We start from the raw sequence: 56182 nt of genomic DNA on the forward strand, positions 1-56182 counted from the left end.
GCCCATGCCGCCAGGCGGGCTGGCGGCATTGAAAGCGGCCACTGCAGGTGCAGCGGCCGCCCGGGACTAGCTTACTCGGCTTGTTCAGCGTCAACGTCGTCGGCCGGTTTCTCATCGGCGTAGACTTTTTTCGGCATGATCTTGCGCTCGAACACGGCAGCGAAGAAGCCGTCGGTCTGGTGCAGGTGCGGCAACAATTTCAGGTAGTCGCCCATTTCCAGCTCGATCTTCTGTTCAGCCAGCACCTTGCTCATCGGCACCAGGGTGAAGTCCGGATGGGCGGCCAGGAATTGCTCGGCGATAAAATCGTTTTCTTCGTTCAGGAAGCTGCAGGTGGCGTACACCAGACGGCCGCCGCCCTTGACCAGACGCGCCGCGCCGGCCAGGATGGCCGCCTGCTTGGCTTGCAGCTCGACGATGGAGTTCGGCTGCTGGCGCCATTTCACGTCCGGATTGCGACGCAGGGTGCCCAGGCCGCTGCACGGGGCATCGACCAGCACGCGGTCGATCTTGCCGGCCAGGCGCTTGATCTTGGCATCGCGCTCATGCGCGATCTGCACCGGATGCACGTTCGACAGGCCGCTGCGGGCCATGCGCGGCTTCAGCTTGGCCAAACGCTTTTCCGACACGTCAAACGCATACAAACGGCCCGTGTTGCGCATCAGCGCGCCCAATGCGAGAGTCTTGCCACCCGCGCCGGCACAGAAATCGACCACCATCTCGCCGCGCTTGGCGCCGACGATCTGCGACAGGATCTGGCTGCCTTCATCTTGCACTTCGATGGCGCCGCTCTGGAACAAAGGCATGTTTTGCAGCGAAGGCTTCTTGAGCACGCGCAAACCCAGCGGCGCATAAGGCGTCGGCGTGCTGAGGATCGGTGCTTCGGCCAGGGCCAGCATCACGTCTTCACGCGTGGCCTTGAGCGAATTGACGCGCAAGTCCAGCGGCGCCGGCGCGTTCAGCGCATCGGTCAGCTTCATGGTTTCCGCTTCGCCGAACTGGGCGATCAGCTTGTCGAACAACCAGGTCGGCATGTTGGCGCGCATGTTCGCCGGCATCAGGCTGCGGTCGATCTGCGTGATGCGTTCCAGCCATTCGACTTCTTCTTCCGTCAAGCCGCCCAGGGAGTCGGCGCCGACAGCTTCGGCCAGGCCGAGGATGGTCAGGCGGCGCATGGTCGGGCCACTGCCCGCTTCGGCGAAATCGGTAAAGAACGATTTGTTGCGCAGCACGGCATAAATGCCTTCGGCGATGGCGCCGCGTTCGCGCGAACCGAGGCGCGGATGGTCGCGGAAATAGCGCGACAGGGTGGTGTCGGCCGGGGCCGTGAAACGTAAAATTTCGCGCAATACTTCTTCAGCATTGGCAAGTATCGCTGGTGGCAATCTCATTGTTATTCTTCCTGTAATATTTTATTGAGGGTCCACGCGGACCTGGCCATGCTCGACTGACAGTTTATCGTCAATGAACAGGCGGATGGCGCGCGGGTAAAGCAGATGTTCCTGTACCAGCACGCGCGCCGATAAGCTGTCTTCTGTGTCGCCTGGCAAGACGGGGACTTGGGCGCTCGCCACGGCCGGGCCATGATCGAGCTCGGCAGTTACGAAATGCACGGTCGCGCCGTGTTCCGTCACACCCGCCTCGAGCGCCTGGCGGTGCGTCGCCATGCCCGGGAACAGCGGCAGCAGCGACGGATGAATGTTGAGCATGCGCCCCGCGTAATGCTCGACGAAGGGCGCCGTCAGGATGCGCATGAAACCGGCCAGCACGACCAGGTCGGGGGCGAAGCCGTCGATCACGGCTTGCAGCGCCGCATCAAACTGCTCGCGGCTGGCATAATCCTTATTGGCAACGACTGCCGTCGCTATTCCATGTTCCGCGGCAAAAACCAGTCCCTGGGCGTCGGCCCTGTTACTGATGACGGCAACAATACGGGCAGGCCATTGCTCGGCTTGCGCCGCGCGTACAACCGCTTCCATGTTGCTGCCGCGTCCGGAAATGAGGATAACGATATTTTTCATAGCGCGCATTGTACCCGCTATGGCGATGCGAATCTAGAAAGGCCGGTATTATTGTTGCGGCGCAACATAAGCGCCGGAGCGCCGCAGCCGCCCGGCGCTGCCGATTGCCATCTGCATGCGAGGCCGGTTTTACGGCGCCACGGCAAGAGTAAGTATTTACTCGAACGAATAGAAGACGCGGAACGGCACTTTCTTCTCGGCCCAGTAGTCGGCCGCGTCGCGAAACACGTCGAGCAGGATCTCGCGTGCTTCCTTGTCGAATTTTTGCGTATTTGGCAATTGCTCAAGCACCACCAGGAAGCCCGTTTGCGTGCCGGCCTTGTGCATGGTGTCCGTCAGGCACAGGCGCAGGGCATCAAAATTCTTCGCCAGGTTTTTCGGAAACAGGAATGCTTCTGCAATAATGCCGATGACTTGTTGTTTGGTCTGTCCAGCGTTGCAATGCGCATATAAAAAGTGCTGCCCGAGACGAACCGCCTCGTCTTGTAATTCGGTCACGCGAAAGGCACGGATGGACTGGACAAGGTTGGGCGGCACGGTTAGTAACAAACTCATTTTTCCCTCAAATCGACCTGTTATGTATGGATTTTTTCTAGCTGCTCTTCTTATTGCATCCCCGCACGCGGGTCAATGCGCACGCGGTGATTCGATCTGTATCAACTTTTATGCGATTCAGTGCGATTTTATCTAAGCCATACGCGTATTAGGGTAACGTGTTGTCCTGTATGAATCAACCCGAATATGATGTCAAACGCAAGATTTGTTACAAACCGCTGGTTTCAAGTCACTTCAACATCTTGTATCGATTGAAAGTGCATGTTACAGACTGTGGGGCAAGGGGCTTGGGCTGTTACATTTTGTTGCCATGCGAAACACTTGCCCCGGTCTGGCGGGATTACTATAGTCCCAAGTTGTAAAAAATACCCTGAAAGATTCTCTACATAATGAGGTTAGAAATGAACTTGCAAGCCAAATTGATGATGTCAGCCCTTTGTATCGGCGCATTGCCACTCGCCCAGGCTGCCGACTTTGAAGATTTCGGCAAAGTCGTGCGCGTCGTGCCGCAAGTGGAACAGATCAATCGTCCACGCCAGGAATGCCGTACGGAATACGTGCAAGTGCAGGCGCCGCCGCAGCAGCGCAGCGCTGGCGGCTCCATCGTCGGCGGTATCGCCGGCGCCCTGCTCGGTAGCCAGGTCGGTGGCGGCAATGGCCGCACGGCCGCCGCTGCCGCTGGCGCGATTGCCGGCGCCGTCGTCGGCGACCGTGTCGACAACCAGAACAACTATCAGGGCGGCATGCAGGAACAAGCCGTCAAGCAATGCCGCCAGGTCGACCACTGGGAATCGCGCAACAATGGCTACCAGGTCACCTACGACTACCGCGGCCGCAACTACACGAGCATCATGTCCTATGATCCGGGCGAACGCATCCGTCTGCGTGTATCGATCGAGCCAGCGCAACAGTAAGCGCGACAACCGGTCCGTAGCATGCCAGCCCCAGCGGCTGGCATTTTTTATGGCGCCCCGGCACGGGCTATAATGCGGCACACTTTCAGGCCGCCTTATGCTTATCAAACGAAAATCCATCGAACAAGTCGAATCCTCGCGCCCCGCGCGCAAGCCCCGCTATGCCCCTGTCACCCTGTCCGAAATGGATGGCGTGCGCTATTTGCATTTCGGCACGGAATGGGTGCAGGGCGCCATGCGCATCCGCAAGCCGGACTGGCCGGAACTCGAATACGCGCAGCAAATGATGGCGTGGATGCTGTGGATCGAGCAACCGCAGCGCCTCGCCCAGCTGGGCCTGGGCACGGGAGCGCTGAGCAAGTTCTGCTACCGCCAGTTCCCGCAGGCGCAAGTGGAAGCCATTGAACTCAATCCCTCCGTCATCACCATCTGCGCCTCGATGTTCAAGCTGCCGCCCAACGACGAGCGCCTGCACGTGCGCGAGATGGATGCGCTCGACTACGTCAACGATGATGCCAACCACGGCACCCTGGACGCCCTGCAGGTGGACCTGTACGACGCCACGGCGCGCGGTCCCGTGCTCGACAGCGCGGATTTTTATTCCGCCTGCTGCGCCTGCCTGGCGCCGCACGGCATCATGACGGTCAACCTGTTTGGCGACCACCCCAGCTACGCGAAGAACATCAAGGCGATGAAGTTTGCGTTTGCACAGGTGATCTGCCTGCCGGAAGTCCATGATGGGAACGTGGTGGCGATCGCTTTCAAGACGAAAGTGGCACTCGATGCCGAAGCGCAAGCGGCCCTGCTGGAACGGGCCAAGCAGATCGTCGCCGAGACCAAGCTGCCCGCCAAGACCTGGGTCAAGGGCATCGTCAGTACCCTGTAAGCGCCGGCACACCCACGCAAGGCCGGCAGCCCTGAAAGGCACCGGCCATGCCCGCTTCCCCTCCTTGCAACACGCCGCTGCAACTGCCACAACTGCTGGCCTGGCTGCAGGAAGACGGCTTGCTCGACGCGGCGCAAGCGGCCGCCATCGTCGCCCAGGCCGCCCTGCTGCCAGTGCCGGCCTTGCATCCGCTGTGCAACATCGCCCACGGCGCGCTGACGCTCGACACCCTGTGCGCGTGGCTGGCACAACGGGCCGGCCTGCCGCACATGCGCATCGATCCCTTGCACATTGATTTCAGCCAGGTGGCCGACGTCATGACGGCCGGCTATGCGGCCCGCTTCAACATCCTGCCCGTGGAAAGCACGCTTGAGCGCATCGTCATCGCCACCGCCCAGCCCTATGCGCTCACTTGGCAGGCGCAGCTGGGGAACCTGGCGCCACGCAAGCTGAGCCTGGTCATCGCCAATCCGCTGCACATCGCCGACGCCATCGCGCAATTTTTCAGCCTGGCCAGTTCCGTCAAGGTGGCCCGGCAAGCGTCCACGCAAGACCTGGCGCTGCGCCACAATTTCGAACAGCTGGTGGAACTGGGACGCAACAAGAGCAGCCTCGACGCCAACGACCAGCACGTGGTGCGCATCGTCGACTGGCTGTGGCAATACGCGTTTTCCCAGCGCGCGTCCGACATCCACCTGGAGCCGAAACGCGACGCTGGCCTCGTGCGCCTGCGCATCGACGGCCGGCTGCACCAAGCCTATCAATTACCGCCCGTGGTATTGCTGGCCATGACGGCGCGCATCAAGTTGCTCGGGCGCATGGACGTGGTGGAAAAGCGCCGCCCCCAGGATGGCCGCATCAAGACGCGCAATGCGCAGGGCCAGGAAATCGAGCTGCGCCTGTCCACCTTGCCCACGGCCTTCGGCGAAAAGCTCGTCATGCGCATCTTTGATCCCGAGATCGCCGTCAGGAGCCTGTTTGATCTGGGATTCCCTCCCGCGGACGCCGAACGCTGGCGCCAGCTGACGGCGCGCACGCACGGCATCGTGCTGGTAACCGGTCCCACCGGTTCGGGCAAGACCAGCACCCTGTACAGCACCTTGAAGGCGCTGGCCGGCAGCGAAGTCAATGTATGCACGGTGGAAGACCCCATTGAAATGGTCGAACCGGCCTTCAACCAGATGCAGGTGCAAACCCAGGCCGGCATCGAACTGTCGTTTGCCGATGGCGTGCGGGCGCTGATGCGGCAAGATCCCGACATCATCATGGTGGGAGAAATCCGCGACCTGGCCACGGCCGAAATGGCCATCCAGGCGGCGCTGACGGGCCACCTGGTGCTGTCGACCCTGCATACCAACGACGCGCCCTCGGCCGTCATGCGCCTGCTGGAACTGGGCTTGCCTGCCTATCTGCTGGAAGCGTGCCTGATCGGCGTGCTGGCGCAGCGCCTGCTGCGCTGCCTGTGCCCGGGCTGCAAGCAGCTGGACGCCGCCACAGGCGAGGCATCATGGCAGCGCCTGACGGGCGGCCAGCTGGAACGGCCGGAGGCCATGTACCGCCCGGTCGGCTGCGCCCAGTGCCGGCACAGCGGCTACCTGGGACGTGCCGGTATTTATGAACTGCTGAGCGTGACGGAAACGTTCGGCCAGCTGGTCAAGGCGGGCGCCGACCTGCACGTGCTGCGCCGCCAGAGCATTCTCGACGGCATGACGCCGCTGCGCATCGCCGGCGCGCGCAAGATCATCGACGGCACGACCAGCATCGACGAAGTGCTGAAGATCACGGCAGCCCTGCATTAGCTGGCCTGCACTTTCTCGCAGGAATGCTTTGCATTATTTTTCAACTGATATATAATGCGGCCTCTTTCGGGTCGTTAGCTCAGCTGGTAGAGCAGCGGACTTTTAATCCGTTGGTCGCAGGTTCGAATCCCGCACGGCCTACCACGAATGCGCAGTACTAAAAAGCCCATCCTCACGGATGGGCTTTTTTCGTTTCCAGCCCTCGCGGTTATACTGGCGCTTCGTCTTGCCAGCCCTGAAAGAAATGCATGAAACTTGCCGTCACCCTCCTCCTGGCCGCCGCCTGCCTGTCCGCGCAGGCGCAAGCACAAGTACAGCCGCCCATCGTGCTCGACGGCCAGTACAGCGCGCGCACGGACGAGATGAGCCTGCAGATCATCGGCAACCGCGTCTGCTTCGCACCCGACAAGGCGCAATGGGGCCGTTTGCCCCGCCCCGCAGCGACGCACGATGCGTGGTTCTGCTTTTCCAACGATGGCGAGGCGCGCCGGTTGCTGCGCGTAACCGCGCGCCAGGCCGACAATTGCGGCTGGCAAGCCCGCGCGCGCATCGTCATTGACACCTATCAAGCGTATGTGGAACAGGGCGATGGCAACGACATGGCCCGCCTGGCGTCGGTCATCAAGGTGGCGCAACCGAATGCCATCGCCTGCGAATAAACGTTAGTCGAGTTCATATTCCTGCAGATAGCGCGCCAGCAATTCTCCATCCGAAAGCGGACACACAAACCCCGCACCCCAGTCGGCCAGCAACAGCTGCTCTTTTAATGGCAGCAGCAACAATTGCGGCATACCATCGCTGCACCACAAATCCACCACGATGCCGTCATCACCCAGGCCGGCAAACAGGGTTTCCGTCTTCTCGCCGCCAAAGGCCAGCACGTTCTTGCATTCCACCCGGTAACTGCTGTAGCCCGTGTAGACGGCGTCATACGGCGGCAAGGTGTCCGCCAGCGCCAGCCGCAGCTGATCGGCCGTGAGGCCCAGCGCGCGCAGTGGCGACGGCGGCGCCTCGGGCACGTACATCTGCGTCCAGCCGGCACCGCTGCGGTGCGCATCGGCGAACGCCTGCTGCTCGCCCATCTGCGTCAAACAGTGCTGCAAATTATCCAGCGGCAGCAATTCGATCATGCAAAAATCATCTTCGTGGTAATACGCTTCCCGCATGGCTTAATTCTCCAGCAAATCTTGCAGTTGTGCATTGCGCCGCGCCGTCAGCAGGCCGGCCCAGGTCTCGCTCGTCACGGACGGATAACGCACGGCGCCGAAATTCATCCAGGCATCGCGGTACGCCAGCCACAGGCGCTGGGTGGCGCGGATGCCATCCTTGCCCACCGCACCCGCATAGGTTTCCGCCGGCTTTTTCATCAGCTTGCCGTAGATTGCGTTGAGTTCCTTGTCGAGTGCCGCCACTTGCGCCTTCGACATGCTTGCAGGCAGCTTGCCCGCTTCGTACTCGCGCACATCGTGCGCCAGCAAATCGAGCTCGGCCGTGCGGGCGGCGATGCTCAGGGCGGCGCGTGCCGTGCCACTCAAATCCGTTTCATGGGCCACGCGCGCATCGGCAAACTTGCTTGCCGCCGTCTGCAGCTTTTGCAGCGACGCTTGCGCCACGGCCGGCATGCTTGCGCTGACTTTGCCTGTCGCCTGCGCGCGCACGCGCTGCTTCTGGCGCGCATCGATGGCGCTGCACACGCCCATCATGTAGCCGCTGGTAATGTCGTCGCACAAGTCGATCATGCCGCGCCCGCTGGCATTGATCTGCTGCAAATGTTCTATGCGCCCCTGCATCTCGGCCGGCGCCGCATCGATGCTGCACGCATATTTGAGCGCCAGCAGCGGGTCTTTCTGCACGCCCTGTCCATTTTGGTACAGCATCATCAGCACGGCGCTGTTTTGCGTTGCCATGGCGCAATGTCGCGCGGGACGCCAGTCGGCAGGCTTGGGCGAGGACATACTCTTGGTATCGTAATACAGCTCGTTCGCCTGGCACTGCTGCAACGATGCCACGGCGGACGGCGCCGGCAGGTCGGCCGGCGGCGGTGCCGCATCCTTGACCTTCAGGCAAGTCGCATACCAGGCCGTGCTTTCTGCGTGGCCCACGCCCATGGCGCTGGTATTCGGGTACGGAGCGGTGGCAGCTGCAAAAACCGGGGCAGCCAGCAGGCAGCTCGCGCCCAGCAATGCCGTTTTCAATAAGGGTAGACAAATTTTCATGTTCAGGCAGCGCCAGCGTGAGTAAAGCGGCAAGTTTAACTGATCAGCCAGGCTGCGCCCGCCCGATACACGCCCATTCCGCCTGGTAAGTAACGGTACTCAGCCTTGGCAGTGCAGGAATCGATGGGCAATAATGTTGCCCGCTGTACTTTTTTCACTTCCCGGACCACGCCCATGACCTCACCCCGTCTTCGCCGTTCCCTAGGCTCCCTGCTGATCGCAGCAGCCTGCGCCTCGCTGGCAACGACCATCCACGCCGCCGATACCACGGCGGCTATACCAGTTGCCACCACGCAAACGCAAGCCAAACACGCCATCACGCATGAAGACGTATGGCTGATGAAACGGGTGGGTGCGCCCGTCGCCAGCCCGGATGGACGCTGGGCCGTGTTTTCCGTCGTCGACAGCGCCTACTCCAGCCAAGAGCAATGGTCGGACCTGTGGATCAAGTCGCTGCTTGACGACAGCCCCGCGCGCCGCCTGACCTACTCCAAGGGCGGCGAAAGCGCCGTGGCCTGGTCGCCGGACAGCCGCCAACTGGTGTTTGTCGCCAAGCGCGACGGCGATGAAGCGGGACAGATTTACCGCCTCGACGTGGCCGCTGGCGGCGAAGCGCAGCGCCTGACCTCGCTGACCCTGGGTGCGCGCCTGCCGAAATGGAGCCCTGACGGCAAGCAATTGCTGTTCATCAGCGACATCTATCCAGGCAATAAGACGGAAAGCGATGTCAAGCAAAGCGCCAAAGAGCGCAAGGACCGCAAATACAGCGCCCGTTCGTATGAAACGACGGCACCGCGCTATTTCGACAAATGGCTGACCGACAAGCAAGTGCGCCTGTTCATCGTCGACGCGCAGTCCGAGTCAACGCCGCGCGACATCCTGTCGGGCACGCAACTGGTCACCTTGCCGGGCTTCGGCGGCGGCCAGGGCGACGAAGGCCAATCGCTGGACGCCGTCTGGACGCCGGATGGCAAGGCCGTCGTCTTCAACGCGGCCACCAACCACGATGCGGCCCAGCGCGAAGCCGTGTATTCGCAACTGTATTTACTGCCCGTGGCGGGCGGCGAGGCGCAGCGCTTGACGCAGGACAAACATAGCTACGGTTCCTTGAAATTTGCCGCCGACGGCAAGACTCTGTTCGCCCTCAGCGACGCGCAAACGCCGGGCAAGGTGTATGACGTGAAACGCCTGGCCAGCTTCGCCTGGCCAATGAGCAACCCTGCGCCAACGATATTGACGGCCAAGCTGGACCGGTCGATTTCGCGCTTCGTGCTGCCCGAAAGCGGCAAGCGCGTCGTCTTCAGCTACGAACATGCGGGCCTGGAAAAGCTGTACTCGATCGACGCCAGGGGTGGCGAGATGCGTGAAGAACCATCCTTGCCGACGGGCAGCATCAATTCGCTGAGCAGCGGCGGCAAGGCCCTGGTGGGCGTATGGGAATCCGCCATCAACCCACCGGAAATCTATGCCTTCAACGGCAAGCAGCCAAAGCGCCTGACGGCCGTCAACACGGACAAGGCCAATAAAATCGACTGGCAGGCGCCCGAGCATTTCTGGTTCACCACGGCTGACGGCCGCCAGATCCACAATATGCTCGTCAAGCCGGCCAACTTTGACCCGAACAAGAAATACCCGCTGTTTACCGTCATCCACGGCGGCGCGGCCAGCATGTGGCGCGACCAGTTCGTGCTGCGCTGGAACTATCACTTGCTGGCCAAGCCCGGCTACGTTGTCTTGCTGACCGACTACAAGGGATCAACCGGCTATGGCGAAGAATTCTCGCGCTCGATTCAATTCGACCCATTGAAGGGCCCTGGCGATGAAGTCAACCAGGGCGTCGATGAAGCCATCAAGAAGTACCCCTTCATCGACAGCACGAAACTGGCCGCCGGCGGCGCCAGCTATGGCGGCCACCTGGCCAACTGGCTGCAAGCGACCACCACGCGCTACAAGGCCATCATTTCGCACGCGGGCGAAATGGATCTGATCATGCAGTGGGGCACCAGCGACGGCGGTTTCGGCCGTGAAACCAATGCGGGCGGCCCCGTCTGGTCGAACCTGTCCGTGTGGCGCGACCAAAGCCCGGTCATGCAAGCGGGCAACCATGAAAAAGGCACGGGGTTTACGAGCCCCATCCTGATCACCGTGGGCGAGCTCGACTACCGCGTGCCGGCCAACAATGCCTTGATGAACTTTGCCGTGCAACAACGCCTGAATGTGCCGGCGAAATTGCTCGTGTTCCCGGACGAAAACCACTGGATCTTGAAGGGCGAGAACAGCCGCTTCTTCTACAGCGAAGTTGAGGGCTGGCTGGCGAAGTATTTAAAATAATCCTGCTGCGCTCTGCTTGAAAAGCCAGGTTCCTCTGACGCGGGCCTGGCTTTCTTCATGCCGGCTGGGCGGCGGCCAGGGCCGCCTTCTGGCGCTGGATCGCCAGCACCAGCAGCGCCGCTACGAGGCAGGCGGCGCCGGCGGCAAACAGGGCCGGGTTGTAGGTCAGCATCAGGGTGCGGATGCGGCCCGCGCCATAGGCGGCCACGGCGGCGCCCAGCTGGTGGCCAGCGAAGATCCAGCCAAACACCATGCCCGCCCGCTCCCTGCCAAACGTGGCCCCCACCAGCTTGACCGTGGGCGGCACGGTGGCGATCCAGTCCAAGCCATAGAACATGGCGAACAGCGACAGGCCGTACAGGGTGAATTCCGAATACGGCAGCCAGAACAAGGACAAGCCCCGCAAGCCGTAGTACCAGAACAGCAGCTTGCGGTTGTCATAGCGGTCCGACAGCCAGCCGGACAAGATCGTGCCGAACAGGTCGAAGGCGCCCATCATGGCCAGCACGGAGGCGGCCGGCACGGCGGACAGGCCCGAATCGCCGCACAGGGAAATGAAGTGCGTCTGGATCAGACCGTTGGTGCTGAGGCCGCAGATGAAAAACGTGCCAAAGAGTATCCAGAAGGTGCGATTGGCAGCCACGCTGCGCAAGATCAAAAAAGGCGTGGCAAACGTCATTGTCGCCGCAGGCGCCGCCACCAGGGGCGTGGCCGGATCGGCGCCGTACGGACGCAGGTCCACATCCTGCGGCCGGTTGCGCATGCACAGGAAGGCCAGCACGGCAACGATGGCGCAGCTGGCAAACACGGGCATGACGGCAGTGCGCCAGCCGAAGTGCTCGATCAGCCAGGCGCCTACGGGCAGGAACAGCAGCTGGCCCGTGGCCGAGCTGGCCGTCAGCACGCCCACCACCAGGCCCCGGTGCGTCTCGAACCAGCGGTTCGCCACCACGGCACTCAAGACCAGCGCCGTCATGCCCGAACCCAGCCCCAGCAGGATGCCCCACAGGGCGACCAGGTGCCAGAACTGCGTCATGCGCGTCGCCAGCAGCATGCCGGCAGCGATCAGCCCCAGGGCCACGCAGATGACATTGCGCAAGCCGAAGCGCTCCATCAGGATGGCGGCAAACGGCCCCATCAAGCCAAACAGCATGAAGCGCACGGCCAAGGCCGAGGAAATCTGCTCGGCATCCCAGCCGAATTCGCGGCTCAAGGGTTGCATCAGCGCCCCCGGCAAGCCCAGCGCGGCCGACGACGTCAAGGCCGTGAGGAAGGTAATGGCGACGATGACCCAGGCAAAGTGGATGCCGCGCCGCTCCAGCCATTGCGAAAAAGGATAGGAAAGCATGCTGCCCTCATGAGTAAAAGTGGATGCCGACCAGCACGAGCCAGCAAGATTTTCTCATATTATATTACGATCGTAATTTATACAATCAAAAAAAACTGGAGCGACACTGCTGCGTGCCACTCCAGTCCTGGCTGCAAGACTTATGAAAAATGCGGTTCACTTCACCTTCAAGCCATTCTTCACATCCGTCACGCCTTCCACGCCGCGGGCCAGGTCGGCGGCTTTTTTCACTTGCGCCTGGGAAGGCACGAAGCCGCTGAGCATGACGACGCCGTTCACCGTTTCCACGTGCACGTCCAGCGCTTTCAAGTCACTGTCCTTGACGAGGTCTGCCTTGATCTTGGTGGTGATGACGGAGTCTTCCACTGCCACCTTGGTGCTGCTGGCCGCATTGCGCGTCACGCAGGCAGCCTTGGCCGTGGCATCCATGGCGTCGCAGTTTTCTTTCGTCATGGCAGGCGGATTTTGCGCCACGTTGGTGCCAGCCCTGGCACCCGTGTTGGCGTCAGCCAGCGCGGCCGTTTTCGCCGCCTTGGCATCATTCATGCACGTGGTTTTATCGCCTCCCGTGCGGTCGCCGCACTTGGCCTTGGCCAGGTCATACTCGGTATTGGCGACATCCTTGCGGACCTTACCCAGTTCGCGCGGCGTGTTGCGGTATTGGGCCACGGCGTCCGAATCGGCCTTGGTGCGCGCCACCTTGGCTTCTTCCACGCAGACTTTTTTCGCGTTGCCGCTGTGGGCATCGCAGGCAGCCTTGGCCTGTTTGTAGTCGGCCGTTGCCTTGTCCGTCAAACTCTTGTACGAGGCATCCTGCGCATACGCGGGCGTGGCGGCAAGCAGGGCGCTGGCACTGGCGGCCAGCATGAGTGCGATCATTTTGTTCATGGTGGTTCCTCTCTGATTAGTTGATGCCCAGATTAGACCCCTGCCGCACGCAAAGCTCCGTGCGACAGCACACGCTGACCGGCCATCCTCGTAAAAATCAGCGTTTATTTGTCGCCGCTCAAGCCCTTTCGCCACAATACTTGCGCCTGTTCAAATGGTGAAGCGGCCCCAGCAAATGCGCCTTCCCCATCCGCCAGCGCCAGCCATGCCTGCGTGGCGTGGGAACTGCCCGCGCTATCGCCGCCGGCGCGCACGCCGCGCATCCAGGCCAGCACATCAGGGTATTGCCCGGGGTGGCGTCCATGCATCCAGGCCAGGGCAACCAGGTCCGCATAGGCCTCTTCGCGGCGCGTCTCGCGCAGCTCCTGCGCCAACGCTGTCAACTTGCCCCGCTGCCTGCCGAGCGGCTCAACAAAGCCGCGTGGCAAGGCGTGCCAGTCGCCCTGTGCATAGCGCTGGCAATGGCCGATTTCATGCGCCGTCATCGTTTCGATCATCATGCCTTGGCGCGCCGGCAGTACATCTTGCAAGACACTGTCCGCCTGCGTATTGCCGCGCAGCGACAGCACCAGCTTGCAGCGCCCCGCTTCGTAGCCCAGCGCCAGCGGCACGGCACCGGGCGCATCCTGGGGCTGCACGATGATATCGATGGGCAAACCTTGCGCGCGCGCAAACGCGATGACGGGCTGGCCCGCCTGCAGCCAGCGGCTTTCCAGATCGGTGAGCTGGGCGGCAGCCACGGCGGGCGCAGGGGATAAAGCGATGAGCAAGCTCATCAGCAAGAGCGGATTTGGCATGGGATAGACGGGACGAAAGAGAAACAACTACTGCAGAGTAAGCGGTGAAAATATTTCCACAAGGAAAAACTGGCAACTTTTCAGAAAGAAGGCAAAAAAAAACCGGCGCAGGCGCCGGCTTTGCAGACTGACAATAGTCAAGGTCAGGTTTATTTCTTCGTCGCTTTATCCAGGGCGCGGGCCGTGACGAATTCCGGGCGGATATCGTTCGGCACGGCCTTCATCTTGTCGAGCGCGACCTGCACCTCAGGACGGATGACCACGTACTTGCTCATCAACGCTTGCGCGCGCGCATAGTCGCCCGTCGCCTCGATGGTCAAGAATTCACGGTCCAGGTCGATCACGGCCTGTTTGATCTTGGAAAAGTCGACGCCGAACTTGCCGTCGCCCAGGGAAACAAAGCCGCCCTTGTCGAGGATGTAATTCATCTGGATGGCCATGCCGCGCGCGTGCGAATCGGTCAGGCCGAAATGCAGGGTGCGGAAACCGGAGGCGAGGAAAGTGTTGTACAGCTTGCGCTCGGCCACGTCGCCCTGGCCCAGGGTATCGTTGAGTTGCCCTTTGTCCATCATGTAGCGCAGCGCGTACAGGCCCGTAATGTCGGCCTTGGCTTCTTCGATGGTGGAATACGCTTCCTTCAAGTCCTGGCGCGGCGTGGATGGCTTGCCATCGACGACGGTGGCATGCGGGCCCAGGCCATGCATGATTTCATGCGCGAGGATGTGCGTGAAGAAGGAGTTGAAATCCACGTCCTGCTGCGCTTCTGGCGTGAGTACCAACTTGGAAATCGGCGTCAGTGTGGCCTTGAACTTGGCTTCCTGCACGTTTTTCAGCATCACGCGCTTGGAGCCGCGCGCGCTGATGATACGCTCGTCGTTGGGCAGGTTGTAGGCGGCTGTCTGCACGGCCATGTTGCCGTCGCCAGCGCCATACACCTGGTTGACCACCACCATCGGCGCCAGCGCGCCCACTTTCGGGTTGCGGTACTGGGCGTCGAGCGGCAGGTTGTCTTCCAGCTCCTGCATGTGCTTGGCGAAGAAGTTGAGCTTTTGCGTTTCCGCTTGATCGCGGATGTTCACGTACGCCTCGAACGCGGCCTTGTAGCCGAACAGCTCGTCGTTATACGTTTCATACGGGCCGATGGTGATGTCGACGGGCGAATCGAGGTCCATCCAGGCAAAGTCGGATGGCAGGTAATCGTTGTCGAGAAAAGCCTTGGCGCGCAGGGTGAGGAATTTCTTCAGCGATGCATTGTCCGTGGCAGCCGCCGCCTCGTCGAGCAGCTTGGCCAGCTGTTTCAGCTCCACCTTGTACTCGTCCGAATACTTGACGGTCTGATACTTTCCATCCTTGCCCGCGCGGATGGTGGTGAAGAACCATTGCGCCTGCTGCTTGTCGTCCGCCGACAAGCCATTCATCCACGATTCCAGGCTGGCCTTGGTGGCGCCTTGCGGATAGAAATTGCCCGCTTCCGGCTTGTGCGCGGGAATGGCGATGCCGGCATAGCTGGCCGGCATGAACGATGCATGCGCATCGAGCACCGACCATGGGCCCTTGTTGATCCAGAAATAATTCAGACGGGCCTGGCCCAGCTTTGATTTGTCCTTCTTCAAGGCAGCCCACAACGCTTCATTGCCGGACCAGCGCTGGCGCAGCTGCAGTACGTCGACCAGCTTGGCCGCTTCGACCAGCTTGGCGATGGCCTGGCGGTCGCCTGCGGACAGGTGCGTGACATCGGCGGTCAGCGCGACGGGCGCATAGCGGGCGCTCATGGTGGTCAGTTGTTGCGCGGTAGCCGGGGTGCCCGGCGTTGCGGCGCAGGCGCTGCCGACGGCGGCAGCCATCAGCAGGGGAATCAGGAGTTTTTTCATGGAGGTCTCGGTTGGATTTTTCTCAGGCGCGGCCAGCGCGGATCGCGCGCTACCACTTTCTTGCTCAGCCTGCGATTGTCCCACCTGCCCCCATGGCATGGCAAGCGGCTTACCAGACCTTGTACACCTGCCCCGTCTGCGCCCCTTCCACGCTGCGGCTGTAAGCGAGCGCCACGCGGCTGGCGGCGGCTGGCTCGAAGCCGTAGAAGAAGGGGCCATACGCTTCCAGCGATTCGGCCAGGACCGTGGGGCTGACGGCATTGATGCGCACGCCACGCGCCAGTTCGATGGCGGCGCCCCGCACGAAGCCTTCCACGGCCGCATTCGTCATGCTGGCGGCCGCGCCGAAGCGGATAGGCTGCTCGGCCACGATGCCGCTGGTGAGGGTGATCGAGCCGCCGTCGTTCAGGTATTCCTGCGCCACCAGCGCCACGTTGACCTGGCCCATCAGCTTGCTGTCCAGACCCAGCTGGAATTGCTCGGGCGTGAATTCGGCCAGGGGGCCGAAATGCAGCTTGCCGGCCGTGACGACGACAGCGTCGACCTTGCCGATGCGCTTGAACAGGGAGCGCACTTGCGCGATGTCGCCCATGTCGGCCTGGTGCGTGCCACTGCGGCTGCCCACTTCGATGATTTCATGGCGTTGCGCCAGTTGGGCGGCGACGGCCGTGCCGATGGTGCCGCTGGCGCCGATGATGACGATTTTCATGCTGCTTCCTTGTGTGGGTTGAACGATGGAGCCAGTATGCGCCGCTTACAAAAAGGAATAAATACGCTAGAATTTACAAGATTACCAACCCAAAGTTTGCAATCAAGGTAGCCATGGATAAATTGCGCAGCATGGAGATTTTTGTCGCCGTCGTCGATGCGGGCAGTTTCACGGCCGCTGCCGATGCGTTCCAGATTTCGCCTGTGATGGTCGGCAAGCACATTAAATACCTGGAAGAGCGGCTGGGTGCGCGGCTGCTGGCGCGCACCACGCGGCGGCAAAGCCTGACGGAAATCGGCCAGCAGTATGTGGAACAATGTCGCCAGATCCTGGCCAGCATCCATGCGGCCGAACGTGGCGCGGAAGCCATGCGCACGGCGCCGCGCGGCAAGCTGAAAATCACGGCGCCCGTATCCTTCGGCAGCGAGTGCATCGCGCCGCTGCTGGCCGACTACCTCGATGCGTATCCGGAAGTGAGCCTGGAATTGAACTTGAACGACAGGACGGTGGACCTGGTGGAAGAAGGGTTCGACGCGGCCATCCGCATCGGCAAGCTGGAAGATTCCGGCATGGTGGCGCGCGCACTGCGACCGTATGCGATGGTGATCTGCGCCGCGCCCGCCTACCTGGCCAGACACGGCACACCGCGCACGCCGGCCGACCTGGCGCGCCACGAATGCCTGGACTTCATGCAGTGGACGCGCCATGTGCGCTGGCGCCTGGCCAGGAGCGGCGACGACGATGGCAGCCCCGTGCGCGAGAGCCGCTTCCGCTCGAACAATGGACAGGCACTGCGTGTGGCGGCCCTGCACGGCTTTGGCATCGTCATGCAGGCGGAGATCCTGATGGCCGACGATATCGCGGCGGGCCGCCTGGTGCCGCTGCTGGCCGACTACGTGCCGGCGCCGCGCCCCATGCACCTGCTGTATCCGCGCGACCGCCAGCCCACGCCGAAGCTGACGACTTTCATCGATTTTCTGCTCGAACGCTACGGGCCGGCGGCGACACCGCCACCGGCCACGCTCACGTAACCATTGTGCTTAGTTCACCTTCGCGGCCGGCGCGGACGCCAGCCTGGCCAGCTCGCCTTCCGGCTGCCAGCCGGCACCTAAAGAGCGGGCCACGGCTACCGTCGCCAGCAAACGCTGAGTCTTGATCTGTGCGGCGGCGCGGTCCGCTGCCAGCGAACTGCGCTGCGCATCGGTCACGTCAAGGTAGGTCGAGATGCCACGCTCGTAACGCGTGCGCGCCACCAGATAGGCACGCGCCGCCGCTGCCTGCGACAGGGCCTGGGCATCACCCTGCAACTGGCGCTGCTCCACGTCGGACAAGGCGTCTTCCACTTCGCGCAAGGCCGTCAGCAGCTTGGTTTCGTGATTCGCCACGGCTTCCGCATAGCGCGCCTTGGACAGGTCCAGGTTGGCCTGGTTGCGGCCGCCGTCGAAGATCGGCAGGGACAGGGCCAGCGGGCCAAAGCTGAACTGGCGCGAACCGCCCTGCGCCAGGTCGCGCAGTTTTTCGGATGCGTAGCCGAAATTGCCCGTCAATTGCAGCGACGGATAAAACGCCCCTTCGGCGACGCCCACTTGTGCGTTCGCCGCGCGCAGGCCCGCCACGCTGGAAACCAGGTCGGGACGGTGCGCCAGCAGGCTGGCCGGCAAGCCGACGGGAATGGCGGGCGGCAGCGGCAAGCTGGAAGGTTCGGCGGCCACCAGCAATTGCAGCGCCGACGGCGGCTTACCCGTCAGGGTGGCCAGGCTGTTTTCCAGCTGGTTGCGCTGGCGCTTGACTTCATGCAGGTCGGCCTGCGCGTTCGACAGTTCGACTTTCGCGCGCGCCAGGTCCAGCTCATTCGTCAGTCCCGCATTGAAACGCGCCTCGACCAGCTGCGCCGACTCGCGGCGCGTGTCCAACGCGCCATTCAGGATGGCCATTTCCGCGTCGAGCCCGCGCAGCTGCCAGTAATTGCTGGCCACTTGCGCCGACAGCATCAGCAGCACGCCATCGCGGTCGGCCTGCGCCGCCAGCGCCTGCGAATCGGCCGCTTCGACCATGCGCTTTACACGGCCCAGCAGATCGACTTCGTACGACAGCGAACCGCCCACGGAGAAGTTATTACCGCTGATGGAGCGGTTGCCCAGGGCCAGGCCCTGCGAGGTATTGGCCGAGGTGCGCGAGTTCGAAATACCCGTGCTGACATTCACGCTCGGCCCCTGCTTGGCGCGCGCCGTGCCGCTTTGCGCCAGCGCCTGCAGCAGGCGCTCGCCGGCGGCTTTCACACCGGGATTGTCCTGCAGCGCGCTGTGCTCGAGGCGGTCCAGGGTGGCGTCGCCGTAGATGCTCCACCACTCTTTGGGCAGCTGGGCGGCATCCGCTGCGGCAGCGCCATGGCGGAAAACGCCGTTGTCGATGCCGGCCACATTCGCCGGAGCGGTGAAATCCTGGCCCACGGTGCCGCAGGCGGAGAGCGCCACGGCAAGGGAAGCGGCCAGCGCGATTTTCGTCAATACTGTTTGCATGATGTGTACCTTCTTGTTCTTGAGGTGTTTGCGTGGGCGGTCAATGACCGCCGCCACCGCCACCGGGGGCTTTGAGTTTGTCGGCCAGCCACAGGGGCACGATGCAGGCCAGCAGGATGGCGCCGATCAGGAAAAAGCCATCGTTGTAGGCCATCACATAGGCTTCGCGGCGCACGATGCCGTCGATCGCCTGCAAGGCCTGATTGCCGGCCGTGACGGCGTCATAGCCCTTGGCCATGAACGAGGACGTCAGCTGGTCGATGCGCAGCTGCGTGGCGCTGGAATACGCATTGATCGCTTCACCCAGGCGCTGCGAGTGGAAGTGCTCGCGGGTGCTCAGGGCCGTGGCCAGCAAGGCGATGCCGATCGAACCGCCCAGGTTGCGCGTCATGTTGAACAGGCTCGAAGCGGACGGCATGTCCTTCGGCGCGATGCCCTTCATGGCGAAGTTCGACAGGGTCAGCATGACGAAAGGCTGGCCCAGCGCGCGCACCACCTGCGACCACAGCAGCTGGTCGTAGCCGGTGGAAGCATCCATGTAGGCATTCATCATGCACGAGCCGCCGAACAGCAGCAGGCCGAACGAGCACAGGATGCGGTTGTCCACCACCGACGACAACTTGGCGACGAAGGGCATGATGAACAGCTGCGGCAAGCCCACCCACATGATGACTTCACCGATCTGCATCGGCGAATAGCCGGCGATCTGGCCCAGGAACAGGGGCAGCAAAAAGGCCGAGCCATACAGGCCCATGCCCGTCACGGCCGACAGCACGGTGGCGACCAGAAAATTGCGCTGGCCATACAAGGCCAGGTTGACGAACGGCTCGGCGCGCGTGGCGCTGGTGACGACCCAGCCCAGGATGCCCGTCAGGGCCAGCGCGGCGAAGGCGATGATGAAGCCCGAGTCGAACCAGTCCTTCGAGTTGCCCTCTTCCAGGAAGATGGTCAGGCAGCCCAGGCCCAGGGCCATGAAGAAGATGCCCAGCCAGTCGGCTTTCCAAAACATCTCCAGCTTCATCGGCTCCTTGTCCAGGCCATAGATCATGCCGGCGATCAGCAGCACGCCTGGCACCCAGTTGATGTAGAAGATCGAAGGCCAGCCATACAGCTCGGACAGGTAACCGCCAAGGGTCGGGCCCATGGCCGGCGCCAGGGTGGCCGTCAGACCGAAAATGGCCATGCCGACGGCGCGCTTCGACGGCGGCAGCTTGAGCATCACCAGGGTGAACGCCATGGGGATCAGGGCGCCGCCGGTGAACCCCTGCAACATGCGGAAGACGATCATGCTTTCCAGGTTCCAGGCCGTGCCGCACAGGGTGGAGAACAGCAGGAAGAAAGCGGTGGTGCCGATCATGTAGGTGCGCAAACCGAACACGCGCGCCAGTAGCGCGGTGAGGGGAATGACGATAATTTCCGCCACCAGGTAGGCCGTGGAAATCCACGAGCCCTCTTCCTGGGTGGCCGACAGCGAGCCAAGGATATCCTTGAGCGAGGAGTTGGTGATCTGGATGTCGAGCACCGCCATGAAGGCGCCCAGCATGCCGGCGGCGACCGCCAGCCAGGTACGCCCGGAGACTTTCTCGCTGATCACGGGAAACGCCGGCGATGCCGCCGGTGTGGTGGAAGGGCTGCTCATGGAAGCTTAGCGGGCGGCGGTCTGCGTGGCTGAAGCAGCTGGCGCGGCGGCGTGGCGCGCGTCCTTGTCCGACACGGGCTGGTTCACTTCCACTTCGGCGATCACCGACATGCCCGGCACCAGGCGACCATTCATGGCCTTGATGTCTTCCGGCTGGAAGACGATTTTCACGGGCACGCGCTGGACGATCTTGGTGAAGTTGCCGGTCGCATTATCGGCCGGCAGCAGCGCGAATTGCGCGCCCGAGGCAGGCGCGAAGCTGTCGACCGTGCCCACCAGTTTCTTGCCCGGCATGGCGTCGATGGTCACGTGCACGCTCTGGCCGCGGTGCAGGTCGGCCAGCTGCGTTTCCTTGAAGTTGGCGGTGACCCAGACGTTGTCTTGCACGATGGCCGTCAATTGCTGGCCAGGCTGCACGCGCATGCCCGTTTCCACATTGCGCTTGCCGATGCGGCCGGCGACGGGGGCCAGAACGCGGTTGTATTGCAACTGCTGTTCCGCGTCTTTCAATTGCACGCGCAGCACGGCCACCTGGGCCTTGGCCACGTCGCGCGCAGCTTGCGCCGCACCAATCTGCGCCTTGGCGGCGGAGGCGCTGTCGCGGCGGGCAGCCAGGTCGGCCACGGCGCTCGAACGGGCCGCGTTGGCGGCGTCCAGTTCCGCTTTCGAGACGGCTTTCATCTGGCTCGTGTACAGCTGGCCATAACGCTCCGCATCCTGTTTCGCGCGCAGCAGTTGCGCGTCGGCTTGCGCCACTTGCGCCTGGGCGGCGCTGGCTTGCGCCTGCACTTGCGCGATCTGCGCGTCGGCTTGCAGCACTTGCTGCTCGGCGCTGGCGATCTGCGCGGCGATCTGCTCGGTTTTCACGCGCTGGTCGAACGGATCGAGTTCGGCGATCACGTCACCCTCTTTCACCATTTGATTGTCGTCGATGAAAACCTTGGTGACGACGCCGGAAATGCGCGCCGAGACGGGATGCACGTGGCCGGACACATAAGCATTTTCCGTTTCCACGAAATAGTGGCTGCGGTACCACATGCGCGCGCCGGCGCCCAGCGCGACGAGGACGATCAGGCCGGCGATGATTTTCACGCGGTTATTCGGTGCAGCGGAGCTGGCAGAAGCGGCGGGCGCGGAAGGTGCGGCAGGGGCCGCGGGTGGGACGGCGCTCAGCACCTTGTGCTCTGCTTGACCTGGCTGGTTGGACATACTCGCTCCGAAAATGAAATGATATAGGTTCATTATTGGACAAAGAAAAGCGCTTGTCAAGAAATGAAACGATTGCATTTCATTTTAATTTGCACTACAGTGTGAGCCATCACTAACCTTATAAAGAGACCCAGACCATGTCCGATCCCGGCCTCAGCGACACCTTGCCCACCGATACAGAATCCGACGCCGCCGCCCAGGAGCTTTCCTGCTGCGGCAAGCCAGCCGGGCGCCCGCGCGCGGCCGACATGGAGGCGCGCATGGAAAACCTGCTGCACACGGCGGGCTGCCTGTTTCTGGAAAAAGGGTATGGAAAGGTGAGCCTGGAAATGATCGCCCGCGAAGCCCATGTGGCCGTGCGTACGATTTATGTGAAATTTGGCGGCAAGTCGGGCTTGTTCAATGCCGTGGTGGAACTGCGCCGCGCCGCCTATTTCTCGACCATGCCGGCGCTGGAAACGGATATGCGGCCCCTGCCCGCCATCCTGAGTGAGTTCGGCCTGCTGTTCGTGCAACTGGTCACCATGCCCGCTGCCATCCGCCTGAATCGCATGGTGGTGGCCGAAGCGGCCACCCACCCGGAACTGGCGGAAACGTTTTACAAGGTGGGACCGGGACAGACGCGCGAGATGCTGAGCAAGTTTTTCAGCCGCCCCGACATCGCGCCGCTGTTTCGCGCGGAGTTGACGCCCGCCATCCTGGCGCTACACCTGCTCAATTGCCTGCTGGGAGATCAGATGTCGCGCCTGCTGTTTCCGCCGCAGACGCAACCGGATGTGGCACAACTGCGCGCCAAGGTAGCGCTCAGCCTGGACCTGTTCCTGCGTGGCACCTTGCACCAGCCGCTCGCGGCCTGAAGCCGGGCGGATTGACTGGGAAGTCAGCCAGGGCGACTACAATCTTCCGGCACCGCCACTGCGGCACGCTCATCGCTCAAGCCCAACGCCCGCAGGAAAGGTTGGGCCGCCGACGGGTCATCAAGATTAAGTGAAGACTCACTTCCATCATGGCGTTCCGGGCCATAGCGCATCAGGTCGAACGAAGTTTCAAAGCGCTGCGCCAGGAAGTAGGTGCGGAAGTAATCGAAGGCAAACGCCACCTGGCCATCGGCCAGCAGCAACAAGCCATGCGCATGCAGCGGCGCCAGCCAGTCCCTTGCCGCCATGTTCCAGCCCTTCACGCCGCAATAGTCGCTGGCAAAACGCTGCAGCTCCCCTTCGCCGAGGAACAGGGTCTTGGCTTCGAACATCACGAACGCCAGCTCGATGAGGAATTCGCGCGCATCGGCAGCCACGCCAGCGTCCTCACGCTGTCGCGCGCCCGCCTTGCCCAGCAAGCAATCGAAATAGGCGCGTTCGCCTGCCAGCTGCGGCAGCAAAGTGGCAAACACATACTCGGCATCCATCTGCCCCGTTTCCTGTCCATTCGGCGTGTACAGCACCGACAGGGCGAAGTTCTTGCTCACTTCGTCGAACTCGCGCAGGGAGACCTTCCAATGCGTGCCTGGCGCGTCACCATCGGCTCCGCCTGTGACAAACTCCAGCACGGAAAACGCCGCCATCTGGCCATGCGCACCGTACAGGTTGCCGGGATTGCTCTTGAACAGGATGCCTAGCGACTTCATCAGCGAACTGGCCTCACCCGTGTGCTGGTGGCCGTGGAACACGGCGTGGATATTCTTGTAGTGCGCGCGCTGCTCGGCACTGGCGTGCTCATCGGCGGAGAAAAAACTGAAGCCGGCATTGCCCAGCGCCGCAGCCGCGACACCCTGCACGCGGCTGCCCGGCACCAGGTAGAAACGCGCACCGGGAAAGCTGGCCGCCTGCAGCAAGGGACGCAGGAAATATTCGTAGACATACAGGGGCGTCGTGCCGGCACAGGCGTCCAGCGCCACCAGCTGGCCCGTGAAGAAAATCGCATCGATCTGCTTGCCCGCCGCCAGGATAGCAGCCACATCCTGGTACAAGGCATGCAGCATCACGGCTTGCTCTTGCTCATCAGCCCGACGCAAACGAATATCGGCAATATGAAGGGCGGTAAACTTTTTCATTGTTGCAAAACTTTCTTAGGGCCTATCCCAGTAGGGAGCGTCTTCTGCTGGCAGAACATCAGGAGCGCGGACAAGGCGTGAGGAGGATGTGTGGCAAGCCACGCGACGACGATCAACGCAATCCCCGTTTCTGAGGGGCGCCAGCAGGGGACGTATTCATCTACGGGGACAGGCTCTCAGTACAGCGGAACTTGACCGACCCACACACTGGCAACATTCCTGGAAAAATCACACGCTTCTGTTGAAGCAAAAGCAGAATATGCTTTCAGACCTCCATTCTGCCATTTTTTCCATACGGCAATACTCTCCAATTTTCACATCGGGCGGATTCGCCACGGCCCGTCTGCGGTTTACGCTGCCAGGATCAAGGGAAATAAAAAAACCGGGAACACGTCCCGGTTTTTTTAGTACTGAAAGTTAACTCTTTATCAGCGTTTTCGCGGCGGCGGCAAGTCCGTGCACACGCCTTCGTAGACTTCAGCGGCCATACCAATCGATTCACCCAGCGTCGGGTGCGGGTGGATGGTCTTGCCGATGTCGGTGCCGTCGCAGTCCATTTCGATGGCCAGCGCGATTTCGCCGGGTTCACCTGTCGTCCGTATGCGTGCCGACGATGGTGCTGCCGATGAGGTGTTTAATCGTAGTTGGATAATAAAAAACCCCGCAATCGCTTGCGGGGTTTTTAGTGTTACAACATCAGCGCTTGCGTGGCGGCGGCAAGTCCGTGCATACGCCTTCGTAGACTTCAGCGGCCATACCAATCGATTCACCCAGCGTCGGGTGCGGGTGGATGGTCTTGCCGATGTCGGTGCCGTCGCAGCCCATTTCGATGGCCAGCGCGATTTCGCCGATCATGTCGCCCGCATGCGTGCCGACGATGGTGCCGCCGATGATGCGGTGCGTTTCCGCGTCGAACAGCAGCTTGGTGAAGCCTTCGGCGCGGCCATTGGCCACGGCGCGGCCGGAGGCGGCCCACGGGAAGTGGCCTTTCTCGACCTTGATGCCCTTGGCTTTCGCTTCGTCTTCCGTGATGCCGGCCCATGCCACTTCCGGGTCCGTGTAGGCAACCGATGGAATCACCTTGACGTCGAAGTGCGACTTCTGGCCGGCGGCAGCTTCCGCTGCCACGTGGGCTTCATGCACGGCCTTGTGCGCCAGCATCGGCTGGCCGACCAAATCGCCGATGGCGAAGATATTCGGCACATTGGTGCGCATCTGGCTGTCGACTTCGATGAAGCCGCGGTCCGTGACGTTCACGCCGGCCTTGTCGGCGGCGATCTTCTTGCCGTTCGGGCTGCGGCCCACGGCGACGAGCACCAGGTCGTAGACTTGCGGCGCTGGTGCCGTGGCGCCCGCTTCGGCCGCTTCAAACGTGACCTTGATGCCTTCCGGCAGTGCCTCGACGGCCACCGTCTTGGTCTTGGTCATGATGTTGTCGAAGCGCTTTTCGTTGAACTTCTGCCACACCTTGACCGCGTCGCGGTCCGCGCCCTGCATCAGGCCATCCATCATTTCGACCACGTCGATGCGCGCGCCGAAGGTGGAATAGACAGTCGCCATTTCCAGGCCGATGATGCCGCCGCCGATGACCAGCATGCGTTTCGGGATCTGGCGCAATTCCAGCGCGCCCGTCGAATCGACGATGCGCGGGTCTTCCGGCACGAACGGCAGTTTCACCACGGACGAACCGGCGGCGATGATGGCTTGCTTGAACTGCACGACTTTTTTCGAACCGTCGCCTGCCGTCACTTCAATGTGGTTGGCGCTGAGGAACTGGCCCACGCCCGTGACCACTTGCGTCTTGCGTGCCTTGGCCATGCCGGCCAGGCCGCCCGTCATGTTCGAGATGACGCCTTCCTTGTACTTGCGCACCTGGTCGATGTCGATCGTCGGCTTGGCAAACGTCACGCCCGTATTGGACATGTGCGCCGTTTCATCGATGACGGAAGCGACGTGCAGCAGCGCCTTCGACGGGATGCAGCCCACGTTCAGGCACACGCCGCCCAGGGTGGCGTAGCGCTCGACGATCACGGTGCTCAGGCCCAGGTCGGCCGCGCGGAACGCCGCCGAATAACCGCCAGGACCGCCGCCCAGCACCATCATGTCGACATCGATGTCGACCTGGCCGCTGTAATTGCCGGCCGGGATGGCGGCGACAGGTGCAGCTGCTGCCGGAGCTGCAGCAGGTGCCGCCGCTGGCGCAGGAGCTGCCGCTGGTGCGGCAGTTGCCGCGCCTTCAGCCGCTTCCACTACCAGCAGCGCGCTGCCTTCGGCGATCTTGTCGCCAACCTTGACCTTGATTTCCTTGACGACGCCCGCGTGGGTCGAAGGAATCTCCATGCTGGCCTTATCCGATTCGACCGTGATCAGCGACTGGTCCACCTTGATGGTGTCGCCTACCTTGACCATCAGTTCGATGACTTCGACTTCCTTGAAGTCGCCGATATTCGGTACTTTTACCTCTACTGTGCTCATCAATCGCTCCTTACAGCAGAATTTTGCGCATGTCGGCCAGGACTTCGCCGAGGTACACGGAGAATCGCGCGCCCATCGCGCCATCGACCACGCGGTGGTCGTAGGACAGCGAGGTACCCATCATCAAGCGTGGCTGGAAGGCCTTGCCATCCCATACCGGCTTGATCGAGGCTTTCGACAGACCCAGGATGGCCACTTCCGGCGCATTCACGATAGGCGTGAAATGCGTGCCGCCGATGCCGCCCAGGGACGAAATGGTGAAGCTGGCGCCCTGCATGTCGGCCGGCTTCAGCTTGCCTTCGCGCGCCTGCAGCGACAGTTCCGTCATTTCGCGGGCGATCTGCGAAACCGACTTCTGGTCCGCGCCCTTGATCACGGGTACTACCAGGCCATTTGGCGTGTCGGCCGCGAAGCCGATGTTGTAGTACTGCTTGAGGATCAGGTTTTCACCTTTGGCGTCGAGCGATGCGTTAAACGCGGGGAATTTCTTCAGCGCGGCAACGGACGCCTTGATCACAAAGGCGAGCATGGTCAGCTTGGCCGCGTCCTTGTTTTTCGCATTGGCGGCGTTGGTGTCGACGCGGAACGCTTCCAGGTCCGTCACGTCCGCTTCGTCGAACTGCGTGACGTGCGGGATCATGACCCAGTTGCGGTGCAAATTCGGACCCGAGATTTTCTTGATGCGCGACAGCGGCAGCAATTCGGTCGTGCCGAACTTGCTGAAGTCCAGCGACGGCCATGGCAGCAGGTCCAGGCCCACGCCCGAACCGCCTTTGGCAGCGACAGGAGCGTTCGGCGCGGCGACAGCGCCCGACATCACGCCCTTGACGAAGTTCTGCACGTCTTCCTGGGTGATGCGGCCCTTCGGACCGGAACCGCCCACGCGGGCCAGGTCGACGCCCAATTCGCGCGCGAACTTGCGGATCGATGGCGACGCGTGCGCCAGTTTGCCATTTGCGGCAGGTGCGGCGGCAGGGGCAGCAGCGGCGACCGGTGCCGAAGCGACGGCGGCGCTTGGCGCGGCAGCAGCTTGCGCGGCCGGTGCAGGAGCGGCGGCAGGGGCAGCAACAGGAGCGGCAGCGCCACCGGTCGTTTCCACCACCAGTACCAGCGAACCCTTGGCCACCTTGTCGCCGACCTTGACCTTCAATTCCTTGACGATACCGGCGTGGCTCGATGGAATTTCCATGCTGGCCTTGTCCGATTCGACCGTCAGCAGCGACTGGTCTACCTTGATCACATCGCCAACCTTGACCATCAGTTCGATGACTTCGACTTCCTTGAAGTCGCCGATATCGGGCACGGTCACTTCGACCAGACCGCCAGCGGCAGCGGGTGCGGCGGCAGGTGCTGGGGCAGCAGCGGGGGCAGCTTCAGCGACAGGTGCTGCAGCCGGGGCGGCAGCGGCGGCAGGCGCAGGCGCCGAGGCGTCGTCCGCCACTTCCAGCAGCAGGACCAGCGAACCTTCGGCGATCTTGTCGCCCACGTTGACTTTCAATTCCTTGACGACACCGGCGTGGCTCGATGGAATTTCCATGCTGGCCTTGTCCGATTCGACCGTGATCAGGGACTGGTCGACCTTGACCGTGTCGCCTGGCTTGACCATCAGTTCAATGATCTCGACTTCCTTGAAATCGCCGATATCCGGGACTTTGACTTCCACAATGCTCATAGCTTGCTCCGTTATTTTATTTGTCAGATGGACCCGCACACATGCCAGGGCGGCACTTTCGCACCACCCTGGCATCATCGGGTCCGCACAACGATTACTGGGTCACCGGATTCGGTTTGTTCGCGTCGATGCCGTACTTGGCGATCGCCTGCTCCACCACCGACACGTCGATCTTGCCTTCGTCAGCCAGCGATTTCAACGCAGCCACGGTGACATAATAACGGTTCACTTCGAAGAACTCGCGCAGCTTGGCGCGGCTGTCCGAGCGGCCAAAGCCATCGGTGCCCAGCACTTTGTAAGTGCGGCCCATCGGCATGAAGGCGCGGATCTGTTCTGCAAACGCGCGCATGTAATCGGTCGTGGCGACGATCGGGCCGTCCGTGTCCTGCAACAGCGACGTCACGTACGGCACGCGCTGCTGTTTCGACGGGTTGACCATGTTCCAACGCTCGGCATCCTGGCCATCGCGGGCCACCAGGGTCAGCGACGGCGCCGACCACACGTCCGCAGCCACGCCCCAGTCGTTGGCAAGCAATTCGGCGGCGAAGATCGATTCGCGCAGAATGGTGCCGCAACCGATCAGCTGTACGCGCAGCTTGGCGTCAGCTTTGCCTTCCTGCAGCTTGTACATGCCTTTCAGAATGCCTTCTTCCTGGCCTGGCTTGATGCCTGGCTGGGCATAGTTCTCGTTCATGATCGTGATGTAGTAGAACACATCTTCCTGGTTGGCGATCATGCGGCGCAGGCCATCCTGGATGATGACGGCGACTTCATGGCTGAAGGTCGGGTCGTACGGCATGCAGGTCGGGATGGTCGCGGCGAAGATATGGCTGTGGCCATCTTCGTGCTGCAAGCCTTCGCCGTTCAAGGTCGTACGGCCAGCCGTGCCGCCCATCAGGAAGCCACGGGCGCGCATGTCGGCCGAAGCCCATACCTGATCGCCGATGCGCTGGAAGCCGAACATCGAGTAGAAGGTGTAGAACGGGATCATGATGCGGTCATTGGTCGAGTACGACGTCGCCGCGGCGATCCACGAGCTCATGCCACCCGCTTCGTTGATGCCCTCTTGCAGGATCTGGCCAGCCTTGTCTTCGCGGTAGTACATAACCTGGTCTTTATCGACCGGCTCGTACAACTGGCCTTTCGGGTTGTAGATGCCGATCTGGCGGAACAGGCCTTCCATGCCGAAGGTACGCGATTCATCGACCAGGATAGGCACAACGCGCTGGCCCAGGTTCGGGTCTTTCAGCAGGGTCGAAATAACGCGCACAAACGCTTGCGTGGTCGAGATTTCACGGCCTTCTGGCGTCGCTTCGAGCACGTTCTTGAACGCATCCAGGCCAGGCACCGGCAGGGTTTCTTCCGATTTCTGGCGGCGCTGCGGCAGGTAGCCACCCAAGGCCTTGCGGCGCTCGTGCAGGTAGACCATTTCCGGCGCGTCGTCGGCTGGCTTGAAGAACGGAATGTCGGCCAGTTTGTCGTCGGGGATAGGCAGCGAGAAGCGGTCGCGCATTTCGCGGATGGCTTCGTCGTCCAGTTTTTTCGTCTGGTGCGCCGTGTTGCGCGCTTCGCCGGACTTGCCCATGCCGTAGCCCTTGATGGTTTTCACCAGCAGGACGGTCGGCTGGCCCTTGTGTTCCTGGGCGATCTTGAAGGCCGCGTAGATCTTGTGCGGATCGTGGCCGCCACGGGTCAGGCGCCAGATGTCGTCGTCCGTCATGTTGGCAACCATTTCCAGCAACTTCGGATGCTTGCCGAAGAAGTGCTTGCGCACGTAGGCGCCGTCTTTTGCTTTGTAATTCTGGTATTCGCCGTCGACGGTTTCCATCATCACGCGCTGCAGGATGCCTTCCTTGTCCTGTGCCAGCAGGGCGTCCCAGCCCGGGCCCCAGATGACCTTGACGACGTTCCAGCCGGCGCCACGGAATTCGCCTTCCAGTTCCTGGATGATCTTGGTGTTGCCGCGCACCGGGCCATCCAGGCGTTGCAGGTTGCAGTTGACCACGATAACCAGGTTGTCGAGCATGTCGCGTGCGGCCAGGCCGATCGCGCCCAGGGACTCTGGCTCGTCCATCTCGCCATCGCCGCAGAAAGCCCAGATCTTGCGGTTGTCGGTCTTGGCGATACCGCGTGCGTGCAGGTATTTCAGGAAGCGCGCTTGATAGATCGCCATGTGCGGGCCCAGGCCCATCGACACGGTCGGGAATTGCCAGAAGTCAGGCATCAGCTTCGGATGCGGGTACGAGGACAGGCCCTTGCCGTCGACTTCCTTGCGGAAGTTCAGCATTTGCTCTTCCGTCAGGCGGCCTTCGAGGAAGGCGCGCGCGTAGACGCCGGGCGAGGAGTGGCCCTGGATGTACAGCAGGTCGCCGCCGTGGTCGGCCGTCGGCGCGTGCCAGAAGTGATTGAAACCAATACCCAGCATATTCGCCAGCGAAGCAAACGAAGACAAGTGGCCGCCCAGGTCGCCGTCGGCGCGGTTGGCCTTGACCACCATGGCCATGGCGTTCCAGCGCATCCACGAACGCAGGCGCTCTTCGTATTCCAGGTTGCCGGGACAGTGTGCTTCTTGCTTGGTGGGGATGGTGTTGACGTAGGCGGTGGTGCTGGAGAACGGGATCTGGGCGCCGCGGCGGCGGGCCAGGTCGACCATGCGCTCCATAAGATAATGCGCGCGTTCCGGACCTTCATTTTCCAGCACGGCTTCGAGTGCGTCCAGCCACTCCTTGGTTTCCTGCATATCCGGGTCGGTGCCGATCTGTGTCGTTACCTGGTTCAGTTGAGCTGACATCTGTTGAGTCTCCTTTGTGAGCGCCCCACCCCGATTTTCCGGATCGCTGTCGGACGGTATTTCGCTGATTATTTACTATTAAGTTGGTTTAGTGTGGGGATTCTAACAGCGTATTTAGTATTTTTCAAATTACGATATTGCATTCCGCATTATGAAATCGCTCTATGAAATTTATGCTGCACTGCCGCAAATTCTGCCCGGAAATTATGATGAGCAGAGTAGCAAATAGCGCCGAAACCGGAAAACTTGCATGCCCTGGCCACCCCTGCTCTACAAGCACATCAGCAAACCGAATTAAAACCCCAGTCGTCCGCACAGGCATACCGGGCCAAGCGGGCCTGAAAAATGTCGAGGGCAAGGCGCGGCGACGCAGACAGTAGCCAGTACGGCAAGGAGCTACAACGCCGCCATCGGCATTTTCTCAGGCCCGCGTCTCTGGCCCGCTTTTTAACATAACGGCTTGGCGCCAAAACCGCCCCTTTGCGCCGCCCGGCTTTATAATCTGTCTTTTCCCTCCCACACAGCCTCCCTACCATGCCAGCACAACTGATCGACGGAATCGCCCTCTCCCAAAAACTGCGCAGCGAGATCGCCACGCGCGCCGCCGCCCTCACGGCCAAGGGCACCCAGCCCGGTTTGGCCGTGATACTCGTCGGCGAAGACCCGGCCAGCCAGGTGTATGTCCGCAACAAGGTCAAGGCGTGCGGCGACGTGGGTTTCCACTCGGTGCTGGAAAAATATGAAGCGGACCTGTCCGAAGCGGACTTGCTGGCGCGCATCGCCAGCCTGAACGCCGACCCGGCCATCCACGGCATCCTCGTGCAAATGCCCTTGCCCAAGCACATCAACCCGCACAAGGTCATCGAAGCGATCTCCACGACGAAAGACGTCGATGGTTATTCCGTCCTGAGCGCCGGCGAACTGATGACAGGCTTGCCCGGCTTCCGTCCCTGCACGCCCTATGGTTGCATGAAACTGATCGAAAGCACGGGCGTGGACTTGCGCGGCAAGCACGCCGTCGTCATCGGCCGCAGCAACACCGTCGGCAAGCCGATGGCCCTGCTGCTCTTGCAAGCGAACGCCACCGTCACCATCTGTCATAGTGCAACGCCGGACCTGGGCCTGTACACGCGCCAGGCAGACGTGGTCGTGGCCGCCGTCGGCCGCCGCAACACGCTGACAGCGGACATGGTCAAGCCGGGCGCCATCGTCATCGACGTGGGCATGAACCGCGACGACGACGGCAAGCTCTGCGGTGACGTGGATTTTGCCGGTGTCAAGGAAGTTGCCTCGCACATCACCCCCGTACCGGGCGGCGTGGGGCCGATGACGATTACCATGCTACTCATGAATACCGTCGAGGCCGCAGAGCGCGTGTAAAAACACCGGGGCGGCCTGACCGCCCCTTTTAATATATGGAACCGACGATGAATACCAATCCCCTGCTTGATTTTTCCGGACTGCCACGCTTCGACGCGATCACGCACGAGCATGTCACGCCTGCCATCGATACCCTTTTGGCCCAGGCGCGCGCCACGGTGGCGCGGCTGGAAGCGCCCATGGAAGAAGTCAGCTGGGAAAACTTCGTCGCGCCGCAGGACCAGATCGCCGAAACCCTGGGCCGCGCCTGGAGCATCGTCAACCACCTCAATAGCGTGATCGATACGCCTGAACTGCGCGCCGCCTACAATGCCAACCAGCCCAAGGTGACGGAATTCTTGACCGAGCTGGGCCAGAACGAAATTCTGTTCGGCAAATACAAGCAATTGCAGGCCCGCGCCGATTTCGCCAGCCTGTCGCCGGCGCGCCGCCGCATCGTCGACAATGCCGTGCGCGACTTCCGCCTGGGCGGCGCCGAGTTGCCCGAAGACAAGAAAGAGCGCTTTGGCGCCATTCAGGAAGAACACGCGGCCGTCTCCACGCGTTTTTCCGAAAACGTACTCGACGCCACCAATGACTACAAGTTGCTGGTCGAGAACGAAACCGAGCTGGCCGGCTTGCCCGACGACGTGAAGGCCGCCGCGCGCGCTGCCGCCGAGAAGGCGGGCAAGGACGGTTATGAATTCTCGCTGCACTTCCCGTCCTATTACCCAATTTTGCAATTTGCCGACAATCGCGCGCTGCGCGAAACCATCTACCGCGCCAACGCCACCAAGGCTTCGGACCAGGGCGAGGTCTTCAGCAAAAAAGAGGACTGGGACAACACGCACAACATCGTCACCCTGTTGCAGCTGCGCGACGAAGAGGCAAAACTGCTCGGCTACGGCAATTTCGCCGAAGTATCGCTGGTCTCCAAAATGGCCACCTCGCCCGCGCAAGTCATCGCTTTCCTGGAAGACCTGGCCAAGCGCGCGCGCCCGTTCGCCGAGAAGGACCTGGCCGAACTGAAACAATTCGCCGGGGAAGAACTGGGCATAGCCGAGCTGCAAGCGTGGGACGTGCCGTACGCCTCTGAAAAACTGCAGGAACGCCGCTATGCATTCTCGGCTCAGGAAGTAAAACAGTATTTCCCTGAACACAAGGTGATCGACGGCCTGTTCCGCCAGATCCAGAACCTGTTTGCGGTCGAGATCAAGCCCGATACGGCGCCCGTCTGGCATCCCGACGTGCGTTTTTACCGCATCGAACGCGACGGCAAGCTGGTCGGCCAGTTTTATCTGGACCTGTATGCGCGCGCCGGCAAGAGCGGCGGCGCCTGGATGGACGACGCGCGCGGCCGCCGTGCCGACGCACAACACGTGCAAACGCCGATCGCCTATCTGACCTGCAATTTCACGCAGCCGGCCGTGATCGACGGCAAGGTTCAGCCGGCATTGTTTACCCACGATGAAGTCATCACCCTGTTCCACGAGTTCGGCCACGGCCTGCACCATATGCTGACGGTGGTTGACGAGCTGGGGGTGTCGGGCATTGCCGGCGTGGAATGGGATGCGGTGGAACTGCCATCGCAATTCATGGAAAACTTCTGCTGGGAATGGGAAGTACTTGAGCACATGACGGCGCATGCCGTCACGGGCGAGCCGCTGCCGCGCGCGCTGTACGACAAGATGCTGGCGGCCAAGAATTTCCAGTCCGGCTTGCAAACCCTGCGCCAAGTGGAGTTTTCCTTGCTCGACATGCATTTGCACTACGACTACGATGCCAGAACTGGCCAGAGCGTGCAGCAGCTGATCGACGGCGTGCGCGCCAAGTTCGCACTGCTCATTCCGCCCCCGTTCAACCGCTTCCAGAATGCCTTCGGGCATATCTTTGCCGGCGGCTACGCGGCCGGCTATTACAGCTACAAATGGGCCGAGGTGCTGTCCGCCGACGCCTATGCAGCGTTTGAAGAGGCCAAGGTGCTGGGACCGGCCGCCACCACGGCAGCGGGCAAGCGTTATCTGCAAGAAATCCTGTCAGTCGGCGGCTCGCGCCCCGCGCTGGAATCGTTTACGGCCTTCCGCGGCCGCGAACCGTCGATCGACGCCCTGCTGCGCCACAGCGGCATGGCAGCCTGAGTTCGCCATGAGCCGCGTCGATTTTCACAGCAACGTGCCAGACAAGCTGGCCTATGCCTGCCGTCTGGCGCGCAAGGCGTATATGGCGGGCAACAAGGTGGTTGTGCTGGCGCAAGATAGCGCCCAGCTCGACGCCCTGAACCGCGCCATGTGGACCTTTTCCGCCACGGATTTCCTGCCGCACGTGCTGGCCGGCGACCCGCTGGCGGCGCAAACGCCCATCATCCTGACCGATGACGAAACGGCCGAGCTGCCGCACCACGACATCCTCGTCAACCTGTCGCAGTTGCCGCCCGCCAATTACACGCAGTTCCAGCGCGTCTTTGAAATCGTTTCCATGGATGAGCAAGATGCGCAGGCAGGCCGCCAGCGCTTCCTGCACTACCGCCAGCAAGATGTGCAACCGACGCACTTCGTGGCAGGAAAAACATGAACCAGCCGCCATTCGACCAGGGCATCCCCCTCCTGACGGAAGTGCTGCTGGGGCCGGAGGCGGCTGAGGTGGCGCCCGCCATGCCAGTCGAGCCGGCTGTCGAGTTGCCACCGGGCGTCGTGCAGCCCGACTGGGACGCCATCGAACAGCGGCTGACGCAGCGCATCCTGCACCAGGTGCAGGGCAAGATCGACCATCTGCTGGAAGAGCGCATCGCCCACGTCTTGCAGACGGCCCTGCAAAACGCCCTGATCGGCATGCGCGGCGCCCTGCGCGAAGACTTGCAGCAGTCGCTGGAACAGATCGTAGCCCACGCCGTCAGCCATGAACTGGGTCATCTGCACCCTCCCGCGCAGTACTGAGCATCACTGACATCGTCGGCGTACGCGCTGCGCGCTAACCCGACGTCCCCGACCTACCCTATTCCTTCCTCCAACGCCATTCTTTGGTGCGCTCGCGCCTGCGAAATCGGTGCATCGCGCCTCACTTTGGTGATTGTTGCGACAAAATGCAAAAAGCCCCAAAAGCGGCTTTGCGCCGCCTGTTTTTTGTTGTACCTTTCTTCACACGTACCGCCCCTCGAAGCGGTTTTCACGAGACGCCGCCGTATCTTTATCCATTGGAGAATGTTTATGCTGCTCAAGACCAAAGTCCTTCCTCTCGCCCTCGCCCTCGCTTTTGCCGGCCATGCGGGCGCACAGGAAATCATCAAGATAGGCCACGTCGCCCCGGTCTCTGGCGCCAGCTCCCACCTGGGCAAGGATAATGAGAACGCGGCCAAGATGGCCATCGAGGATTTGAACGCCAAAGGCTTCAAGATCGACGGCAAAGTCGTCAAATTCGTGCTGGTGCCCGAAGATGACGCAGCCGATCCCAAACAGGGCACGGCCGTGGCGCAAAAGCTCGTCGACGCCAAGGTCAACGGCGTGGTCGGCCACCTGAATTCGGGCACGACGATTCCCGCCTCGCGCATTTACTTCAATGCCGGCATTCCGCAGATTTCGCCGGCGGCCACCAACCCGACATATACCCAGCAGAAATTCAATACGGCCTTCCGCGTGGTGGCCAATGACAACAAGCTGGGCGGGACGTTGGGCGCGTATGCCGTGGGCAAGCTGCAAGCGAAGAAAATCGCCGTCATCGATGACCGCACGGCGTATGGCCAGGGCGTGGCGGAACAGTTCGTCAAGGGTGCCAAGAAGGCTGCGCCAGGCGTGCAAATCGTCGGCAAGGAATTTACCAATGCCAACGCCACCGACTTCAATGCCATCCTGACCAGCATCAAATCGAAAAATCCCGACCTGATCTTCTTTGGCGGCATGGATTCCGTGGGCGGCCCTATGCTGCGCCAGATGAAGGCGCTGGGCATCAAGGCCAAGTTCATGGGCGGCGACGGCCTGTGCACGGAACCGCTGGGCAAGCTGGCGGGCGACGCCGTGGGCGAAGACATGGTCACCTGCGCGGAAGCGGGCGGCGTGACGGGCACCCAGCAAAAAGGCATGGACGATTTCCGCGCCCGCTACAAGCAGAAATACAATATGGAAGTGCAACTGTACGCGCCGTACGTCTACGATGCCGTGATGACCATGGCCACCGCCATGGCCGACGCGAAATCGTCGAAACCGTCCGTCTACCTGCCTTTCCTGGCCAAGGTGCACTACCAGGGCGTGACGGGGCCCATCTCGTTCGATGCCAACGGCGACATCAAGGATGGCGCGCTGACGCTTTTCACGTATCGTGATGGCAAGAAGACCAAGATGGAAGTGATCAAGTAAGCGCTTGGCTGGCAACGTAATCGCGTAATCCTTCGACCAGAGCGTCGAAGGTGGCGCGGCAGCGCAGGCTGCCGCGCAAGTCTTCATGCATGGTGACCCAGGTTTCCATGGGCAGCGCAAACGCTTGCGGCAGCACGCGCCGCAGGGCCGGGTCGCGCGCCGCCAGCCCCGCTTGGCACACGCCGATACCGGCGCCCGCGCGTATCAGCGCCAGTTGCGCCAGGTCGCTGTCGCTGCGCCAGGCAAAGTTTTCCCGCGAAAAACCCTCAAAGGCCGCACCCGCATTGCGCACGAAGGGGCTCGCCTCGTCGTAGCCGATGACGGCGTGCTGCGCCAGATCAAGCAATCCGGCCGGCGTGCCATGGCGCGCCAGGTAGTCCGCGTGCGCATGCAGGCCCAGTTCGATATCGCCCACCTTGCGTGCCACCAGCTGCTCCTGGCGGGGCCGCAGCATGCGCACGGCAATGTCCGCTTCCCGGCGCAGCAAATCCTGCACCTTGTTGCTCAATACCAATTCAATGCTCAAGCCCGGATGGCGCGCGCGCAGGCGCGCCAGTATTGCCGGCAGCACCTCCACGCCCACCACTTCGCTGGCGGCGATGCGCACGACGCCGGCCACGCCCTGGCCCTGGCTGCTGGCGGCGCGCTGCATCAGGGCCGCCGTGTGCTCCATGGTTTCCGCATGGGGACGCAGCGCCAGCGCCACTTCCGTGGGCAGCAAACCCAGCTGGGAGCGCGTGAACAGGGTTGCACCCAGCGCCTGCTCCAGGGCGGCGATATGCCTGCCGACGGTGGGCTGCGTGATGCCCAGCGCGCGGGCCGCGCCGGACAGCGAGCCGTGCTTCAGCACGGCCAGCAACGAGCGGTAGTATTCCCAGGCAATGGAGGTAGTCATACATAAATGTATAGCCTGTGGTCGATGTTCGTCAATTCCCAATTAGCCTTGCGCGGCAGATACTGGCGTCATCAACCACACGGAGGTCAGCATGGACAACACAAAAACGGCATTGGTACTAGGCGCCTCGGGCGGCATCGGCGGCGAGATGGTGCGCCAGCTAGCGGCAGCAGGCTGGCAGGTGCGCGCCCTGACGCGGGGAGAAATGCCATCACCACGCGGTGACAAGATAACGTGGCTGCGCGGCGATGCGCTGTTGCGCGCGGACGTGCTGGCCGCCGCGAAAGGCTGCGCCGTCATCGTGCACGCCGTCAACCCGCCCGGCTACCGCCACTGGGGCCGACTGGTGCTGCCCATGCTCGACAACACCATCGCGGCCGCCATCGCCGAAGGCGCCACCATCGTGCTGCCTGGCACCGTGTACAACTTTGGCCCCGATGCCTTCCCCATGCTGGCGGAAGACGCGCCGCAGCACCCGCTCACGCGCAAGGGCGCCATCCGCGTGGAACTGGAAGCACGGCTGGAACGGGCCAGCATGCAGGGCGCGCGCGTGCTGATCGTGCGCGCGGGCGACTTCTTCGGCCCCCGTGCCGGCAATAACTGGTTTTCGCAGGGCCTGGTAAAACCGGGCCAGAGCGTGCGCAGCGTGCTGTATCCGGGCGCGCCCGGCGTAGGCCACCAGTGGTCCTACCTGCCCGACGTGGCGCGTACCATGCTGCAGCTGCTGGCCATGCGCGCCACCTTGCCCGCCTTTGCACGCTTTCACATGGCAGGCCATTGGGACCACGACGGCCGGCAAATGACGGGGGCGATTGCCCGCGTGGTGAAACAGACCACGGGTACGCCACCGGTCATCCGGCGCTTTCCGTGGTGGCTGGTGGCGCTGGCGTCGCCGTTCGTGGCGACCCTGCGTGAAATGCGCGAGATGCGCTATTTATGGCAAACCCCGCTGCAGATGGACAACGCGCAACTGCTGGCGGTGCTGGGCCAGGAAGCGCATACGCCGCTCGATGAGGCGGTGCGGGCCACCCTGGAAGGCATGGGGAATTTACAGGTGGCAGGCAAAAAAAATGCGCCGGGATTGCCGGCGCGCTAATTGCAGGTACTGCGGCACAGATTATTTCTGTGCCAGTACCCATTTGACCAGGGTGTGGGCTTCCGCCTCGCTCACTTGCGGGTTGGCTGGCATGGGGATCGCGCCCCAAGTGCCGGAACCGCCCTTCATGACTTTCGCCACGAGCTTGGCTTCCGCGTCTTTTTGGCCGGCATACTTGGCCGCCACGTCTTTATACGCAGGACCCACCAGTTTCGTGCTCACCGCGTGGCAAGCCATGCAGTTTTTTGCTTTCGCCAGGTCCGGATTGGCCAACGCTGCTTGCGATGCCAGAGCCGATACGGTCAATACACTCACCAACATAAAACGTTTCATTGTCTTTTCTCCAAAGTTACTTCCTGCGGCATTTTACTGTGTTTCCGCAGATGCACCACGAGCCCAGATCAAGCGTTTCAATGTAGTAACGCAATGTAGTAACGATTAGGCACTCATATTCTGCCCCATCTGCGCACGCATGACCATGTTGTTTGTAAGGCGATGTAACGACAAGCGGCCCCGCGCGGTCAAACGGGGCCGGCCGTCGCACTTACACAACAAATCAGCGTTTCTGCTTCTTCAGCTGAGAGAGATCGCGCACGGCGCCGCGGTCGGCCGACGTCGTCAGCGCCGCATAGGCCTGCAGCGCCTGCGACACGTAGCGCTCGCGGTTGACGGGCAGCCAGGCATCGTCGCCCTTCGCTTCCATGGCGGCGCGACGCGCGGCCAGCTGCGCATCCGTCACGCGCAGGTTGATGCTGCGCTCGGGGATGTCGATGTCGATGAAGTCGCCCTCCTCCACCAGGCCGATGGCGCCCCCTTCGGCCGCTTCCGGCGAGGCGTGGCCGATCACCAGGCCCGAGGAACCGCCCGAGAAGCGCCCGTCCGTGAACAGCGCGCACGCCTTGCCCAGGCCCTTCGATTTGATGTACGAGGTCGGATACAGCATTTCCTGCATGCCGGGGCCGCCTTTCGGGCCTTCGTAGCGGATGATGACGACGTCGCCTTCATGCACGGTATCGGCCAAAATCGCTTCAACAGCGGTATCCTGGCTTTCGAACACGCGCGCCTTGCCCGAGAATTTCAAAATGCTTTCATCCACGCCGGCCGTCTTGACGATGCAGCCCTTTTCGGCCAGGTTGCCGTACAAGACCGCCAGGCCGCCATCCTGCGAATACGCGTGGGCCTTGTCGCGGATGCAGCCCGTGGCACGATCCGTGTCGACGGCAGCGAAGCGCTCCGATTGCGAGAACGCCGTCTGCGTCGGCACGCCGCCCGGTGCGGCGCGAAACAGTTCATGCACGGCAGGGTTGTCGGTGCACATGATGTCGTTTTGCGCGATGGCGTCGGCCAGGGTCGGCGCGTGGATGGTCGGCAGGGTCGTGTTGAGCAGGCCGGCGCGCGCCAGTTCGCCCAGAATCCCCACGATGCCGCCCGCGCGGTGCACGTCTTCGATATGGTATTTGTCCGTCATCGGCGCCACCTTGCACAGGCAAGGTACCTTGCGCGAGATGCGGTCGATGTCGGCCATGGTGAATTCCACTTCCGCCTCGTGCGCGGCGGCCAGCAAGTGCAGCACGGTATTGGTCGAGCCGCCCATGGAGACGTCGAGCGCCATGGCATTTTCAAATGCGGCCTTGGTGGCGATGGAACGGGGCAGCACCGAGTAATCGTCCTGCTCGTAGTGGCGCTTGGCCAGTTCGACGATCAGGCGGCCCGCGCGCAGGAACAGTTGCTGGCGGTCCGAGTGCGTGGCCAGAATCGTGCCGTTGCCGGGCAGGGCCAGGCCCAGCGCCTCGGTCAGGCAATTCATCGAATTGGCCGTAAACATGCCGGAGCAGGAACCGCAGGTGGGACAGGCCGAACGCTCGATTTCCGCCACGTCGGCGTCGGAGACGCTGCTGTCGCCCGCCTTGATCATGGCGTCGACCAGGTCCAGCTTGATGATCTTCTGCGTGCCGTTGACAACCTTGATGACCTTGCCCGCTTCCATCGGGCCGCCGGAGATGAAGACGACGGGGATGTTGATGCGCATGGCGGCCATCAGCATGCCCGGCGTGATCTTGTCGCAGTTCGAGATGCACACCATGGCGTCGGCGCAGTGGGCGTTGACCATGTACTCGACGGAGTCGGCGATCAGGTCGCGCGAGGGCAGCGAATACAGCATGCCGCCGTGGCCCATGGCGATGCCGTCATCGACGGCGATGGTGTTGAATTCCTTGGCCACGCCGCCGGCCGCCTCGATTTCGCGCGCCACCATCTGCCCCAGGTCTTTCAGGTGCACGTGGCCAGGCACGAATTGGGTGAACGAGTTGACGACGGCGATGATCGGCTTGTCGAAGTCGCCATCCTTCATGCCGGTGGCGCGCCACAGGGCGCGGGCGCCAGCCATGTTGCGGCCGTGGGTGGTGGTGCGGGAGCGGTATTGCGGCATGATGGGGACCTTCCGAGAAATGAATAATGCCTGAAGCGCGGATTTTCAACAAAACCCTGCATGGGGGTACGCCAGATTGCCTTGCGCGCGCGCCACTGTCAAATATATGATGCACATGTCTGTGAGTCGATTTACATATCACAGCAATCAATCCGCATGGAAACACATATGAATCTTGAGCTGCGCCAGCTGCGCTACTTTGTCACCGTCGCCGAGGAATTGCACTTCGGCCGCGCCGCCGCGCGCCTGCACATGACGCAGCCGCCCCTGTCGCAAACCATCATGGCCCTGGAAGAGCTGCTGGGCGCGCCCCTGTTCGTGCGCACGCGCCGCGAAGTGCAGCTGACGCCGGCAGGCAGCGCCCTGCTGCCCGAGGCGCGCCGGCTGCTGGCGCAGGCGCTCGATCTGCCCGCGCTGGTACGGCGGGCAGCGCAGGGCGAGGCGGGACGCTTGAGCCTGGCCTTTGTTTCCTCGGCCGACTACAGCGTGCTGCCGCCATTGCTGCGCGCTTATCAGACGGCCTATCCGCAAGTGCAGATCCAGTTGCAGGAAGCCACCTCCGACTTGCAGCTCGATGAATTGCTGGCCGGGCGCACGGATGCGGGCCTGTTGATCCCGCCCCTGCCCGAAAAGGCGAAGGGAGAGCTCGATTACCTGCCCGTGCTGGCCGAACCGCTGGTGCTGGCCGCGCCGTCCAGCCTCGACATCTTGAATACGCCCGGTCCCGTGCGCCTGCGCGACTTGCCGCCCCTGCCTTTGATCATCTTCCCGCGCGCGATATCGCCCGCCCTGCACGACGCGATACTGGGCGTGTTCCGCGCGGCCGGCATCACGCCACAGATCGGCCAGGAAGCGATCCAGATGCAAACCATCGTCAGCCTCGTCTCGGCTGGCATGGGCATCGCGCTTGTGCCACAATCGGTATCGAATCTGATGCGCCCGGGCGTAGAATACAGGCCGCTGCAGGACGCCACGCCCCTGGTGGAAACGGGCCTGGCCTGGCGCCGCGACAATCCGTCCGCCGTGCTGCAAGGTTTCCTGGCGCTGTTGCGCAAGCAGATCAGCCCTACTGCCCCTTAAATTAAGTGGCCGCTAAGGCAAAAAACCGCTGGCGCCGCCATACTACGCAACCTTAGCTTTAAACAAAGAAAGAAACCCCATGCTGATACACCCGATGCCCGACCCGATTGCCATCCAGATCGGCCCGCTCGCCGTGCACTGGTACGGCCTGATGTATGTGCTGGCCTTCGCCCTGTTCATTATCCTGGGCCGCGTGCGCATCAAGCAGCCGCACATCGCCGTGCTGGGCTGGAAGAAGGAAGACCTCGATGACATGCTATTCTACGGCATGCTGGGCGTGGTGATCGGCGGGCGCCTGGGCGAAGTGCTGTTCTACCGCCCCGAATACTTCATGCACAATCCGCTCGAAATCTTCATGGTGTGGCATGGCGGCATGTCCTTTCATGGCGGCTTCCTGGGCGTCATCCTGGCCATGTATCTGTGGAGCCGCAAGGCGGGCCGCAATCTGTTCGATGTGCTCGACTTCATCGCCCCGCTGGTGCCGCTCGGCTATGCCGCCGGCCGCCTGGGCAACTTCATCAATGCCGAACTGCCGGGCCGCATCGCGCCGGAAACCCTGCCGTGGGCCATGCAATGGCCGGGCATTCCGTATCCCGTGCACCCGTCGCCCCTCTACCAGATGCTGATCGACGGCATTTTGGTGTTCATCATCCTGTGGCTGTATGCGCGCAAGCAGCGCCCGCGCATGGCCGTCGGTGCCATGTTCACCCTGCTGTACGGCTGCGCCCGCTTCTTCACGGAATACTTCCGCACGCCGGACTGGGAAGTCGTGTGGCTGGGCGTGCCGATCACCTCGGGCCAGATGCTGTCGCTGCCGATGATCGTCGGCGCCATCGCGCTGCTGGTGTGGGCGTATAAAAGCCAGGTGACGGGCACGCCGCCCACCAAGGCCCGCCCGGCCAACATGTAAGCACCGCAGTTCCCCCCATGGCGCGCCAGGCAGGCGCGCCATCCCCTCCCCCGGCTGCACTTCCCTTAAAGCAACGAAGTTTCCTTGCGGAATAGACTTGCTGTTGACATCTGGGTATCATCGTTTTAACGTGCCGCCAGACCAGGGCATGCCACGACGCCACGATACCGCACGATAGCGATGCCACCGGGGAGTGCCTTGCCATGCCGCCCACCGGGCGAAAACTGACATGCTGGATCGCCCTGGGCGCCTGTTATGTGCTGGCACAACTGGCCTTGACGGCGTGGGCCGGCACGCGCGCCCCTTGGGTGAGCTATGCGTTCAACATTGTCTCGCCCCTGCTGGCGATGGCGGCCTGTTGCCGCTGCGCCTATGTCAGCGCGGCAAGCGCGGCCAGGACAGGCTGGACCCTGTTCGCCGTGGCCATGCTGTTCTGGAGCACGGGCATGTTGCTGTCAGCCTGGCAAGACCTGAGCGGACAGGTGGCATCGGACGCCACGTATTTTTCCGATTTCGCCTATTTCATGTATGGCGCGCCCCTGCTGCTGGCCATGTCGTCCGTGACGCACGAGCATCCCTCGCGTACCCTGCAATGGCTCGATGCTGTACAAGTGCTGCTGGCGGCCTACCTGGCCTATACGGCCATCTTTTCCGTGTCGCCATTCGACCAGCGCTCCATCGCGCCGATTCCCGCCAGCCTGCTGGTGCTGACCTATAACGTGGAAAACCTGGCCCTGGCCTGCTGCGCGTCGCTGCGCTTGCTGGCGCACCGCCGCGATGGCGAGCAAGGCCGCTTTTACCTGCTGCTGACGGTGTTTTTATGGTGCTATGCGGGCTGCGCGGGCGCGTACAACTATCTGACCTTGCAGGGCGTGACGGAGCAATGGAGCGAAGTGCTGCCGGGCCTGCCGTTCCTGCTGCTGGTGCTGCTCACCGCGCGCGTCCCGGCGGTTCGATCCGGGACGGGAAGTACGCAGGCGCCGCATGCCCCGCAAAAGTTGACCCTGCTGATCGACAATTTCAGTCCCATCTTCTTTACGGCCGCCTTGCTGGGATTGGGCTTTGCCGTCATGCGCGCGCATTTCTACCTGGCGGCGGCGGCGCTGTTTGTCGCGCTGCTGGTCCACGCGCTGCGTTCGGCCACCCTGCAAAGCCGCTACATGCAAAGCGAACGCGCACTGCGCGAAGCCCACGACAAACTGGAAAAGCTGTCGCTGACGGATGGCTTGACGGGCATCGCCAACCGGCGCTGTTTCGACCAGACCCTGCAGCTAGAGTGGCAGCGCGCCGCGCGCGACAGCAAACCGCTGGCGCTGCTGATCATCGATATCGATTTTTTCAAAAGCCTCAATGATGCCTTCGGCCACCCGTATGGCGACGCCTGCCTGGTCGGCATCGCGGCGGCCCTGCATTCTGCGCTGCCGCGCGCCAGCGACCTGGTGGCACGCTTCGGCGGCGAAGAATTTGCCGCCATCCTGCCCGCCACCGACCGGGCTGGCGCGCTGGCGGTAGCGCACAAGATGCAGGAAGCGATCGCCGCTGCCGCCATCGCCCACGCGCCGTCGCGCGGCGGCCTGGTGACGGCCAGCATCGGCCTGGCCCTGAATGACGGAGGGCAGACGCCGGCACAGTTGCTGGCCGCCGCCGACCAGGCCCTGTACCGGGCCAAGCAGAATGGCCGCAACCGGATCGAGGGCTAGCTTGCCAGCTTGCCGGTAATGACTTTCCATTGCGCCGGCGTCACGGGCGTGATGGACAAACGGCTGCCCTTCTTCAACAACAGCATGTCTTCCAGCTCCGGCATCTGGCGCATCTCGGACAGGGGCAGCAGTGCCGTCTTCTTCAAGCCCCGCACGTCGACGCTGATCCAGCGCGGCTGCGCCAAAGTGGCCTTGGCATCGAAATACTTGCCGCCTTCTTCAAACTGGCTGTGATCGGGATACGCGCCGCTGGCCACTTCGGCCACGCCCGCAACGCCCGGCTGCGGACAGCTGGAGTGATAAAACAGCACGCCATCGCCAGGCTGCATGCCATCGCGCATGAAGTTGCGCGCCTGGTAGTTGCGCACGCCGAACCAGGGCATGGTCTGCTGCGGCGCAGCCATCAGGTCGTCGATGCTCACTTCATCGGGTTCGGACTTCATCAGCCAATATTGTTTCATCTAGACTCCGTGTGAAAGCGACAGACGTAAAAAAACGGTTGCGCATCGATGCGGCAACCGTTTTCGGTGGTAGTGCAAATTGGGCCCCGCCTGTGCCGCTATGCCGGCATCCCGAACCAAACGGTTCAAGGTGGTCACGTTAGTTCAATTTCGGGTTCGTCGAACGAGCGACGCTCACTCCCATCAAACAAAATTCGCAACCGATGCGCATAAATGGTTCAAGGAATATATGGCAATCGCGAACACCGCAGGGTAGACCCAAGTTTACTCCTTTGATCGCGCATCGCAAAGACAAATCGTAGCGTACGCGCTTAAAAAAGGTTTTCCTGGGGCGTCAATGCGCTATCCAGGACGGTGTGCATGGCCGAGATCTTTTGCTTCACTTCCAGTATCGTCAATTCCGACAGCGGGCCTTGCGGCGATTTCACGGAGAGGAATTCTGCGGCCACGCCCAGGGCGGCCAGCACGGCGATGCGGTCATTACCCTTGACTTTGCCCGCGTCGCGGATGGCTTTCATTTTGCTATCGAGATAGAGCGCCGCTTCGCGCAGCGCGCGCTCTTCGCCGTCGCGACACACCATGCTGTAGGACTGGCCCATGATATTGACATCGACACGCGACATTACGCTTCCTTCTCGTTCTCGGCAATATAGGCGCCCGCTTCCGAAGCGGCTTGCTCCAGGCCAGCTTGCACCAGTTCGGGAATTTTTTCCAGCAACGCTTCCACCCGCTCCTGCGCCTCGCGCATGCGTTGCACATACAGGGCGTTCTCGGCGGCCAGCGCGGCATTGTCCTTGCGCAATTGCGCATTTTCACGGCGCAGCGCATGGGTCATTTCGGCCAGCAGGCCTATTTTGTCGGATAATTCGTTGAATTCGGAAATCATCCCGCCACTATAGGGCGGACGCTCCATGGGCGTCAATCGAATCACGCCGCTGTCACACATATTTACATCAATGCAGGGCAGTTGGCGGAAAATACACGCTTTTTCCGGCGCTTTTCGCCATCTGCACGCATCCGCCAGCGCCGCGATGGCCGCGTTTTACTCGTCGACGTAATCGGCTTCGATATCGAGACCGCCATAGCGGTTCTCGCAAGAGCGGCGCGTCAGCGTCTGTTGTCCGCCCTTGCCGTCAAGCACCATCGTCAAGTCGCGGCAAGTACGGCGGTAGCTGCCAGGTTTGGCGTCCGTACCCGAAGGCGTCAGGCGCACTGCCAGCGGCGCCGCATTGCCCAAGCCCTTGTTGCTCCACTGGCGCGTCTTGCCATCCTCTTCATCTTTCAAAGTGCGTACGGCAGCCGTCAGCAGTGCTTTCTGTTCCTTGGCATTGAGCTTGGCGATGGTGACGTCCGACAGGAAAGGCGGATACACGACGGGCGCCGCGTCCTTGCCCTGCACATCCCAGTTGCCGCTGTTCTGCGAACAGGTGCGCCGGCTCAGGTCCTGCGCCTTGTCGCCGGCCGTGACGACGAATTTCAAGTCGCGGCACACGTGCGCCTTCAGGCTGTGCTCCGTCATGCCGGACTTGCTGAAGTTATACGCGACCTTCACCAGCACGCCGCTGTCGCCGCCGTTGTCCCATACATGCGCTTCCTGGTCGTCGTCGTCCTTGTTCAAGTCGTTGAACAAGTCATTGAGCAGCATCTTCTTTTCCAGCGGCGTCAGGGTGGCCACGGTGATCTCGTCGACGATGGTGGGCGTTTGCGCGGCGGCATTGCCGAGGCAGGCGAGACCGATGACGGTGGCGCCCAGCAGGCGCAGGGCGGGATGGGAAACAGGAAAGGGCATGGTGTTCTTTCTGGTGCTAGTGATGATATTGATATGCAATTGCAATCATCTTATCAAATTCCATAGTAAAACTCTGTTTCCTGCACGTACAGGAACGCCCCCCATCCGGACGGCATGCTAGAGTCGCGCCTGTTGCTGACGCCCGGGAAGTTGGCTTGCGCCAGCGCAAACCCAGGGCAGATGCAGGCTCTGCTTATCATGTATGTATATATTCCTCTTGAATAAGCCCTTGAAGTTGACCCATACCGTCCCTATAATTAGCACTCGTTAGTAGAGAGTGCTAACAAACTCTTTCGTAGCAATCCTCAGGACTGATGGTGCTTGCCAGACCACTGCAGGGAACGCTACGCGGCGGGCGACGCCGCGATGCACCACTGCCGGATACAGGCAAGGACAGGATGACATGGGGTTTGCTTGACCGTTGCGGGCTGCTTTCAACGGCGGTCACTGAAAGCACGTCTGGCGCTGTGCCGGAAATGTATTCATTTAGCAACACTTATCCATTGAACTTTAAGGAGTTTTGTATGAATCTGCGCCCATTGAACGATCGCGTCATCGTCAAACGCCTCGACCAGGAAACCAAAACTGCGTCCGGCCTCATCATTCCTGATGCAGCTGCTGAAAAACCGGATCAAGGCGAAGTCCTTGCCGTAGGCAATGGCAAGATTCTCGACGACGGCAAAGTCCGTCCTCTGGATGTCAAAGTGGGCGACCGCGTCCTGTTCGGCAAGTACGCTGGCCAAACCGTCAAAGTTGACGGCGATGAGCTGCTGGTCATGCGCGAAGAAGACATCATGGCGATCGTCGTCAAGTAATTGTTTCCACGTTGTAGACAGATACATCCCGAAACTCAGGAGAATTGAACATGGCAGCTAAAGAAGTAGTATTCGGCGACGCAGCGCGCGCCAAGATGGTCGAAGGCGTCAATATCCTCGCCAACGCAGTCAAAGTAACGCTGGGCCCGAAAGGCCGCAACGTGGTCCTGGAGCGCTCGTTCGGCGCCCCTACCGTCACCAAGGATGGTGTGTCGGTAGCGAAAGAAGTTGAACTCAAAGACAAGCTCATGAACATGGGCGCGCAAATGGTCAAGGAAGTTGCTTCCCGCACCAGCGACAACGCCGGCGACGGCACCACCACCGCGACCGTGCTGGCACAAGCTATCGTGCGCGAAGGCATGAAGTTCGTTGCCGCCGGCATGAACCCGATGGACCTGAAGCGCGGTATCGACAAAGCGGTTGCTGCGACCGTCGAAGAACTGGCGAAAATCGCCCGTCCTTGCACCACGACCAAAGAAATCGCCCAAGTTGGCGCGATCTCGGCGAACTCGGACTACTCGATCGGCGAGCGTATCGCTGAAGCGATGGAAAAAGTCGGCAAAGAAGGCGTCATCACCGTGGAAGACGGCAAGTCGCTGAACGACGAGCTGGACATCGTTGAAGGTATGCAGTTCGACCGCGGCTACCTGTCGCCATACTTCATCAACAACCCAGAGAAACAAGTTGCCGTACTGGACAGCCCATTCGTCCTGCTGTGCGACAAGAAAATCTCGAACATCCGTGACCTGCTGCCGGTACTGGAACAAGTCGCAAAAGCTGGCCGTCCACTGCTGATCATCGCGGAAGACATCGAAGGCGAAGCGCTGGCGACCCTGGTTGTGAACAACATCCGCGGCATCCTGAAAACTTGCGCAGTGAAAGCACCTGGCTTCGGCGACCGCCGCAAAGCCATGCTGGAAGACATCGCTGTCCTGACGGGCGGCCAAGTGATCGCTGAAGAAGTCGGCCTGACCCTGGAAAAAGTAACCCTGGCCGAACTGGGCCAAGCGAAACGCATCGAAGTGGGCAAGGAAAACACCATCGTCATCGATGGCGCCGGCGAAGCTGCTTCGATCGAAGCACGCGTGAAACAAGTGCGTGTACAGATCGAAGAAGCGACCTCGGACTACGACCGTGAAAAACTGCAAGAGCGCGTAGCCAAACTGGCTGGTGGCGTTGCCGTGATCAAGGTTGGCGCAGCCACCGAAGTCGAAATGAAAGAGAAAAAAGCACGCGTTGAAGATGCACTGCACGCTACCCGCGCTGCCGTGGAAGAAGGCATCGTGCCAGGCGGCGGCGTAGCCCTGCTGCGCGCACGCGCCAACATCACGGTCAAGGGCGACAATCCTGATCAAGATGCCGGTATCAAGATCGTCCTGCGCGCAATGGAAGAGCCACTGCGCATGATCGTGCAAAACGCTGGCGAAGAAGCTTCGGTCGTCGTGGCAGCCGTACTGGCTGGCACGGGCAACTACGGCTACAACGCTGCCAACGGCACGTATGGCGACATGGTTGAAATGGGCGTCCTGGACCCAGCCAAAGTGACCCGTTCGGCGCTGCAAAACGCCGCTTCGATCGCTTCGCTGATGCTGACAACCGACTGCATGGTCTGCGAAATCGCTGACGACAAAGCAGGCGGCGGCATGGGCGGCGGCATGGGTGGTATGGGCGGCATGGGCGGCATGGACGGCATGATGTAATGTCCTGCGGCTGTGCGCGCAGGCGACGGCGCGCGCAGCCGCACACGCCGGGACAGCACAGGCAGACCAAAAGCTGTTTGCGCCTGCCCGGCAGCCCCAAAAAGCTATCTTCTACGGAAGGTAGCTTTTTTTTCGCCTGTTAACTTGCCAAACCCGTTTGCCAAACCCGTTTGGCAAACCCAATGGCCATCCGTTTGGCAAGCCCGGCGATTGCCGGCCCGCGCATTTTGCTTTAGCATGGCCGCCATCGTCCTTCTTTCTCATGCCACCATCATGCCGCCACGCGCCTCTTCTTCCAAAACCACCATCATCGCCGGCATCCTGGCAGGCTTGCTGGCCGCCGGGCTCGGCGCTTTCTATCTGCACCAGCAGTCCGCGCCGCACGCTGGCAATGGCCCGGCCGCGAGCAGCCAGGCGGCGCAAGAGCAGAACGCGCGCGCCGTCGATGCGCTGATGGCTTTGCCGGAAATCAAGGCGTGGTCGGCGCATATCGAAAAGGCTTCGGGTGGCCGCGCCCATGGCGCCGTGATGGAAACGTCGCCCGAGACGCGCCTGGTCGATGGCGTCGCCTGCTATCAGCTGAGCTTTTTCGAAAACACGCCGGACGCGGCCCACCGCTGGGAAAGCTTTGTCGTCACGCCCGACGGCAAGCGCATCCTCGTCGACGACATCGTCACAGGTGATCTGCTGAGCCTGGAACAATGGCGCAAGGACAACGCGCCCATGCAGCGCATCGCCACGCAGTAATTCCCCCCTAGGCCGGCGCCCCCTGCGGCGCGGCGCCGCGCACACGCGCCACCCACCACACCGTCCACAGCGACAAAGCCGCCGCCAGCCAGCCATTGATGCCATAGCCGCTGATATGGCCGGCCGCGTCCGTCTGCAGAGTCAGGCCGCCCAGCCAGGCGCCCAGGCCGCTGCCCAGGCTTTGCAGCGCCGAATTGGCGCTGAGGAAGGCGCCGCGCTTGTGCGGCTCCGGGATCGTCGTCAGCAATGCCTGCAGCGGTATCGTGCGTCCCGAAACGAGGGCCATAAAAAACGGAAACGCCAGCATCAGCGCCAGCAGCGGCAGCTGGGGCAGATGCGTCATGAACAGCAATGGCGCGATCGACAGCAGGGCTACCCAGCGGTACACCTGCTGCTTGCCGGCCCGGTCCGCCCAGCGGCCAATCAGGCGCGCCGTGAAGATCGTGGCGCAGCCGCCCGCCAGATAGACCCAGGTGACGTCGGCCGGCGCCAGCCCCATATTGCCCACCAGCACGGGAGAAATGAAGGGAATCACCAGCATGCCCGCCGTCATGTTGACGATGGACAAGGCAAACGCTTCCAGGTGGCGCCGCTCCCGGAACAGTGCCAGCAGCTTCGGCAGCACCTGGCGCAGCGGCGTGGGAGCCGCACCCATGTGCGCCGTCAGCGAGGGCAGCACGCGCGCCGCACCCAGCCAGATCAGCAGCGACAGCACGACCAGCAGGAAAAACGGCGAGGCCCAGCCAAAGTGCGCGGCCAGCACCACGCCGACGGGCACGCCGCCCACGGCCGCCATGGCAAACGACGTCATGACGATGCCCGTGGCCGCGCCGCGCCGCTCGGAAGGGATGACGTCGCCGATGATGGCCATGACCATGGCGCCCAGCACGCCGCCCGTCAGCCCCGCAAAGGCACGCGACCACAGCAGCACATGGAAGTTCGGCGCCAGCGCGCAAGCCAGGTTCGACACGGTAAACAGGAAAAACATGGTCAACAGCAGCTTCTTGCGGTCGAAACGGTCGATATACGTGGCCGCCAGCAAGCCGGACAGGCCCGCGCACCAGGCGTAGGCCGAGACGGCGCCGGAAACGGCGGCCGGGCCGATGCCGAACGCCTGCATCAGCTGGGGCGCCAGCGGCATCATCACCATGAAATCCATGATCACGGTAAATTGCGTCAGCGCAAGCAGCCACAGCATCGCGCGCTCGCGCGCCGGGGTCAGCAGGGGAACGGGCGCGACCGTCGATGCGGCCGTCATGCCAGCGCCTCGATATCGGTACGCGCCTGGCGCAGGATGGCGCGGATGGCGTCCAGGCGCACGCCATCCACATCGCCCGCGCGCCTGCGCGCCAGCACCGCCGCCTTCAGCTCGTGCATCAGGTGACGCAGATCGTCGTCAGCACCGGCCGGCGCATCGACCCTGGCGGCAATCGCGTCGACATACGCACGGTTCGCCTCCAGAAACGCCAGTCCTTCCGGTGTAATGCTGTGCAGCTTCTTGTTACCATCGAGGCTGACGGCCACGTAACCGTGTCCCACCAGGCCATGCATGAGCGGATAGATGGCGCCGGGACTGGGGGCATAGGCGCCGCCGGCGCGCTGGGCTATGGCTTTGATGATGTCGTAGCCGTGGCGCGGCTTGTCGGCGATCAATTGCAGCACCAGATAACGCAAAGTGCCCGCGTCAAACATTTTCGGCCCACGCGCGACGGGGACAGGATAGGCAACGCTGGCAGCGATGCCCGGCGCATCGCCCTGGCTGTGGGCTGCGGCGCGCAGCGGGTGCGTGCCGCAAAGAAAAAGAGACATGGCATTCCTTAAGATATATCGTAATAAGATATATCTTATGTTTGAGACCACCTAAATGCAAGGTTTACTTTCTGGCATCGAAGCCCGATACTCGCCCACATGCCCGCCACCACTGTCCGCCCCCTCACGCCAGACGACGCCAGCGCCTACCGCGCGCTGCGCCTGGCCGGCATCGCCGAACTGCCCGCCGCTTTCTGCACCACGCACGCAGCGGAAAGCGGCTTGCCGCTGGCACAGATAGCCCAGCGCTTGCTCACCACTTCCCACCAAATAATATTTGGCGTTTTCAACGAAGAACAATTGATCGCCATTGCCGGCCTGCGTCGCGAACCGATCGCCGTCGTGCATGACAAGGCCAGCCTGTGGGGCGTGTATGTGGCGCCGCAGGCGCGTGGATGCGGCGCGGGACGGCAGCTGGTGCAGGCGGCCATCGACCATGCCTGCGCCATTCCCGAGCTGGGCCGCGTGCGCCTGGCCGTGGCGCAGGACAAGCACGCGGCATTGAGCCTGTACCTGGGCTGCGGTTTTACCCTGGCGGACAGCCCCGCATCGGATAGCATGCTGCAACTGCAACTGCTGCTGCCCCGTCCTGCCCGTGCAAGTGCCGAAAGTAATGTCTTTATGAAAATCAATACCTTACAAATCCCTGCGAAATAGCGGACAGGCCGTTTTTTCTGTTGCAAGCAAACGCGGCAGGCCTTAGCATCGCGGCTTACAAAAAAAACTTGGGGAGAGCCAATGTCATCGGCCGAGACACAAACCGCCACGGGCAAGATGCCCCGGCAAATACCTTACATCATCGCCAACGAAGGCTGCGAACGCTTCAGCTTTTATGGCATGCGCAACATCCTGACGCCATTCCTCATCAGCACCTTGCTGCTGATGATCCCGATCGACCAGCGCACGGGCGAAGCCAAGCACGTCTTCCACACCTTCGTCATCGGCGTGTATTTCTTCCCGCTGCTGGGCGGCTGGCTGGCCGACCGCTTCTTCGGCAAATACAACACCATCTTCTGGCTCAGCCTCGTGTATTGCGCCGGCCATGCCTGCCTGGCCCTGTTTGAAAACAGCGTCAACGGCTTCTATTTCGGCCTGTTCCTGATCGCCTTCGGTTCCGGCGGCATCAAGCCGCTCGTGGCCTCGTTTGTCGGCGACCAGTTCGACCAGACCAACAAGCACAAGGCCAAGCTGGTCTTCGATCTGTTCTACTGGATCATCAACTTCGGCTCCTTCTTCGCTTCGCTGCTGATGCCGATGTTCCTGCGCGACTTCGGTCCGTCGATCGCCTTCGGCATCCCCGGCCTGATGATGCTGGCCGCCACCCTCGTCTTCTGGATGGGCGCGAAAAAATACGTGCACGTGCCGCCGGCGCCGCCAAATCCCGATTCGTTCACCCGCGTGGCCCGCACGGCCCTGCTGGCGCGCGTCGATGGCGGTTCGCGTCCCGGCCTGTATGTGGCCTACGTCGGCGTGATCGGCGCCCTCTATTCGTTCTACAGCATTCCCGAATGGGGCTTCGTGATTGCAGCATGTACGGCGCTGGTATTGCTGCTGGCCTTCGGCAGCATCGGCACAGCCATGCAGCTGGAACGCGCGCGCGGCATCCACCCGGACGAAGCCGTCGAAGGCGTGCGCGCCGTGCTGCGCATCCTCGTCATCTTCGCCCTCGTCACGCCCTTCTTCTCGCTGTTCGACCAGAAGGCTTCGACGTGGATCGTGCAAGCGAACACCATGGAAAAACCAAGCTGGTTCCTGCCAGCGCAGATGCAGGCGCTGAACCCGATGCTGGTGATGCTGCTGATCCCGTTCAACAACCTGGTGTTATACCCGATGCTGAACCGCTTCGGCCTGGAAGCGACAGCCCTGCGCCGCATGACGGCCGGCATCGGCTTTTCCTCGCTGGCCTGGATCGTCATCGGCCTCTTGCAGCTGGCCCTCGACAGCGGCAACGCCGTCTCCATCATGTGGCAGATCCTGCCGTACGCGCTGCTGACGTTCGGCGAAGTGCTGGTCTCGGCGACAGGACTGGAGTTTGCCTACAGCCAGGCGCCCGTCTCGATGAAGGGCGCCATCATGAGCTTCTGGAATCTGTCGACCACGGTGGGCAATCTGTGGGTGCTGATCGTCAACCGCAGCGTCATGAACGAAGGCGTGATCGGCAAGATCGCCGAAAGCGGCATCAGCGTGACGGCCTTCCAGATGTTCTTCTTCGCCGCCTTTGCCGCCGTCGCCATGCTGGCCTTCGGCCTGTATGCAAGACGCTACAAGATGGTCGACAACTACCGCCAGGCGGTGGTCCCGGCGAAAGCATGATGCCGGTTTGATCTGCCGCAATGAAGAAGGGCGCCCTCGGGCGCCCTTTTTTTACGTCGTCACCGTCGGTGCGTCGCGCCCCGTGCGCGCGCGGATCTGCGCCAGCTGCTGCGCCACGGCGATCAGTCCCGCCAGCGCTTGCTGGGTCGGGATGTCATGCTGCGCGGGATCGGCTTCGTAACGCTCCAGGTACAGGCGCAGGGTGGCGCCTTCGGTACCCGTGCCGGACAGGCGCAGCACGATGCGCGCGCCATCCGTCATGATGATGCGGATGCCCTGCTGCGTCGCCACGGAGCCGTCGACGGGATCCGTGTAGCCGAAATCGTCGGCCAGCGCCACCGTGTAGCCATCGAACACCTGGCCCGGCAAGGCGGCCAACTGGCCGCGCACGGCCTCCATCAGTCGCTGTGCGCCGGTGCTGTCGATGTCTTCATAATCGTGGCGCGAATAGTAGTGGCGGCCATACGTGGCCCAGTGCGCGCGCACGATGTCTTCCACCGATTGTTTTTTCTCTGCCAGCAGGTTGAGCCAGAACAGCACGGCCCACAGGCCATCCTTTTCGCGCACGTGGTTCGAGCCCGTGCCGTAGCTTTCCTCGCCGCACAAGGTGGCCATGCCGGCGTCGAGCAGGGTGCCAAAGAATTTCCAGCCCGTGGGCGTCTCGTAGCACGGGATGCCCAGCGCGCTAGCGACCCGGTCGGCCGCGCCCGACGTCGGCATGGAGCGGGCGATGCCCTTCAAGCCCCCACGGTAGCCTGGCGCGACGCTGGCGTTGGCGGCCAGGATGGCCAGGCTGTCCGAGGGCGTCACGTCGAAACGGCGGCCGACGATCATGTTGCGGTCGCCGTCGCCGTCCGAGGCGGCGCCGAAGTCCGGTGCGTCTGCGGCCGCCATGATGGAAATCAATTCCTGCGCGTTGACGGGGTTCGGGTCGGGATGGCCGCCGCCGAAGTCTTCCAAGGGTACGCCGTTGATGACGCTGCCCTTCGGCGCGCCCAGCATGCCTTCCAGGATGGCCGTCGCATACGGGCCGGAGACGGCGTGCATGCCGTCAAAACAGATGCGCAGGCCGCCCGCGAACAGGGCGCGAATCGCGTCGAAATCGAACAGCTGCTGCATCAGTTCCGCGTAGTCAAGAACCGGATCGATCACTTCGACCGTCATCTGCTCGATGCGCACAGTGCCCAGGGCATCGAGGTCGATATCGGCCGCGTCGCTGATGCGGTATTCGGTGATGGTTTGCGTGCGCGCAAACATGGCTTCAGTGACCTTTTCAGGTGCCGGGCCGCCATTGGCGATGTTGTACTTGATGCCGAAATCACCATCGGGGCCGCCGGGATTATGGCTGGCCGACAGGATGATGCCGCCGCTGGCGCCATGCTTGCGGATCACGCAGCTGACGGCCGGCGTCGACAGGATGCCGCCCTGCCCCAGCAGCACACGCGCGTAGCCGTGCGCGGCCGCCATGCGCAGCACCGTCTGGATGGCCGTGCGGTTGTAAAAGCGCCCGTCGCCGCCCAGCACCAGGGTCTGGCCACGGCAGTCGCCGAGCGTGTCAAAAACACTCTGCACGAAGTTTTCCAGGTATTGCGGTGCGCTGAAGACAGCCACCTTCTTGCGCAAGCCCGAGGTGCCGGGCCGCTGACCAGCTATCGGCGCCGTATTGATGATTTGAGTAGTCATGTTGCCCCCATATTAACTTCCCATGGTAGCGTATGCAGTACCAGCGGCAAAGCGTTGTACGCCTGCGACGGTGCGCCAAACCGCTTTGCGCCGCATCCCGGCATGCCACATGATGAAAATCATTCTCATATGCGGCATTCCTGGCTGCGGACTCATACATCGGACGCCGTGGTTACACGCTATTACCAAGAACTGTTGAACTTTTGCTGGCGCAACCGGGAGGCTGCTGCCGACCTGAACGAGCAGCATTACGGCGCCTATGCCAGTACGCGCCGGGAATTCAATCCGCAGTTGCACCTGCTGCTGGGCGGACAACCGTTGAAACCCATGGTGGGCGACACCTATGAAGCGGGCGTGACGG

At 62.2% G+C, this 56182-nt stretch carries 49 protein-coding genes, 1 tRNA gene, 1 other RNA gene and 1 pseudogene (1 of these 52 cut by a window edge); 22 read left to right on the top strand and 30 right to left on the bottom strand.

Annotated elements, in window-relative coordinates:
* The 4 genes from ACQ4W0_RS06730 to ACQ4W0_RS06745 all read right to left on the bottom strand — a co-directional run.
* Positions 1–42, bottom strand: partial view of a mechanosensitive ion channel family protein gene (locus ACQ4W0_RS06730; protein ID WP_436576048.1) — the start only. It extends 1398 nt beyond the left edge of the window; only the first 42 of its 1440 coding nucleotides appear in the window; the start codon lies at positions 40–42; its stop codon lies off the left edge, out of view.
* Between the two features lie 29 nt (positions 43–71).
* Positions 72–1391: an RsmB/NOP family class I SAM-dependent RNA methyltransferase gene (locus ACQ4W0_RS06735; RefSeq protein ID WP_436576049.1), complete on the bottom strand. Its 1320-nt coding sequence runs from the start codon at positions 1389–1391 to the stop codon at positions 72–74.
* Between the two features lie 21 nt (positions 1392–1412).
* Positions 1413–2021 carry a phosphoribosylglycinamide formyltransferase gene (purN, locus tag ACQ4W0_RS06740; protein ID WP_436576050.1) on the bottom strand — a complete coding sequence of 203 codons (609 nt, stop codon included), beginning with the start codon at positions 2019–2021 and terminating at the stop codon, positions 1413–1415.
* A 156-nt stretch (positions 2022–2177) separates the two neighbouring features.
* The gene (locus ACQ4W0_RS06745) at positions 2178–2576 is read right to left on the bottom strand and encodes a barstar family protein (protein ID WP_102120630.1); all 399 of its coding nucleotides are present in this window, start codon (positions 2574–2576) and stop codon (positions 2178–2180) included.
* 401 nt (positions 2577–2977) lie between these two features.
* Here ACQ4W0_RS06745 and ACQ4W0_RS06750 point away from each other — a divergent pair, with 401 nt between their 5' ends.
* From ACQ4W0_RS06750 to ACQ4W0_RS06770, 5 genes are all read left to right on the top strand, one after another.
* Complete coding sequence (locus tag ACQ4W0_RS06750) at positions 2978–3490, top strand: glycine zipper 2TM domain-containing protein (RefSeq protein ID WP_034785134.1); 513 nt, start codon at positions 2978–2980, stop codon at positions 3488–3490.
* 97 nt (positions 3491–3587) lie between these two features.
* Positions 3588–4376 (top strand): class I SAM-dependent methyltransferase, encoded by a 789-nt coding sequence (locus ACQ4W0_RS06755; RefSeq protein ID WP_436576051.1) that lies wholly within the window; start codon positions 3588–3590, stop codon positions 4374–4376.
* Positions 4377–4423: 47 nt separating this feature from the next.
* A complete protein-coding gene (locus ACQ4W0_RS06760; protein WP_436576052.1) occupies positions 4424–6175 on the top strand; it encodes a GspE/PulE family protein in 1752 nt (583 codons plus the stop codon).
* Positions 6176–6243: 68 nt separating this feature from the next.
* Positions 6244–6319: transfer RNA gene (locus ACQ4W0_RS06765), tRNA-Lys, on the top strand.
* A 104-nt stretch (positions 6320–6423) separates the two neighbouring features.
* Positions 6424–6834, top strand: coding sequence for a hypothetical protein (locus ACQ4W0_RS06770; RefSeq protein WP_436576053.1), 411 nt, complete (start codon positions 6424–6426; stop codon positions 6832–6834).
* Between the two features lie 3 nt (positions 6835–6837).
* Here the strand turns inward: ACQ4W0_RS06770 and ACQ4W0_RS06775 are convergent, their stop codons facing one another.
* Positions 6838–7305 (bottom strand): hypothetical protein, encoded by a 468-nt coding sequence (locus ACQ4W0_RS06775; RefSeq protein ID WP_436576054.1) that lies wholly within the window; start codon positions 7303–7305, stop codon positions 6838–6840.
* A 39-nt stretch (positions 7306–7344) separates the two neighbouring features.
* Positions 7345–8391, bottom strand: a complete 1047-nt coding sequence (locus tag ACQ4W0_RS06780) for a lysozyme inhibitor LprI family protein (protein WP_436576055.1) — start codon at positions 8389–8391, stop codon at positions 7345–7347.
* 174 nt (positions 8392–8565) lie between these two features.
* On the opposite strand from ACQ4W0_RS06780, the gene ACQ4W0_RS06785 reads away from it, so the two are divergent.
* Positions 8566–10722, top strand: coding sequence for a prolyl oligopeptidase family serine peptidase (locus tag ACQ4W0_RS06785; protein WP_436576056.1), 2157 nt, complete (start codon positions 8566–8568; stop codon positions 10720–10722).
* A gap of 55 nt (positions 10723–10777) precedes the next feature.
* Here the strand turns inward: ACQ4W0_RS06785 and ACQ4W0_RS06790 are convergent, their stop codons facing one another.
* From ACQ4W0_RS06790 to ACQ4W0_RS06810, 5 genes are all read right to left on the bottom strand, one after another.
* Positions 10778–12070, bottom strand: a complete 1293-nt coding sequence (locus tag ACQ4W0_RS06790) for an MFS transporter (RefSeq protein WP_436576057.1) — start codon at positions 12068–12070, stop codon at positions 10778–10780.
* Positions 12071–12226: 156 nt separating this feature from the next.
* Positions 12227–12958, bottom strand: a complete 732-nt coding sequence (locus ACQ4W0_RS06795) for a BON domain-containing protein (protein ID WP_436576058.1) — start codon at positions 12956–12958, stop codon at positions 12227–12229.
* A gap of 104 nt (positions 12959–13062) precedes the next feature.
* Positions 13063–13755, bottom strand: coding sequence for a hypothetical protein (locus tag ACQ4W0_RS06800; protein ID WP_436576059.1), 693 nt, complete (start codon positions 13753–13755; stop codon positions 13063–13065).
* 149 nt (positions 13756–13904) lie between these two features.
* Entirely contained in the window at positions 13905–15626 is a 1722-nt protein-coding gene (locus tag ACQ4W0_RS06805) for a dipeptidyl-peptidase 3 family protein (protein ID WP_436576060.1), read from the bottom strand.
* Positions 15627–15735: 109 nt separating this feature from the next.
* On the bottom strand, positions 15736–16335 hold the full coding sequence (locus ACQ4W0_RS06810; protein ID WP_436576061.1) for a short chain dehydrogenase: 600 nt from the start codon (positions 16333–16335) through the stop codon (positions 15736–15738).
* Positions 16336–16448: 113 nt separating this feature from the next.
* On the opposite strand from ACQ4W0_RS06810, the gene ACQ4W0_RS06815 reads away from it, so the two are divergent.
* Positions 16449–17366 (top strand): LysR family transcriptional regulator, encoded by a 918-nt coding sequence (locus tag ACQ4W0_RS06815; protein WP_436576062.1) that lies wholly within the window; start codon positions 16449–16451, stop codon positions 17364–17366.
* A 9-nt stretch (positions 17367–17375) separates the two neighbouring features.
* Here the strand turns inward: ACQ4W0_RS06815 and ACQ4W0_RS06820 are convergent, their stop codons facing one another.
* From ACQ4W0_RS06820 to ACQ4W0_RS06830, 3 genes are read right to left on the bottom strand one after another with little or no spacing between them, the layout of a single operon-like run.
* Positions 17376–18854: an efflux transporter outer membrane subunit gene (locus ACQ4W0_RS06820; protein WP_436576063.1), complete on the bottom strand. Its 1479-nt coding sequence runs from the start codon at positions 18852–18854 to the stop codon at positions 17376–17378.
* Between the two features lie 40 nt (positions 18855–18894).
* Positions 18895–20493 carry a DHA2 family efflux MFS transporter permease subunit gene (locus ACQ4W0_RS06825; protein WP_436576064.1) on the bottom strand — a complete coding sequence of 533 codons (1599 nt, stop codon included), beginning with the start codon at positions 20491–20493 and terminating at the stop codon, positions 18895–18897.
* A gap of 6 nt (positions 20494–20499) precedes the next feature.
* The gene (locus tag ACQ4W0_RS06830) at positions 20500–21702 is read right to left on the bottom strand and encodes an HlyD family secretion protein (RefSeq protein WP_436576065.1); all 1203 of its coding nucleotides are present in this window, start codon (positions 21700–21702) and stop codon (positions 20500–20502) included.
* Positions 21703–21839: 137 nt separating this feature from the next.
* On the opposite strand from ACQ4W0_RS06830, the gene ACQ4W0_RS06835 reads away from it, so the two are divergent.
* Positions 21840–22559, top strand: a complete 720-nt coding sequence (locus tag ACQ4W0_RS06835) for a TetR/AcrR family transcriptional regulator (protein WP_436576066.1) — start codon at positions 21840–21842, stop codon at positions 22557–22559.
* Between the two features lie 23 nt (positions 22560–22582).
* Here the strand turns inward: ACQ4W0_RS06835 and ACQ4W0_RS06840 are convergent, their stop codons facing one another.
* The 5 genes and pseudogenes from ACQ4W0_RS06840 to aceE all read right to left on the bottom strand — a co-directional run bounded on the left by ACQ4W0_RS06840 (position 22583) and on the right by aceE (position 30690).
* Positions 22583–23752 carry a hypothetical protein gene (locus ACQ4W0_RS06840; protein WP_436576067.1) on the bottom strand — a complete coding sequence of 390 codons (1170 nt, stop codon included), beginning with the start codon at positions 23750–23752 and terminating at the stop codon, positions 22583–22585.
* 428 nt (positions 23753–24180) lie between these two features.
* Positions 24181–24382: pseudogene (locus tag ACQ4W0_RS06845) on the bottom strand (oxidoreductase dimerization domain-containing protein); the annotation flags it as partial.
* Positions 24383–24448: 66 nt separating this feature from the next.
* A complete protein-coding gene (gene lpdA, locus ACQ4W0_RS06850; RefSeq protein WP_436576068.1) occupies positions 24449–26227 on the bottom strand; it encodes a dihydrolipoyl dehydrogenase in 1779 nt (592 codons plus the stop codon).
* 10 nt (positions 26228–26237) lie between these two features.
* Positions 26238–27899, bottom strand: a complete 1662-nt coding sequence (aceF, locus tag ACQ4W0_RS06855; RefSeq protein ID WP_436576069.1) for a dihydrolipoyllysine-residue acetyltransferase — start codon at positions 27897–27899, stop codon at positions 26238–26240.
* 94 nt (positions 27900–27993) lie between these two features.
* Positions 27994–30690, bottom strand: coding sequence for a pyruvate dehydrogenase (acetyl-transferring), homodimeric type (gene aceE / locus ACQ4W0_RS06860; RefSeq protein ID WP_436576070.1), 2697 nt, complete (start codon positions 30688–30690; stop codon positions 27994–27996).
* Between the two features lie 534 nt (positions 30691–31224).
* Between aceE and folD the strand changes: the two genes are divergently transcribed.
* The 5 genes from folD (at position 31225) to ACQ4W0_RS06885 (ending at position 36395) form a co-directional block, all read left to right on the top strand.
* Positions 31225–32070, top strand: a complete 846-nt coding sequence (gene folD / locus ACQ4W0_RS06865; protein WP_298410066.1) for a bifunctional methylenetetrahydrofolate dehydrogenase/methenyltetrahydrofolate cyclohydrolase FolD — start codon at positions 31225–31227, stop codon at positions 32068–32070.
* 47 nt (positions 32071–32117) lie between these two features.
* Positions 32118–34187: a M3 family metallopeptidase gene (locus ACQ4W0_RS06870; protein WP_436576071.1), complete on the top strand. Its 2070-nt coding sequence runs from the start codon at positions 32118–32120 to the stop codon at positions 34185–34187.
* 7 nt (positions 34188–34194) lie between these two features.
* A complete protein-coding gene (locus ACQ4W0_RS06875; protein WP_436576072.1) occupies positions 34195–34620 on the top strand; it encodes a DNA polymerase III subunit chi in 426 nt (141 codons plus the stop codon).
* Entirely contained in the window at positions 34617–34982 is a 366-nt protein-coding gene (locus ACQ4W0_RS06880) for a DUF2486 family protein (RefSeq protein ID WP_436576073.1), read from the top strand. Before ACQ4W0_RS06875 ends, ACQ4W0_RS06880 begins: the two co-directional genes overlap by 4 nt.
* 270 nt (positions 34983–35252) lie before the next feature.
* Positions 35253–36395, top strand: coding sequence for a branched-chain amino acid ABC transporter substrate-binding protein (locus tag ACQ4W0_RS06885; RefSeq protein ID WP_436576074.1), 1143 nt, complete (start codon positions 35253–35255; stop codon positions 36393–36395).
* Here ACQ4W0_RS06885 and ACQ4W0_RS06890 read toward each other — a convergent pair.
* Complete coding sequence (locus tag ACQ4W0_RS06890) at positions 36388–37290, bottom strand: LysR family transcriptional regulator (protein ID WP_436576075.1); 903 nt, start codon at positions 37288–37290, stop codon at positions 36388–36390. The genes ACQ4W0_RS06885 and ACQ4W0_RS06890 overlap by 8 nt on opposite strands.
* 91 nt (positions 37291–37381) lie before the next feature.
* Between ACQ4W0_RS06890 and ACQ4W0_RS06895 the strand changes: the two genes are divergently transcribed.
* The gene (locus ACQ4W0_RS06895; RefSeq protein WP_436576076.1) at positions 37382–38386 is read left to right on the top strand and encodes an NAD-dependent epimerase/dehydratase family protein; all 1005 of its coding nucleotides are present in this window, start codon (positions 37382–37384) and stop codon (positions 38384–38386) included.
* A gap of 21 nt (positions 38387–38407) precedes the next feature.
* Here ACQ4W0_RS06895 and ACQ4W0_RS06900 read toward each other — a convergent pair whose 3' ends face one another.
* Complete coding sequence (locus tag ACQ4W0_RS06900; protein ID WP_092713693.1) at positions 38408–38719, bottom strand: c-type cytochrome; 312 nt, start codon at positions 38717–38719, stop codon at positions 38408–38410.
* A gap of 223 nt (positions 38720–38942) precedes the next feature.
* Entirely contained in the window at positions 38943–40814 is a 1872-nt protein-coding gene (ilvD, locus tag ACQ4W0_RS06905; RefSeq protein WP_436576077.1) for a dihydroxy-acid dehydratase, read from the bottom strand.
* A 168-nt stretch (positions 40815–40982) separates the two neighbouring features.
* On the opposite strand from ilvD, the gene ACQ4W0_RS06910 reads away from it, so the two are divergent.
* From ACQ4W0_RS06910 to ACQ4W0_RS06920, 3 genes are all read left to right on the top strand, one after another.
* Positions 40983–41894: a LysR family transcriptional regulator gene (locus ACQ4W0_RS06910; protein ID WP_436576078.1), complete on the top strand. Its 912-nt coding sequence runs from the start codon at positions 40983–40985 to the stop codon at positions 41892–41894.
* Positions 41895–41973: 79 nt separating this feature from the next.
* Positions 41974–42804 (top strand): prolipoprotein diacylglyceryl transferase, encoded by an 831-nt coding sequence (gene lgt, locus ACQ4W0_RS06915; protein ID WP_436576079.1) that lies wholly within the window; start codon positions 41974–41976, stop codon positions 42802–42804.
* Between the two features lie 203 nt (positions 42805–43007).
* Complete coding sequence (locus ACQ4W0_RS06920; RefSeq protein WP_436576080.1) at positions 43008–44504, top strand: GGDEF domain-containing protein; 1497 nt, start codon at positions 43008–43010, stop codon at positions 44502–44504.
* On the opposite strand, the gene ACQ4W0_RS06925 is transcribed toward ACQ4W0_RS06920, so the two are convergent.
* The 5 genes from ACQ4W0_RS06925 to ACQ4W0_RS06945 all read right to left on the bottom strand — a co-directional run bounded on the left by ACQ4W0_RS06925 (position 44501) and on the right by ACQ4W0_RS06945 (position 46754).
* Positions 44501–44965, bottom strand: coding sequence for an EVE domain-containing protein (locus tag ACQ4W0_RS06925; RefSeq protein WP_436576081.1), 465 nt, complete (start codon positions 44963–44965; stop codon positions 44501–44503). The genes ACQ4W0_RS06920 and ACQ4W0_RS06925 overlap by 4 nt on opposite strands.
* 79 nt (positions 44966–45044) lie before the next feature.
* A non-coding RNA gene (gene ssrS, locus ACQ4W0_RS06930) (6S RNA) lies at positions 45045–45222 on the bottom strand.
* 54 nt (positions 45223–45276) lie between these two features.
* On the bottom strand, positions 45277–45588 hold the full coding sequence (locus tag ACQ4W0_RS06935) for a cell division protein ZapA (RefSeq protein WP_436576082.1): 312 nt from the start codon (positions 45586–45588) through the stop codon (positions 45277–45279).
* A complete protein-coding gene (locus tag ACQ4W0_RS06940; protein WP_034747342.1) occupies positions 45588–45851 on the bottom strand; it encodes a hypothetical protein in 264 nt (87 codons plus the stop codon). Before ACQ4W0_RS06940 ends, ACQ4W0_RS06935 begins: the two co-directional genes overlap by 1 nt.
* A 156-nt stretch (positions 45852–46007) precedes the next feature.
* Positions 46008–46754, bottom strand: coding sequence for a hypothetical protein (locus tag ACQ4W0_RS06945; RefSeq protein WP_436576083.1), 747 nt, complete (start codon positions 46752–46754; stop codon positions 46008–46010).
* Between the two features lie 524 nt (positions 46755–47278).
* Between ACQ4W0_RS06945 and groES the strand changes: the two genes are divergently transcribed.
* From groES to ACQ4W0_RS06960, 3 genes are all read left to right on the top strand, one after another.
* Positions 47279–47569, top strand: coding sequence for a co-chaperone GroES (groES, locus tag ACQ4W0_RS06950; RefSeq protein WP_010400979.1), 291 nt, complete (start codon positions 47279–47281; stop codon positions 47567–47569).
* A gap of 50 nt (positions 47570–47619) precedes the next feature.
* Positions 47620–49269: a chaperonin GroEL gene (groL, locus tag ACQ4W0_RS06955; RefSeq protein ID WP_010400981.1), complete on the top strand. Its 1650-nt coding sequence runs from the start codon at positions 47620–47622 to the stop codon at positions 49267–49269.
* A gap of 237 nt (positions 49270–49506) precedes the next feature.
* The gene (locus ACQ4W0_RS06960) at positions 49507–50016 is read left to right on the top strand and encodes a hypothetical protein (RefSeq protein WP_436576084.1); all 510 of its coding nucleotides are present in this window, start codon (positions 49507–49509) and stop codon (positions 50014–50016) included.
* 7 nt (positions 50017–50023) lie between these two features.
* Here the strand turns inward: ACQ4W0_RS06960 and ACQ4W0_RS06965 are convergent, their stop codons facing one another.
* Positions 50024–51274: an MFS transporter gene (locus tag ACQ4W0_RS06965; protein ID WP_436576085.1), complete on the bottom strand. Its 1251-nt coding sequence runs from the start codon at positions 51272–51274 to the stop codon at positions 50024–50026.
* Positions 51271–51825 carry a PadR family transcriptional regulator gene (locus tag ACQ4W0_RS06970; protein ID WP_436576086.1) on the bottom strand — a complete coding sequence of 185 codons (555 nt, stop codon included), beginning with the start codon at positions 51823–51825 and terminating at the stop codon, positions 51271–51273. The genes ACQ4W0_RS06965 and ACQ4W0_RS06970 overlap by 4 nt, the downstream gene beginning before the upstream one ends.
* A 99-nt stretch (positions 51826–51924) precedes the next feature.
* Between ACQ4W0_RS06970 and ACQ4W0_RS06975 the strand changes: the two genes are divergently transcribed.
* Both ACQ4W0_RS06975 and ACQ4W0_RS06980 read left to right on the top strand, forming a co-directional pair.
* Positions 51925–52482: a GNAT family N-acetyltransferase gene (locus ACQ4W0_RS06975; protein WP_436576087.1), complete on the top strand. Its 558-nt coding sequence runs from the start codon at positions 51925–51927 to the stop codon at positions 52480–52482.
* Positions 52483–52563: 81 nt separating this feature from the next.
* Positions 52564–54138, top strand: a complete 1575-nt coding sequence (locus ACQ4W0_RS06980) for a POT-type proton-dependent oligopeptide transporter (protein ID WP_436576088.1) — start codon at positions 52564–52566, stop codon at positions 54136–54138.
* A gap of 51 nt (positions 54139–54189) precedes the next feature.
* Here the strand turns inward: ACQ4W0_RS06980 and ACQ4W0_RS06985 are convergent, their stop codons facing one another.
* Positions 54190–55821: an alpha-D-glucose phosphate-specific phosphoglucomutase gene (locus ACQ4W0_RS06985; RefSeq protein WP_436576089.1), complete on the bottom strand. Its 1632-nt coding sequence runs from the start codon at positions 55819–55821 to the stop codon at positions 54190–54192.
* Positions 55822–56182 lie beyond the last annotated feature (361 nt).

Origin of the sequence: Janthinobacterium breve (assembly GCF_051380895.1) — a bacterium.
GTDB lineage: Bacteria > Pseudomonadota > Gammaproteobacteria > Burkholderiales > Burkholderiaceae_D > Janthinobacterium.

Excerpts from the sequence above, each read along its gene's own strand:
- ACQ4W0_RS06735 (WP_436576049.1), bottom strand. The coding sequence starts at position 1,391 with ATGAGATTGCCACCAGCGATACTTGCCAATGCTGAAGAAGTATTGCGC.
- purN (WP_436576050.1), bottom strand. The coding sequence starts at position 2,021 with ATGAAAAATATCGTTATCCTCATTTCCGGACGCGGCAGCAACATGGAA.
- ACQ4W0_RS06745 (WP_102120630.1), bottom strand. The coding sequence starts at position 2,576 with ATGAGTTTGTTACTAACCGTGCCGCCCAACCTTGTCCAGTCCATCCGT.
- ACQ4W0_RS06750 (WP_034785134.1), top strand. The coding sequence starts at position 2,978 with ATGAACTTGCAAGCCAAATTGATGATGTCAGCCCTTTGTATCGGCGCA.
- ACQ4W0_RS06755 (WP_436576051.1), top strand. The coding sequence starts at position 3,588 with ATGCTTATCAAACGAAAATCCATCGAACAAGTCGAATCCTCGCGCCCC.
- ACQ4W0_RS06760 (WP_436576052.1), top strand. The coding sequence starts at position 4,424 with ATGCCCGCTTCCCCTCCTTGCAACACGCCGCTGCAACTGCCACAACTG.
- ACQ4W0_RS06770 (WP_436576053.1), top strand. The coding sequence starts at position 6,424 with ATGAAACTTGCCGTCACCCTCCTCCTGGCCGCCGCCTGCCTGTCCGCG.
- ACQ4W0_RS06775 (WP_436576054.1), bottom strand. The coding sequence starts at position 7,305 with ATGATCGAATTGCTGCCGCTGGATAATTTGCAGCACTGTTTGACGCAG.
- ACQ4W0_RS06780 (WP_436576055.1), bottom strand. The coding sequence starts at position 8,391 with ATGAAAATTTGTCTACCCTTATTGAAAACGGCATTGCTGGGCGCGAGC.
- ACQ4W0_RS06785 (WP_436576056.1), top strand. The coding sequence starts at position 8,566 with ATGACCTCACCCCGTCTTCGCCGTTCCCTAGGCTCCCTGCTGATCGCA.
- ACQ4W0_RS06790 (WP_436576057.1), bottom strand. The coding sequence starts at position 12,070 with ATGCTTTCCTATCCTTTTTCGCAATGGCTGGAGCGGCGCGGCATCCAC.
- ACQ4W0_RS06795 (WP_436576058.1), bottom strand. The coding sequence starts at position 12,958 with ATGAACAAAATGATCGCACTCATGCTGGCCGCCAGTGCCAGCGCCCTG.
- ACQ4W0_RS06800 (WP_436576059.1), bottom strand. The coding sequence starts at position 13,755 with ATGCCAAATCCGCTCTTGCTGATGAGCTTGCTCATCGCTTTATCCCCT.
- ACQ4W0_RS06805 (WP_436576060.1), bottom strand. The coding sequence starts at position 15,626 with ATGAAAAAACTCCTGATTCCCCTGCTGATGGCTGCCGCCGTCGGCAGC.
- ACQ4W0_RS06810 (WP_436576061.1), bottom strand. The coding sequence starts at position 16,335 with ATGAAAATCGTCATCATCGGCGCCAGCGGCACCATCGGCACGGCCGTC.
- ACQ4W0_RS06815 (WP_436576062.1), top strand. The coding sequence starts at position 16,449 with ATGGATAAATTGCGCAGCATGGAGATTTTTGTCGCCGTCGTCGATGCG.
- ACQ4W0_RS06820 (WP_436576063.1), bottom strand. The coding sequence starts at position 18,854 with ATGCAAACAGTATTGACGAAAATCGCGCTGGCCGCTTCCCTTGCCGTG.
- ACQ4W0_RS06825 (WP_436576064.1), bottom strand. The coding sequence starts at position 20,493 with ATGAGCAGCCCTTCCACCACACCGGCGGCATCGCCGGCGTTTCCCGTG.
- ACQ4W0_RS06830 (WP_436576065.1), bottom strand. The coding sequence starts at position 21,702 with ATGTCCAACCAGCCAGGTCAAGCAGAGCACAAGGTGCTGAGCGCCGTC.
- ACQ4W0_RS06835 (WP_436576066.1), top strand. The coding sequence starts at position 21,840 with ATGTCCGATCCCGGCCTCAGCGACACCTTGCCCACCGATACAGAATCC.
- ACQ4W0_RS06840 (WP_436576067.1), bottom strand. The coding sequence starts at position 23,752 with ATGAAAAAGTTTACCGCCCTTCATATTGCCGATATTCGTTTGCGTCGG.
- lpdA (WP_436576068.1), bottom strand. The coding sequence starts at position 26,227 with ATGAGCACAGTAGAGGTAAAAGTACCGAATATCGGCGACTTCAAGGAA.
- aceF (WP_436576069.1), bottom strand. The coding sequence starts at position 27,899 with ATGAGCATTGTGGAAGTCAAAGTCCCGGATATCGGCGATTTCAAGGAA.
- aceE (WP_436576070.1), bottom strand. The coding sequence starts at position 30,690 with ATGTCAGCTCAACTGAACCAGGTAACGACACAGATCGGCACCGACCCG.
- folD (WP_298410066.1), top strand. The coding sequence starts at position 31,225 with ATGCCAGCACAACTGATCGACGGAATCGCCCTCTCCCAAAAACTGCGC.
- ACQ4W0_RS06870 (WP_436576071.1), top strand. The coding sequence starts at position 32,118 with ATGAATACCAATCCCCTGCTTGATTTTTCCGGACTGCCACGCTTCGAC.
- ACQ4W0_RS06875 (WP_436576072.1), top strand. The coding sequence starts at position 34,195 with ATGAGCCGCGTCGATTTTCACAGCAACGTGCCAGACAAGCTGGCCTAT.
- ACQ4W0_RS06880 (WP_436576073.1), top strand. The coding sequence starts at position 34,617 with ATGAACCAGCCGCCATTCGACCAGGGCATCCCCCTCCTGACGGAAGTG.
- ACQ4W0_RS06885 (WP_436576074.1), top strand. The coding sequence starts at position 35,253 with ATGCTGCTCAAGACCAAAGTCCTTCCTCTCGCCCTCGCCCTCGCTTTT.
- ACQ4W0_RS06890 (WP_436576075.1), bottom strand. The coding sequence starts at position 37,290 with ATGACTACCTCCATTGCCTGGGAATACTACCGCTCGTTGCTGGCCGTG.
- ACQ4W0_RS06895 (WP_436576076.1), top strand. The coding sequence starts at position 37,382 with ATGGACAACACAAAAACGGCATTGGTACTAGGCGCCTCGGGCGGCATC.
- ACQ4W0_RS06900 (WP_092713693.1), bottom strand. The coding sequence starts at position 38,719 with ATGAAACGTTTTATGTTGGTGAGTGTATTGACCGTATCGGCTCTGGCA.
- ilvD (WP_436576077.1), bottom strand. The coding sequence starts at position 40,814 with ATGCCGCAATACCGCTCCCGCACCACCACCCACGGCCGCAACATGGCT.
- ACQ4W0_RS06910 (WP_436576078.1), top strand. The coding sequence starts at position 40,983 with ATGAATCTTGAGCTGCGCCAGCTGCGCTACTTTGTCACCGTCGCCGAG.
- lgt (WP_436576079.1), top strand. The coding sequence starts at position 41,974 with ATGCTGATACACCCGATGCCCGACCCGATTGCCATCCAGATCGGCCCG.
- ACQ4W0_RS06920 (WP_436576080.1), top strand. The coding sequence starts at position 43,008 with ATGCCGCCCACCGGGCGAAAACTGACATGCTGGATCGCCCTGGGCGCC.
- ACQ4W0_RS06925 (WP_436576081.1), bottom strand. The coding sequence starts at position 44,965 with ATGAAACAATATTGGCTGATGAAGTCCGAACCCGATGAAGTGAGCATC.
- ACQ4W0_RS06935 (WP_436576082.1), bottom strand. The coding sequence starts at position 45,588 with ATGTCGCGTGTCGATGTCAATATCATGGGCCAGTCCTACAGCATGGTG.
- ACQ4W0_RS06940 (WP_034747342.1), bottom strand. The coding sequence starts at position 45,851 with ATGATTTCCGAATTCAACGAATTATCCGACAAAATAGGCCTGCTGGCC.
- ACQ4W0_RS06945 (WP_436576083.1), bottom strand. The coding sequence starts at position 46,754 with ATGCCCTTTCCTGTTTCCCATCCCGCCCTGCGCCTGCTGGGCGCCACC.
- groES (WP_010400979.1), top strand. The coding sequence starts at position 47,279 with ATGAATCTGCGCCCATTGAACGATCGCGTCATCGTCAAACGCCTCGAC.
- groL (WP_010400981.1), top strand. The coding sequence starts at position 47,620 with ATGGCAGCTAAAGAAGTAGTATTCGGCGACGCAGCGCGCGCCAAGATG.
- ACQ4W0_RS06960 (WP_436576084.1), top strand. The coding sequence starts at position 49,507 with ATGGCCGCCATCGTCCTTCTTTCTCATGCCACCATCATGCCGCCACGC.
- ACQ4W0_RS06965 (WP_436576085.1), bottom strand. The coding sequence starts at position 51,274 with ATGACGGCCGCATCGACGGTCGCGCCCGTTCCCCTGCTGACCCCGGCG.
- ACQ4W0_RS06970 (WP_436576086.1), bottom strand. The coding sequence starts at position 51,825 with ATGTCTCTTTTTCTTTGCGGCACGCACCCGCTGCGCGCCGCAGCCCAC.
- ACQ4W0_RS06975 (WP_436576087.1), top strand. The coding sequence starts at position 51,925 with ATGCCCGCCACCACTGTCCGCCCCCTCACGCCAGACGACGCCAGCGCC.
- ACQ4W0_RS06980 (WP_436576088.1), top strand. The coding sequence starts at position 52,564 with ATGTCATCGGCCGAGACACAAACCGCCACGGGCAAGATGCCCCGGCAA.
- ACQ4W0_RS06985 (WP_436576089.1), bottom strand. The coding sequence starts at position 55,821 with ATGACTACTCAAATCATCAATACGGCGCCGATAGCTGGTCAGCGGCCC.